Genomic DNA, 55,041 nt, shown 5'->3' on the forward strand with positions numbered 1-55,041 from the left:
CTCGGGTGCGGTGTTGACCGCCTTCCTGATCTCGGGCAGGACGAGCGTCCGGTCCAAGTTCTCGTTGTGGGCGTCGGCCGCGGGGTCGGTATCGCACGATCCCACGTCGGGGGCGTCGACGTTCAAGGACTCCGTTTTCACGTCGAGCGGCGCCTTGAGAATGTGCAGCGACTCGCCGTTCTCATGGACCTCGATCTTCCCCGGCACGATCCACATGCGGGAGGAGAGGCAGAGCGAACCGTTTGAAGACGGCCTGACGCCCCGCCAGAAGCGTTTTCCGGTTTTCGCGTCGGGGTGCAGGATCTTTGCCTTCGTCCGCTTCATCTGGAGATCAGCCTCGAGCATCACCCGGCCGGCGTTGGTCCGCCCGAGGGCGGCGTCGACGATCCGGTCCGGCTCGGCGGGATTGAGATTGACCCAGAACTTCTGCGGGTCCAGTGCCAGCCAGGTCCGCAGATCCGTGCCGAAGTCCTGGACGATCCGCGCGCCGAGGCCAGGGTCTTGTTGGTACTCGTCGGAGAGCGTCGTACTGGAGTAGGCGTAACTGAGGCCGTCCTGCCCGTCGGAGATGTACCGCATCTCCAGGGTGGAGAAGTCCACACCGCCGTAGGCGTCGGCCCCGGCCGGGCGTTCGAGGGCCCGCCCGAGAGCCCCCGAATTGACCCTGTTCCCGCCGTCACCGCAGTCGCCCGCGGAGGCGGCGAACGGCAGGGCCATCGCCATCACAGGCCGGTGGCCGCTGCCCGTTTTCTTCGATACGCAGTCGGTGGCCGAGCCGCCGCTTACCGGCAAGGCCTGCTCGGCTCTGGCCGCCTGCTTACGCTTGTGCTCCCTGACGATCTTCACGCCGCTGGCGATGATGGCACCGACCCGGTTCGCCCGCTCGGGCTTCTCCTTGGGGTCGAAGGACACGAGAGACGTGAACTTGTCCGCGGGGATCCTGATGGTGATCCTGCGGCACGCGGGACAGCGCGCCCGGTCGGAGAATCCCCCGACGGCCTTGCCCAGGAGCGTGTCGACCTCTTCGGCCGACAGACCGAGCTCCCGCAGGAACGGCCGCAGGATCTTCTCGTAGATCAGGGCCTCCGCATGCACACCGGCCGCGTCGTACGCCCCCTCCGCACGGCTCATCGGAACGTTGACCGCGGTGAGTTCCAGGACGGTTCGGTCCGGCGACATCCCCAGTCGCTCGAACAGGGCCTCCTTTCCCGCGTGACGCAGCATTCTTCCGCGCCCTTCGTAGCGGCGCCGGTCGGCCTTCTTACTGCTGCCCGGCAATCCGATGCTGAAGTCGAGGTTGTCGAACTTCTTGGTGATCCTCCGATAGACGTGGCGGGGGAAGTCGGTCACGTCGAACCAGATGATCGCGAGGTTGCGGCCGCCGTCCGCCACGTGGAGCGCCTCGTGGGCCTCCATGCCCGCCTGGCCGATGGGGTCTGCCATGGCCTCCCGTGCGATCTCCGCGTGTTCGCGTCCCGGGTCGGTCGACGACGCGGTGGCGGGCCGCCTCGCGGCTGCCGCACTCGACGCCTGCGCGGAAGGCGTCAGCAACCCGGCGGCCAGGACGCCCGCCGTCAGCAGGGCGGCACCGGACCGGAGGGCCCGGGTGCCGGGGCCGGGGCTGGAGCCGGAGCCGGAGCGATGTGTCGTCGTGATCGCTGCCTGCTCCGTACTCACTGCTCACACCCACTCGCCCTGCCGAACCGCCGCCACCCATCCGGCACCAGCGTCTGGCTTCGCCGCAGCGGTTGCGTCGCCCTGTCCCTGACGAGGAACAGATGCAGTGCCAGCGGGCACAGGAGGAGAGGCAGGGCCGCCCACATCAGCCCCGGCAGACGCAACCGCCCCAACGGCGTGAAGGAGTCGGCTCGGTAGCCGAGGGTCACATACGCGTTGTCGTCCACGGCCCGAGTGTCCAGAGAGACCTGAGTCGGATCGTTGTCGTCGCCGGGCTCGTAAAGGCCACCGAGCCGGTAGTAACGCCCGTACCGCTCCCTGGCCTCCGGACTGAAGTGGACGGTGACCATCTGATTCTCGGCGAAGGCGGGAGATGACCCGTGCTGCGCCTCGTTCCACGTGATGACGCACCCCATGCCCTCGCCCGATACGCACCGGGAGGGCAACGGCATGCGCACGGAGTCCCCGAAGCGCATGGCATAGCCCGGCGAGTCGTACTGGGAGTGCGCGATCGCACCGAACACGGCGACCAGCACGGCGACGGCGACCGGCACCACGGTAAGCGTCACCTGTGCCCGGACCAGGGCCACGACGGACGTGACGGCCACACCTACCGCGACGACGGCGAGCAAGATCCATCCCGTCGCGTAGGGCGGCGGTCCGGTGACGAAGGCGGCGACGCTCAGACACGCGGCCGCCAAGGTCAGCGCGCCCGACGCGTGCAACGCCAGCAGCAGACCGCGTGCGCCCTTGCGGTACCGCAGGACCGGTACCGCCGCCGCCATCAGCACCGGAATGGCGGCTACCGCCCGGACATGGCCGTCGTTCGGCCCTGGGTCGGCCACCGCCAGTTCCACCAGCACGATGGCAACGGCGACGACGAGAAAGACGCAGCAACCCAGGGTCGCCTCACCGTCCCACCCGTCGCGCGTGTTCGCCCCGTCCTTGTCCAGAGTTACGCGTTTGACGTCGGTGGCGGATCCAGGGCCCTGGGGCGGTCTCGCTTCCGACCCCATGTACCCGAACCCCCAGCCGGCGATCAGGCTCACGAGGGGCACGCCCACCACAGCCGTGACGACCGCCACGAAGATGCCCTGCCCCAGCGTCATTTGTGCCCTCCGGACCTCGCGTGGGTGGTCGGTGGACCAACGACGATCACCGGCCAACGGTCACGTCGGAGACGCCCTGACGCCCCTCCCCCGAGCCCTCACGATCCCGCTCACCGCTCACACGAACCGTTTTGTCACCGGGCAAGGCCGGGAGGCCGTCGAGGCGCTCGTGCCGAGAGAGGCGAGGGCAATTGAGCCGACCAGGCTGCTCCTGCCACACTTTCCGTGTGCCGCGCCCAGCGCGCCCCTGAAGAAGGTGGGTCTCAGCTTCGACGACGGCCGGCTGACCGCGGACCGCGGACCAGCCGCACCGGGTCCACCTCGATCCCGCCGCATACGTCATGCAGGCGGTCCCCATCACGCACGCCTGATCCACGTCACGCCCGCCGAGGAGACTCCGTGCCTGTCGAAGACAGGAGATCGCCGGCGACTGGGCGTGGCTCCCTCTCGATCACCTTCCCGGTGGCCTGTTCGTATGCAGCGCCCAGATTCTCCGCGCCTGGCGTGCCGACCTGGCGATCGACCACACACCCGCGCACTTCACGCCTTTCGTCCGGGCAGACCGGCCGTGACCACGGCGGACCGCCTCTTCCACTTGGTCCTCCCGTGCGACAACTCGACACCGCCGCGCTGCCCGTCGAAGGATCCTCAGCGTTTCCACGGGAGCGCATCATGCTGGAGGCATGAAGATCCAGCCTGTGCTTGTTTTCGATGGAGACTGCGGTTTCTGCACTACCTCGGTGAGATTCGTCGAGCGTCGTGTCCGGCCCGAGTGTGAGATCGTCCCTTGGCAGTTCGCGGACCTCGTAGCGCTCGGTGTCCCCCAAGAACGAGCCGAGTACGAGGTCCTGTGGGTGACCCCGGCTGGGACTGTGTACGGCGGTTCCCAAGCTGTGGCGAAGGCGCTCTTGAGTGCGGGCCCAGGGTGGTCAGTGCTGGGGGCCTTGCTGACGCTGCCTCCAATGCGCTGGGCCGCCCACGTTGTTTACCGCTTGATCGCGAACAATCGTCATCGCTTGCCGGGAGGGACAGCGGCTTGCGCTGTACGCGAATCCCGGCCGCCAGGGCGGTAGTTCTCTGGGGGGGGGCTCCCTTCCAGCAACAGGTCGATGTAGTCGATGTTCAGGCGCTTCAGACCGGCCTCCACCGAAGTGGCCGCGTTCTTGCGGCTGTTGCCCATGGGTGCACGACCTTTGGCCGTAACGCATCAGGGGTCCACGCAAGAAAGGTCGGAGGGGAGGGTGCAGGGCTCTCCGGGGTGCGGCGTGCGTCTCACGCCGCGTGCGGTGCCTGCCTTACGCCGCTTGGGGCGCGGTGGACAGGTTCTGCTTGACGAGCCGGCTGGTGTCGTCGGCGAGGATCTCCGGCAGACCCGTCTCGAGGGCGTGCAGGGCCTGGGCGGCGACGTCGGCGGGCGCGGTCTTCCCGTCGGCGGGGACGTGCGCGGCCATGTCGGTGTCCATGTAGCCGACATGCAGGGCCGATACGGCGATGCCGCGGGGTGCCAGCTCCTCGCGGGTAGCGTCACTCAGCGCCCAGGCAGCGGCCTTGGAGGCGGCGTAGGAGCCGAGGCCGGCCGGGTGCCACCAGGACAGGACGGACAGGATGTTCAGCACGGCGCCGCCGCCGTTGGCCTCGATGACCGGGGCGAAGGTGCGGGTCGCGGTGAGCGGGCCGTAGAAGTTCGTCTCCATTTCACGGCGCACCGCGTTCAGGTCGCCCGCGATCAGCTGTGCGCCGGTGGAGATGCCGGCGTTGTTGATCAGCAGTGTCGCGTCGGAGGCGATGTGGGCCGCCTCCCGGATCGATGCCTCGTCCGTCACGTCAAGTCGCAGCGGGGTGACGCCCGGCAGGTCCACTGTCTCGGGGTGGCGGGCCGCCGCGTACACCTTCGCGCCGCGCGCCACGAGCTGGGCGGCCAGCTCCCGGCCGAGCCCCCGGTTGGCGCCGGTGACAACCGCGACCGCGTTCTTCAGTTCCATTGCTACTCCGTCAGATCTCGATGGGGCACTCCGGCTTGCCGCCCGAGCGCTTTTAGATGTCGCTCGACATCTAACGATGAGTCTAGAATAGATTCCACTCGACATCCAACTGGGAGGTCAGCGTCCGATCCGCCGGTCGGGCGCAGAAAGGAAGGTGGCCGATGGGCCGCGTATCGCAAGCCCAGGCGGAGGAGAACCGCCAGCGGGTCGTGCAGACTGCGTCCCGGCTGTTCAGGGAGCGGGGCACGCAGGTCAGCGTCGCCGACCTGATGAAGGAGGCCGGCCTCACCCACGGCGGTTTCTACAAGCAGTTCGCGTCCAAGGAAGCCCTCGTCGATGAGGCCACCGCTCACGCCTTCACCGAACTGACCCGGCGCTATCAGGACGGACTCGCCCAGCACGACGGGCAGCGCGAGGTGGCCCAACGGGCCCTGCTCGACACCTATCTCTCCGTCGAGCACCGCGACAGCGCGGCGGACGGGTGCCCCGCCGCCGCGCTCGTCACCGACATGGCGCGCGCCGGCACGGACCCCGATCACGCGGACAGTGAGGCACGCCGTGTCTACGCCCAGGGCGTCGCCGACTTCGCCGACTGGCTCGCCACCGACGACCAGGACGGCATCACCCGGCTGTGCACCATGCTCGGCGCCCTCGTCCTGGCCCGAGCCACCAAGGGCTCACCCCAGTCCGAGGAGATCCTCGCCGCCGCACACGCGGCACTGACGGAGGGCCACTGATCGGTGGTGGACCGTTCCGGTGCGCGACGAAAAGGCGCGGCGGCCCATGCAGGTGAGGCTTCCGCTGATGCGGGACTTCCGCCGCCAGGGGCGTTGACTGCTCGCCCATGAGTTCCCGGCCAGGAGGCGGCGGGCTCACCTCAGCTGCCTCACCCGCGTGCGGGCGGCACCGGGAAAAGCATGCAACTGCTGGTGGCGTGGGCGAGCAGACGGTCCGCGCCGTCGAACAACTGCGCCTGAGCGAGCGCGGTTTGGCGCCCGCGGTTGACCACCGTGCCGATGGCGCGCACCGGGCCAGTGTCCGCGGTGATCCGCCGCAGGAACTTCACCGTCAGGTCGAGTGAGGTGTACGCCATGCCGAGCGGAAGCGTGGACTGGACCGCGCAGCCCGCCGCCGAGTCGAGCAGGGTGGCATAGACGCCGCCGTGCACGCTGCCGATCGGGTTGTAGTGCTCCTCGCCCGGCGTCAGCGAGAAGACGGCTCTGCCAGGCTCCACTTCGTCCAGGCTGAAGTCGACGGTTCGGCTGATGGGAGCGCCCGGCAGCCGCCCCGCCTGCAGCTCGCGCAGGAAGTCGATGCCGGCCATGCGGGTGGCGGCCTCCGCGAGGGTTGCGGGGTCATCCCAGTCGTACGTACGCGTCCGTCCCACGGTCGAGCACCTTCACCTTCCATCTGACTTTTACAAGTGAAGCTAGCCGCGTGTACCGCTGACTGTCAACGGCGAAGCCAGCCCCCTACGATGGCGTCATGAAGTGGCTTGAGGCGAGCACGGAGAACTGCCCCGTCCAGCGCACGCTCGACGTGGTCGGGGAGAAGTGGACGTTGCTGATCCTGCGGGACGCGGTGAACGGAGTCCGCCGGTTCGACGACTTCCACCGCCACATCGGCCTCTCGGAGGCCGTCCTCAGCGACCGCCTCCGCAAGCTGGTCTCCGCCGGCATTCTGACGGCCGTCCCCTACCGGGAGCCGGGCAACCGCTCACGCAACGAGTACCGCCTGACACCCAAGGGCTGGGACCTCTGGCCCGTCCTGATGGCCCTGAGCCAGTGGGGCGAGACGTACGCCCTCGGCTCGGAGGGCCCGGTACTGGACGTACGCCACACCGATTGCGACGCTCCGGTCCGCGTCGTCGTCGAGTGTTCCGCGGAGCACTCCGCCCTCACCCCCAGGGATGTCACCGCACGATTGGGAGCCGGCGCACGACGCCGCTGACACCTTCGGGAACCTGGGGCCCTTGCCCGGCGGCAGGTGTCCTCTGCACCTCCCTCTGTGCCTGGTACTGGGTACGGAAGCGTGCGGCCGACCGCCCCAGTGATGAGTTTTCGCGCCCACACGCGTCACACGTACGACGGGACACGACGCGGCGGAAGGATGACGTGATGAGTGCGGACACATGGCTGAAGGAGCTGGGCGTGAGTGATCTGGGCGAGGTCGACGAGCCGGCGTTCTCGGGGCTGGCGGAGCGGCACCGGCGAGAGCTGCACGTGCACTGCTACCGGATCCTCGGGTCGTTCGAGGATGCCGAGGACGCCGTGCAGGAGACGTTCCTCCGTGCCTGGCGGCGCCGGGAGACCTTCGAGGGGCGGTCGACGTTCAGGGCCTGGCTGTACCGGATCGCCACCAACGCCTGCCTGGATCTGCTCGCCAAGCGGCGCCCTGAGCCTGCGACCGGCGGCGAGGTGCTGTGGCTGCAGCCCTACCCGGACCGGCTGCTCGACGAGCTGCCCGCGGGCAACGCGGACGAGCCGGAGAGCCTCGCGGTCGCGCGGGAGACGATCGAGCTGGCGTACCTGGTCGCGGTCCAGCACCTCGCACCGCGCCCGCGGGCCGTGCTGATCTTGCGCGATGTCCTCGGCTGGCCGGCGAAGGACGTCGCGGAAGCCCTTGGGGACTCCGTCAACTCCGTGAACAGCGCGCTGCAGCGGGCCCACGCAGGCATGCGGGAGCACCTGCCCGCCGAGCGGCAGGACTGGACCGTCGGCGAACAGGACGCCGGGACGCGCGAGTTGGTGCGCCGCTATACGGACGCGAGCGTGGCCACGGACGTCGGCCGGCTCGCCGCCATGCTGGCGGACGATGTCCGCTGCTCGATGCCGCCCACGCCAGGTATCCAGATCGGCCGCGACGCCGTCGTGGATGACTGGGTCAAGGGCGGCTTCGAGGGCATGAAGGGCCTGCGCGCCGTCGTCACTTCGGTGAACCGGCAGCCCGCTGTCGCTTTCTACCTCTGGCAGAAGGCGGAGGGCGCCTACCTGCCGCTGACGATCGACGTCCTGCGGGTCACCGGCGGGGCGATCAGCGAGATCATCACGTTCCACGACGATCAGTTCCCGCGGATCGGACTGCCGGAGCGCCTGCCGAGGGCCGGGGCAGAGTAGGCCACGCACTCGATGTCGTCGTCCGACCCCCGGCACACAAAGAGCCCTCGGGGCCGTACTCCGGGGGCCGTTTCCGTACCCCTGCCGCGTATTGGGGCGAGCGCGCATACTTCGACGTATGAGGACGCATAAGCCAAGTGGCGACGATGCTCCACACATTCGCGCCATGGAGGAACGAAAACGCGCTGCCGATCAACGGGACCGCGTAGCCGACGAACGCGAGCGCGTCGCCGACGAGCGGGACCTTGCAGGCGACCAGCGCGACGAGGTCGCGGACCAGCGGGAGCGCGCGGCCGACGAGCGGGAACGTACAGCCGACGAAAGGCAGCGCAGAGCCGACCTGCGGGAGTTGGCATCTGATGCGCGAGAGGCCCGACTGGACCAATTGGCCCGAGCGGCGATGGACGCGGTGCCCGATCACCGCCAACGTTCGCGTGAGTCGATCAACCGATCCCGCGAGCTCCTGCGGTCCACCAGAGAACGGCTGGATCGCAGCGAAGCAGCACTGCACCGCGCCGACAGACGCGACGAACGAGAGCAACGGGAAATTCAGCGAGAGATCGGCCGGTCGGGTTTTCAGCCCAACGACGAGCGGCCAGCCCCGTAGCTATGGCCCCAGCGCCGGTGGCTGGGGTCACAGCAAGGTGCGGTACATCACCCGAGTCCGACTGGTGTGATCGGCTCGAGATCAAGATCGTCGGCCGCTCCGGTCATGCTGCAAGCGCGTCCTCAGCCGCCAGGAACGGCCTCAACAGCGTGAGCAGGGCGTTCGGTCGGTGCAGTGGGATGATGTGGCCGCAGTCTTCGATGACGTGTCCGGTGAGGTCGTCGGCGACGGGGCGGAGTTGGCGTTCCAGCGCAGCGCCGACGGGTCGGGCGCCCAGCGCCATCGTGGGCATCGTCAGGCGGGCGGAGGAGACGGCCCGCGAGATCTGCAGTGCGCTTTCGGGCAGCGCCCGGTAGTACGAGAACGCGCGGCTCAACGCTCGGCTGCCCGTGTATGCGTGGACGAAGGCGTCCCGGATGGCCGGAGGCACTCCGTCGCCGAGCGTGCCGGTGTGCAGGAACCAGTCGATGTAGTCGGCCTCGTGGCCTTCCAGGACGGTCTCGGCGAGGCCGGGCGCGGCGGTATGGAAGCCGAACCACCACGGCGGACCGTCGGAGAGGAAGTCCTCGGCGCCGGGTAGCCCGCCCAGCACGGACTCCATGACGACCAGGCGTCGGACGAGACCGGGGTGGCGTAGGGCGAGGAGGAACGCCGCCGGGGTTCCCGCGTCGATACCCACCACTGCGGCAGAGGACACTCCGAGCTGGGTGAGGAGCGCTGCGGCGTCCTCAGCCAGGGTGCCGGCGTCATATCCGGAGGCGGCCGGGCTACTCGCGCCGAATCCGCGCAGGTCCGGTGCGATGACGCGGTAGCGGTCGGACAGGTCGGCCATGACGTCTGTCCAGAGCTCCCAGGTGTGCGGAAAGCCATGCAGGAGCAGCACGGCCGGACCGGATCCGGCCAGGGCAACGTTGAGTTCGACTCCGTTGACGGGGACGCGTCGCAGTTCGGGCATGGGAGGACTCCAGGGATGGGTGGGGTGGCGAGGGGGGGTGGTGAGGAATGGTGACAGGGTCACGTTAGGGAACTAGCCTGGTCCTTCCAAGACGGCACTTTTCCCTCAGGTGGTGAGACCCGGGTGACCACCTCCCCGCCCGGCGCATCCAGTCGGCGGTCCGGTGAGCGCGGCGATCTGTTGGACCCGCTCTGCCCGACCCGCAAATTGCTCGACCGCATCGGCACCAAATGGACGTCGATGGTGGTCAAGGTGTTGGCCGAGACGGATCCCGGCGAGATCCGTTTCGCGGAACTTCGGCGTCGCATCCCGGGCATCTCGCAGAAGATGCTGTCTGTCACGCTGCAGAGCCTGGTCCGCGACGGCCTGGTTGCACGTCGCGTGGAACCTACCGTTCCGCCCGCCGTCCACTACCGGCTCACCGCGCTCGGCCTGTCCCTCGAAGAGCCGCTGTCCGCTCTGCGGGTCTGGGCCGAGACACACATGCCGGAGATCGACCGCAGCAACCGGCTCGCCGAATCCTGACTAGAAGCGCTGGCCCATGGCGATCTCGTCGCTTACTGCCGACCAGATGGTCTCGCCGTCCTGGAAGGGCAGCGGGTCGATGCTGCTTGTCTCCTCGCGGATGCGATCGACCTCGGCGTCCAGGCGCTCGAAGTCGGCTTCCTCCTCGTCTTCGTCGTCGCTGAAGGTGAACCTCTCGAGCAGGTACTGGAGCCGGAGGGTGACCTGGAGGAGGGAGGAGACATCCGCGTGGAGTTCGACGACGGTCTCCTCGTCGAGGTCAAGGGCGTGCACTTTCCCGGACACGGGGTCAAGGGCGAGGTGCGCGTTGAGCAGCCAGCCGATGACGGGCCACTCCCCCGCTCCCGGGGCGGCGTCTGCGAAGTCCTCGATGTGGACGACGTCCTGAACGAGCGGCAGCAGGCCGTCGTCCTCGTCGGGCTGACGCAGCAGGAGCGTCCCCGTGGGGGCGCCCACGGCCTGCAGGAGGCGGGCGCCCTCGGTGTGCGCGGCGGCGGGCGGGAAGGCGGTGGCGGGCAGGGTCGCAATCCGCTCCTCGCCGAAGAGGTCGACGAGTTCGCTGCGGGTGATGTCGAAAAGCATGGGTGGAACTCCGAACTCGGCGGCGGCGCAGACGCCGCAGCGTCCTTGACGGATGGAAGCGGTCACAACATAAGCGTTGCGGTACGGCCTCCTCATACTCCAACCCGTGGTGGCGGGCGAGTGGCCGGCGGGCGGACGCCCGTGGCCTGTGTCGGCCGGCGCAGCGATCTCGCCCGAGGGTCCGCCTCTGCGGCTACGGCCCCGCCTCACGGCCGTCGCTCCTCACATTCATCGCGTTCCCTGGCAAGTCCTTCTGTGCAATTCCTCGGAGAACTTGCGGAGCGTGCGGCGGGTCAGGGGCCGGTGAGGTCCGGTGGGGGAAGCTGGGGCAGTTGCAGGCCATGGTGAACGACGGCCTGGGCAAGGTCGTGCAGGTCCCGTTGACGGGTGTAGGCGTGGGCGCGCAGCAGAGCGAGCGCTTGGCTGATGGTGACGTGGTGGCGGTAGCTGAGCATCCCGGTGGCTTGATGGACGGTGGCGTCGGCGGGCAGGAGCCAGGGGGTGGTGGCGTCGTCCTCGCCGGGGAGGGGGACGGTCAGGAGCAGGAGGTCGGCGGCGTGGAGGTGGTTGCGCGCCACTTCCAGGTCGGCAGCGGGCAAGGGGCCGGGACTGTCGCGGTAGACGGACAGGACCAGGCCCGGCTGAGCACTGGGTTGGCTGGGTTGGGCAACGGCGCAGAGCGCGAAGGCGGCCCGGATGCCATAGGCGCGGGCCCGTTGGGCGTAGACGGGCCAGGCGCCGGTGCGGCCCGGGTCGTCGAGGTCGGGGACAAGGACCGTCTTGCGGTGGTTGAGGGCCTCGATGCACGGGCCTTCCCCGAGGTTGATCTGCAGGGCTTCGCCCCGGGCCGCCAAGGGCCCCTGGGCGGCCAGGGAGACGCGTTGGGCCAGGGCGGCGTCCACCGCCAGCGTCAGCCCCACCGAGCAGGCGTTTCTCAGTTCTGTCCGGCACGATCGCGCGAGGCTGCTCGAGGGGTCGGCGCGGTCCAGATGGAGAGCTGCCAACTCAACGGCTGCCGCCCGGGACGCTGTCACAGGAAAGGAGTACAGGAGGCAGGGAACGGCTGTGTCCCCGAGAGCGTGAGCATGGCGGTATTTCCGATCTGTGGCACTCACCGCCGATGCTGTCCGTGATCGGAAGCCAATGTCAGGGTTATCGTGCGAGACGAAACCATCTGATCTGCTTGATTGCGGAGGGCAGCCTGGTTGTCAACCCTACGCCCCGGGGGCTCCGCTGTGGAACCACCCACTCGGGACGGGCAGCCGACCGATAGGCTGGGTGTGGAGTTCCAGGGGAATCGGTCCAGCAGAAGGGCGCAGGCTGTGGCCATGGGTGATCTTGCTGCCGTCCTGGAGAGCCTGCACCCCGCCCCCGGCGCAGGGGGCCTGATCGGCGCGGATGCGCAGCGGTGCGCTCGCGCGCTGGAAGTCGACGGGGTCGCGGTGTCTGTGACACCCGGCGGCGGGCTGAGCGAACTGCTGTGGGCCACCCCCGGTGTCAGTGCGCACCTCGAGGACCTTCAGTTCACGCTGGGCCAGGGGCCGGGCCCGGAGGTCGCCTCCTCGGGCGCGGCTGTTCTGGTTCCCGATCTGTCGGCCGAGCCGGCTGCCCGGTGGCCCGCTCTGCTGCCCGAGGCGTGGGCCATCGGGATCGGTGCGGTGTTCTGTCTTCCGCTGCGTCTGGGCGAGGTTTGCCTGGGCGCCATGACATTGCAACGGGTCAGGCCCGGCCCGCTTCGTGAGGCGCTCCTGGCCGACGCCTGGATCGTCGCGCGTGCGCTGAGCGCCGCACTCGTCCAGGACGAGGAGTCATGGGCGGCCTTCGGCGCCGCGGAGGACAGTTCGCACTCCTACCGGGCCGCCGTGCACCAGGCTGCCGGGATGATCAGCGTGCAGGCGAATGTGTCCCTGGCGGAGGCCCAGATCCGGCTGCGGGCCTCTGCCTTCCGCCGGGGCCGGCCTTTGCTGCAGGTTGCCGAGGACGTGGTAGCCCGGCGCGTGCACTTTCGCCATGATGATGAAGACGAGCCGGGCTCTTTGACCGGCGAAGGGACTGAGGGGCCATGACCCGAGAAGAGCACCTGCTGATGGCCGTCATCGACGCGGTCGACACGCTCGTCGACGACTTCGATCTGATCGACTTCCTGCACACGCTGTGTGATCGCTGTGTCGAACTGCTCGACGTGTCGACGGTGGGGGTCATGCTCGAAGACCCCCACGGAAAGCTGCAGTTGATCGCTGCCTCCGACGAACACACCCGCCTGCTGGAACTCTTTGCCCTCCAGCACGATCAGGGCCCCTGCGTGGACTGCCACCGCAGCGGCACCGCACGGCTGAACATCGACCTCACCTCGCCGATGGAGACAGGCTCCTTCCCCGTCTTCGCGGCCCGGGCCCGCGAGAGCGGTTTCGTCACCACCCACGCCCTGCCGATGCGTCTGCGCGCTACGGTCATCGGCGCGATGAACCTGTTCGACACCCGCCGGCAGGACCTTTCCGCCGCTGACGCCCGGGTTGCCCAGGCGCTGTCGGACGTGGCGACCATCGCCATCCTCCAACACCGCACCGTCGCCCACGCCAACCTGCAACGCTCCCAGATGCATGCGGCCCTCAAGAGCCGCATCTACATCGAGCAGGCCAAGGGCATCCTCGCCGAACGCTGGGATGCCAGCGTCGACGATGCTTTTGACGCGCTGCGCCGTCATGCCCGCGCCCACCGGCTCGGCCTGACGCAGGTCTGCCGCCAACTCATCGACGGCCAACTCGACACCACCGCCATAGAACGCACCTGACCTTTCCCCCCTGCCAGGCAGCCGGGGACACGACCGCTCCTGGCCCCGCAGGCTTGTACCGCTTCCTCTGGTGAGGCAGTGAGGCACTCCATGGATGACGAGAACCATCGCGCAGCCTGGCACCGAATCAGCACCGCCGACGGAGGCACCAGCCTGGCCGCCGCCGCACGAACCTGCGCGGCGGATCCGGACGCCGACAGCCTCGGCGTGAGCCTGGTCGCCGCCGGTGAACTGCGCATCATGGGCCACGCCAGCGACGAGCGCGCCCGCCTGTGTGTCGCTGCTGTGGACTTCTACCGCGCCGCGCCCGGCCTTCTCCCGGCCCGGGACAAGTGCCGCGCCAGCGCCTACGCCCGCATCCTCGCCCTGCTCGCCATCGACGAACACCCCCACCTGCTGCCCGCCCCGCCCCATCCGGCCCGGCCCGGCCCGGCCCGCAGGGCTACCCGCCCAGCACCCAGCCGGCCGCGGGCGTCCTGGCCGAGATGCAGCAACTGTCCCCGGACGACGCCGTGGCCCGTATCCGCGCCCACGCAGCTTTCGAGGGCTCCCGGCCGCGTAACGCGGACGCGGACGCGGCCGGCCCAGCAAAGCTGCCTACCCCTGGCGCTGTTCGACGCCTACTTGATACTGCCGGGCTCCTCCTCGCCCCGCCGAATCCCGTCCCGGGGACCAGCCGCCCAGCCCCGGAATCAGTACCGCCGCCACCGCCAGGTGCATCAAAGCCAGCGCGGCCCGGGTACCGCCGTCCATGCCGTCGCCGGTCAACGGCAGGAAAGACGCGGCCAGTACGGCACTGGCGACCACGGTCCAGATGGCGCGGGCACGCCGCACCCCGAACCGCTCCAGGGCGGCCAGCAGCCCCCAGCCGGACAGCGACGCGAGCAGGGCGACGACCGCCACAGCGCCGGCGCCGATGTCGAGCGTCTGCTCGCCGTCGGCGATCCGTACCCGGTGCCCCAGCAGTGGGTCCACGGCCAGCCACACCAGGACAGGGGCCAGGGCGGCCGCAGCCATCACCGCCAGGCGCCTTGTTAACGCGCTCACTTGGTGCCCCCTGTGAGAGCCCCGTGCAGGAAGACCTCCACCAGCTCTTGCGGGGTCAGGTCGGGCTCCTCCTCGGTCCGCGGCTGGATGAACAGCAGCCCGAAGAACAGGGCGGCGATCTGCTCCGGCGGTCGGCGCAAAGCGGCCTTGTCGGGTCCCAGCAGCTCCGCGAGAGCCGCGCGGATACGGGTCGCCGACTCCTCGCGGCCCGCGCCGCGCACCGTGCCGGGGTGTTTGCCGCCGCCATGCCCCAGCGAACCCATGATCGCGCCCATCCTGGCCATGTGCGCCTGCAGCGCCTCGGCCGCCTCCGCGAGCCGTTCGGGCAGCGGCTGGGACACGTCGATCGCGTCGAGCTCGCGGACCGCGTGCTCGGGTGAGAGTGCCTCGGCGATGCAGGCCTGCAGCAGCTCGTCCTTGTCGGCGAAGACCCGGAAGATCGTGCCCTCTCCGATGCCCGCGGCGCGGGCGATCTTCGCGGTCGTCACCGCGGCGCCGTACTCGGCGATCAGCGGGATCGCCGTACGGATGATCATTTCGCGGCGCTGCTCCGGCGACATGGCGGGAGCGCGGCGGCGGGTGGTCTGGTCCTGGTTCTCCTTGGGTGGTGTCATGACCGCAAGAGTACGGAGTGAGTGCTCACTCCGTCAATGAGTGAGCACTCACTCCGCGAGCCTTTCTGTACGTGGCTCCTGGCCATGGCTGCCCATCGCTGCAATCGGAGGCGACTGGGCCGTGGCTAGGGTGGGCGGCCGCACCCCCTCTCCCGCTTTCGGAGGCTCGCGCCCCATGGATCCGCTGATCCGCCGTCACCTCACGGCCCTGCAGCTGTGTTTCGCGATACCCGGCCTGGCGCTCGCCACCTGGGTGACCCGGACCCCTGACGTCCGGGACCGGCTCGGCGCCTCGACCGCCGAGATGGGCCTGGTGCTCTTCGGCATGTCGATCGGCTCCATGCTCGGCATCCTGGCAGCCGGCGCCCTGGTCGCCCGCTTCTCGACCCGCCCCGTCATCGTCACCTGCATGACCCTGGTCCTGGCCAGCGTGGGGGCGATGGCTCTGGGCGCGGCCATGGCCTCGGCCCTGGTGGTGGCCTTCGGGCTGCTGCTCTTCGGCGCCGGAATGGGGCTTTCGGAGGTGGCCAGCAACGTCGACGGTTCCGGCGTGGAGCAAGAACTCGGCCGCCCCGCGTTGCCGGCCATGCACGGCTGCTACAGCCTCGGCACCGTGGTCGGGGCGGGCCTCGGGGTGGCCGGCGCCTCGGTGGGCTTCCCGGTGCCCTGGCATCTGGCGGGCGTACTGCTGCTGGCCGTCGCGCTGTTCGCCTTCGCCTTGCCCAGGCTGCGTCCCGGCATCGGCCGTCGCCCCCGGACCGCCGGCCAGGGCGCCGCCGGGACATCGGCCACCGCCGACGCCCGTGCGACCACCGCCGACGCCGGTGCGACCGACGCTGCCGGAGGGGTCCGCGAACAGCGGCTGTACCTCGATCCGCGGCTGCTGCTCATCGGCGGCGTGGTGCTCGGCATGACGCTGGCCGAGGGAGCCGCCACCGACTGGCTGCCGCTGTTGATGGTCGACGGTCACGACATGCCCGCGGGACTCGGGTCGTTGGTGTACGCGGGCTTCGCTGCCGCCATGGCGGCCGGCCGCTTCGCCGGTGGCCCCGTGGTGGCCCGCTTCGGCCGCCCGGTGGTGCTCGGCTGCGGTGCGCTGTTGACGGCCGTCGGGGTTTCCCTGGTGTCCTTCGTGGACCCCCCGGTGGCGGCCGGCTGCGCCGTGCTCCTGTGGGGCCTCGGTACGTCCCTCGGCTTCCCGCTGGCTCTCTCTGCCGCTGGCGAGTCCGGTCCGGACACGGCCGGCCGCGTCGCACTGACCTCCCGGATCGGTTACGTGGCGCTGCTCGCGGGGCCGCCGGCGCTTGGCTTCCTCGGCGAACATCACGGGCTGCGCGCCGCGATGGTCCCGGTTCTGTTGCTCATGCTGGTTGCTGCCGCGCTCTCCCCCGCCGCTGCCTCCCGGCCTCAGCCCCGGCGCCCTGCGACGGCGGCCGGCCGGCCCTCGGATGTCCGGCGTGCCCTGCCGGCCGCACCCGACCAGGACTCCGCAGGCAGATCGGATTCCACCCACAGCCAGTGGTAGCCCTATGTCATACGTCGGGCTGTCCGCGGACCTCTCTGGCCATCTCCGGCGAACACCCTGAGCATGGTGCTCAGCCGCCGCGTTCACTGCCGTCTGCCCTCTGCACTTGAGAACTCCCAATCCCCGGACGCCGTGATCCACGTACACCACACTGGGAACACCTCGTGCCTGGAACACCTCATGCCTGGCACACCCCGTGGGTGCACAAGAGAAGGGGAGGACGTGAGCGAGAGCCAACACCCGTCAGACGGGTCGGGCAGGCTGAACACCGCTGTCGCGCACAACGCACGCGTGTGGAACTACTGGATCGGCGGGAAGGACAACTACGAGGTCGACCGGCAAGTGGGCGGTCAGGTCGCCTCGATGTTCCCGGTGATCCGAGACGTGGCCCGCGCCGACCGCCAGTTCCTCGGCCGCACGGTCCAATTCCTGACCGCCGACTGCGAAGTACGGCAGTTCCTGGACATCGGGACCGGTCTGCCGACCCTCGACAACACTCACGAGATCGCCCAGCGGATCGCACCCGAATCCCGGATCGTCTACGTCGACAACGACCCCATCGTGCTGGTCCACGCCCGCAGCCTGCTGACGGGCACCGCCCTGGGGGCCACCGACTACATCGACACCGATGTCCGCGACCCTGACGCCGTCATGCAGGGCGCGTCGGCAACCCTCGATCTCGACCGACCCGTCGCGGTCATGATGCTGGGCATCCTCAACTTCGTTCTCGACACGGGTGAGGCACGTGAGATCGTGCGCCGGATCATGGCCTCGGTTCCCTCCGGCAGCTATCTGGCCCTGACCCACCCCACCACTGACACCGATGTGGGTGGCGAGGGCAATGTCGAGGCCATGGCGTTCTGGAACAAGAACGCCACACCGCCCATCACCGCCCGCAGCCGCGAGGAGATCAGCTCCTTCTTCGACGGGCTGCACCTCGTCGCCCCGGGCCTGGTGTCGTGCGCACGATGGCGTACTGACCCCAACTCCGCTCCCGTGCTCCCGCAGTTCGGTGGCGTTGCACGCAAACCCTGAACCCCGCCGAACTCTCGGGCCCCAGGTCTTTCCGACCCCGGGCTGCCTGCTCGACCCATCACACAGCAGGTGCCCGCCCCCGGGACACAGGGGCGGGCACCTTGCTCTTACGCTCGGCTCTTCCCCGCGGGGGCGGCCGGCTGGTCGTCCGTGAGGGTGAGTGGAGACCGTTTGATGCTTCCTCTAGAGGTCTCTGGAAATGAGGTCTCTAGAAATAATGCTTGCGGCCGCCCACCGCGCGACCGGTCGCGCCCAGGATCCACAGGGCAGCGCCGACGACGACCAGGATTCCGCCGACCGTCGTCAGCAAGGAGATACCGGCGAGCACGCCGATGAGGAGCAAAATAACGCCAAGGACAATCATGGTCATTCCTATCGTCAAGTGTCGTCGGTATGCGCGGGCCCTCAGTCCGGCCTGCGGCACCTGTCCCGCCCTCCGCACAGCCCGGAGCGGGTGAACCTGCCACCCGCGAACCGTGCGGTTGCTGAGCCCTCTGTCGTGCAAGCTCCGAGTGCCCAACTCTTGCCGCCTAATGCATGGGCAAATCAACACGGTGCCTTTGCCCCGACTGGGGCACTTCTGCTCCCCTGCGTGTGACGCGTCGGCCGGGCTCACCCAGCATGCTTCCGGCTGGACAGGGGACGGCGCTGGCAGATCTTCCCTCGCGTGTGCCGAAGGGCCAGGTCAGCGACGCATTCGGCGCTGCGTCAGGTGGCGCAACACTTCCGCAACACCACCATCCCTACCGGATAGGTATGGTTCCGGCCATGCCGCCCACCGATCGCATCCGAGACCACGCAGGCCAGGGCGCGCCCACCGTCGCCGCCCAGCGCACGCGGCGTCGGTTGCGCGCGGACCGGGCACGCCAGCTCGCCGACCTGCTGCGCCACCAGCTCCTCACCGGGGGCTTTCCGGCCGGCACCCTCCCGCACGAGTTGACCCTCGCCGCCGACTACCGTGCCTCGCGCAACACCGTCCGCCAGGCCCTCGACCTCCTGCGCGCCGAGGGCCTCGTGGACCGTCTCCCGGGCGTCGGCACGGTGGTGGTCGCCCAGAAGTACCCGCACGGGCTCGACTGTCTGATGGGCCTCGCGGAAACCCTGCGCGAACACGGACAGGTCACCAACGAGGTCCGCACCATGGGCCCCGCCCCGGCTCCCACCCCCGTCGCCGAACGTCTTCGCGTCCCACCTGGCGCGGACGTCCTCTACATCGAACGTCTGCGCCGCCTCAACGGCCTCCCCCTCTCCCTCGACCTCACCTACATCCCCCTCGACATCGGCACCGCCCTGCTCGACGCCGACCTGGAGAACACCGATGTCTTCCGCCTCCTGGAAGCCATCACCGGCCGGCGGCTCGGTCACGCCGAGATCACCCTGGAGGCGGTGAACGCGGACGCCCACTCCGCCACCGTCCTGGAAGCCCCGCGCGGCGCGGCCGTTCTGATGCTGGAACGGCTCACCCACCTCTCGGACGGCCGCCCGGTCGACCTGGAGTTCATCCGCTTCCGCGGCGACCGCATCACCATGAGCGGCCTGCTGCACCGCTCCCTGTAGACACCACTCCCGCCCCACAGCTCACCTTCCTGGAGACAGCCATGACTTTGGCGCCCCAGCGGGCCGACGTGCCCGTGACCATCGACGAGTCGAAGTGCATCGACGGCTGCACGCTCTGCGTGGACATGTGTCCGCTGGACTCCCTCGCCATCGACGAGAGCAACGGCAAGGCCTACATGCACGTCGACGAGTGCTGGTACTGCGGCCCGTGCGCGGCCCGCTGTCCCACCGGAGCCGTCACGGTCAACATGCCCTATCTCCTCCGCTGAGAGGCCCCAACTCCCATGAAACGCACGGCAGTCGCACTCGCCGCATCCGCTCTGCTGCTCCCCTTGTCCGCCTGCGGCGGCAGCGCCGAGGCGGGCAGCGGCTCCACGGTCACGATCACCGTCGGCTACCAGTCCAAGACCATCAACACGGTCACGGCCGGCACCCTCCTGCGCTCCCTCGGCTCCTTCGAGAAGCAGTTGAACTCCCTGCGGGACGGCAAGACGTACAAGGTCGACTGGCAGGATTACGCCACCGGCGCCCCGATCACCGCGCAGATGACCGCGGGGAAGATCGACATCGGCTCGATGGGTGACTTCCCGCTGCTCATCAACGCGGCCCGCGGCAAGCAGCTGGGCAAGCCCACCCACCTGGTCTCGGTCACCGGCTACAACCTCAAGGGCGGCCTGAACACGGTCGTCGTCCCGCCGAAGTCCAAGCTCACCTCCCTGAAGGACCTGAAGGGCAAGAAGGTCTCCACGAGCGTCGGGTCAGCCGCCGACGGCACCCTCGTACGGGCCCTGCAGCGGGCGGGCATCGATCCGGAGCAGGGCATCGAGAAGCTCAACCAGCAGCCGGCGGTGGGCGCCTCGGCCCTGTCGGCGGGCAGCGCGGACGCGCTGTCGCAGTTCGTCGCCTGGCCGGGCCTGCTCGCACACCAGGGCAAGGCGAAGGCCCTGTACGACGGCGCCCGCCTGAACCTGCCCACCTTCCACGGCGTCACCGCCCGCGAGGACTTCGCCAAGCAGCGCCCAGCCGTGCTCGAGGCGTTCTTGAAGGCCCAGGCGGAGGCGACCAACTACCTCAACACCCATCCGGTGCAGGCTGCCGAGAAGGTCGCCGAGGCCACCGGCCTGCCGGCCGAGGTCGTCTACCTCTACAACGGCGCCCACGGCATCTCCACCTTCGACCCGGCCGTCAAACCGCGGCTCGTCTCCGCGCTCAAGCAGGACGTGGCGGTCCTGAAGGCGGCCAAGCTGACCGGCGACATCGACGTGGACTCCTTCGTCGACGACCGGTACATCAAAAAGGCCCTCGGCGCCGGCTACGCCAAGCAGCTCGCCGCCACCCCGCCCGCCGCCGCGAGCGAGGTCTGGCCCAAGGGCAGCGCGAAGACCCGGAGCTTCACCTCCCCCACCGAGCTCCTGGCGTACGTCGACCGGCACAAGGACAGCGTCCGCGCCGCCTACGTCCCCGACGCCACCACCGGCACACTCTGGTTCGCCGACAAGGCCCTCTGGGTGGCGGACGGCAAGCAGCTGCTGCCTTTCGTCGCCGCGGAAACCGCGCAGGCCTACGTGGCCGCTCACCCCGGCGCCCAGCCGATCACGTACGCGGACGCCCTGGGACGGGCCTCGTGAGCCACTACCCCCGTCGGGCGGGCCGGCTCGCGCTGCGGGCCGGCTCGCTGGCCGCCGCCCTTGGCCTGTGGCAGCTGCTGACCAGCTTCGACGTGGACCTGTGGGTGCGCTTCTCGCAGTTCCCGACGGTCACCGACGTGGGCCGCGCCTTCACCAACCGGCTCTCGGGCCCCGACTACTGGACCGACCTCACCGACAGCCTCACCCGGATCGTGACCGGCTTCGTGCTCGCGGCCGTCCTGGGCGTGGCCACCGGCGTGCTCGTGACCCGCTCGCGGCTCGCCGAGGACCTGCTCGGCCCGGTCCTCGAAGTCGTGCGGCCCGTCCCGGCCATCGCCATGGTCCCCGTCGCGATCCTCCTGTTCCCCTCCAACGAACAGGGCATCGTCTTCATCACCTTCACCGCCGCCTTCTTCCCGGTGCTGGTCTCCACCCGGCACGCGGTGCGCGCGCTGACCCCGGTGTGGGAGGAAGCGGTGCGCACCATGGGCGGCGGCCGGTGGCGGATCCTGGGCTCGGTCGTCCTGCCGGGCGCGCTGCCCGGCATCTTCGGCGGCCTGTCCGTGGGCATCGGCGTGTCCTGGATCTGCGTGATCTCCGCCGAGATGATCTCCGGCCAGTACGGCGTCGGCTACCGCACCTGGCAGGACTACACGATCGTCAACTACCCCGGGGTCTTCGTCGGCATGGTCACCATCGGCCTGCTCGGCTGGCTGACCTCCACCGCGGTCGAGCTGATCGGGCGCCGCCTGACCCACTGGCTGCCACGCACCTCGTATGACCCCGGCGCCCGGCCCCGCCCCGCACGGACCCCGGCACCCACCATCAAACCCAGCAAGCCCGAGGAGGCACGCGATGGGCACCTCGTCTGAGACCAGGCCGGCCGACGCCCCGAGCGCGTCGGCGCCACCGCGCGGCACCCGCCTGACCCTCCGCGGCGCCACGCTCGGCCGATCGGGCACCCCGGCCGTGGCCGACATCGACCTGGACGTCGCCCCCGGCGAGATCCTCACCGTCGTCGGCCCCTCCGGCTGCGGCAAGTCGACCCTGCTGCGCACCTTCGCCGGGCTGCTGCCCACGCTGGAGGGGGCAGTGGAACAAGACGGCCGGCCGGTGACCGGCCCGGGCGCGGAGCGGTCACTGGTCTTCCAGGAGGACGCCCTGCTGCCCTGGCGCACCCTGCGTGCCAACGTGGAACTGCCCCTGGCCATCCAGGGACTGCCACGCACGCAACGCAGGGAGCAGGCCGAAGCCTGGTTGCAGCGGGTCGGACTCGCCGACCAGGAACGGCGGTTGCCGCACCGCGTGTCCGGCGGACAGCGCCAGCGCGCCCAGCTGGCCCGCGCCCTCGCAGGACGCCCACGCGCCGTCCTCATGGACGAACCGTTCGGCGCGCTCGACGCCCAGACCCGCGCCGGCATGCAGGACCTGCTGGTGGAGGTGCTGCACGGCACGGGCGCGACCGTCGTCTTCGTCACCCACGACGTCGACGAGGCCCTGTTCCTCGGCGACCGCGTGGCCCTGCTCGGCGCCGGCCACCTCATCGCCGTACGCGACGTGCCGCGCCCGCGCGAGCGCGCCGCCCATGACGACGCGGCGCGCGGAGGACTGCGTCGCGACATCCTCACCTCGCTCGGTACCTGAAAGGCCCCCGGTGACCCCCCTCGTGAACACCCCACCCGAGATCCCCGCCCTCCGCGACGCCGAGGAACTGACCTGCGACGTCCTGGTCATCGGCGGCGGCACCGCCGGCACCATGGCCGCCCTGACCGCCGCCGAGCACGGCGCGGACGTCCTGCTCCTTGAGAAGGCGCATGTGCGCCACTCCGGCGCGCTCGCCATGGGCATGGACGGCGTCAACAACGCCGTCATCCCCGGCCGCGCCGAGCCCGACGATTACGTCGCCGAGATCACCCGCGCCAACGACGGCATCGTCGACCAGTCCACCGTCCGCCAGACCGCCACCCGCGGCTTCGCCATGGTCCAGCGCCTGGAGTCCTACGGCGTGAAGTTCGAGAAGGACGAGCACGGCGAGTACGCGGTCCGCCAGGTGCACCGCTCGGGCTCCTATGTGCTGCCGATGCCGGAGGGCAAGGACGTCAAGAAGGTCCTGTACCGGCAACTGCGGCGACGCGAGATGCGCGAGCGGATCCGGATCGAGAACCGGGTGATGCCGGTGCGCGTGCTGACCGCCGAGGGGCGCGCCGTGGGCGCGGTCGGCTTCAACACCCGTACCGGAGCGTTCGTCACCGTCCGCGCGGGCGCGGTGATCCTCGCGACCGGCGCCTGCGGCCGCCTGGGCCTGCCCGCCTCCGGCTACCTGTACGGCACGTACGAGAACCCGACCAACGCGGGCGACGGCTACGCGATGGCCTACCACGCGGGCGCGGAGCTCACCGGCATCGAGTGCTTCCAGATCAACCCGCTGATCAAGGACTACAACGGCCCCGCCTGCGCCTACGTCGCCAACCCCTTCGGCGGCTACCAGGTCAACCGGCACGGCGAGCGCTTCGTCGACTCCGACTACTGGTCGGGGCAGATGATGGCCGAGTTCGCCGCGGAGGTGGCGAGCGACCGGGGCCCGGTGTACCTGAAGCTGAGCCATCTCCCGGAGGAGTCGGTCTCGGCGCTCGAGTCGATCCTGCACTCCACGGAGCGCCCGACGCGCGGCACCTTCCACGCGGGCCGCGGCCACGACTACCGCACCCACGACGTGGAGATGCACATCTCCGAGATCGGCCTGTGCGGCGGCCACTCGGCATCGGGGGTACGGGTCGACGACCACGCTCGCACGACCGTTCCCCGGCTGTACGCCGCTGGGGACCTGGCCTGCGTCCCCCACAACTACATGATCGGCGCGTTCGTCTTCGGGGACCTCGCGGGCGCGAACGCGGCCCAGTACACGCCCTACGAAGGGGAGTTGCCCCACGACCAGCTCCGCACGGCGCACGAACTGATCTACCGCCCCCTGCGCAACCCCGACGGCCCGCCGCAGCCCCAGATCGAGTACAAGCTGCGCCGCTTCGTGAACGACTACGTGGCCCCGCCGAAGACCGGCGCCCGCCTCTCCCTGGCCCTGGAGGCGTTCGAGCGGATGCGCGACGACATCGCCACGATGGGCGCCCGCACCCCGCACGAGCTGATGCGCTGCGCGGAGGTCACTTTCATCCGCGACTGCGCGGAGATGGCCGCGCGCGCTTCACTGGCCCGCACGGAGTCCCGTTGGGGCCTCTACCACGAGCGCCTCGACCACCCGCAGCGCGACGACGCGTCCTGGTTCCACCACCTCGATCTCCGCAAGTCCTCCTCGGGGACGATGGAGTTCACGGCCCGGCCCGTGACCCCCTACCTGGTGCCGGTGGACGGTTTCACCCCGGTCGGGGGCCCCTCCCGTCACCTCGGCGAGGTCCACGCGGAACAAGTGGCGACAGCGGGCGCCCGGGAGGCGGCACCGGGGTTGCGACAGGAGCCCGCCACGACCGGCCCCACCCTCCACGCCGCCGCCGAGGCGGACGTGCCGGCCTCGCCTCGCCTGCTCGACCTGCTCTCCCTCACGGAGAAGGATCCCGACCTGGCCGCCCTCGCCCCCTACTTGAGCGACCCCGAACCCACCGTGCGCCGTACGGCCGTCACGGTCCTGACCGAGACCGTGCCACCGGGGACCGGGCCGGCGCTGGCCGCGGCGCTCGCCGACCCCGACGTCGGCGTCCGCGCCGCCGCGGCCGCCTCACTGCGGGAACTGGTCGAGACCCTGCCTCCCGAGCCGGCCCTGCGCGACGGCCTCGCCGCCGCCCTGGTCGAGGCCGACCCCGTGGTCCGCGCCGCCGCGCTGGACCTCCTGCGCGCCCTGCGCCTGGGGGACGTGGGGCTGTTCGCGAACGCGCTGTCGGACGCGGACATCACCGTGCGCATCGAGGCCGTGCGCGCGCTGGTGTCGGTTGACGCCGTAGGAGAGATGGCCCGCGCGGCGACCGTCGATCCGTCGCGCGAGGTCCGCGTCACCATCGCCAAGGCCCTGGCCGCCGCCGACCCGGACCCGAGCACCGCCCACGCGGTCCACTCGGCCCTCTCCCAGCTCGTGGACGATCCCGATCCTCTGGTCCGTGGGGCCGCCTACGGGGCGCTGGGCACCGCGGGCTGCCCGGCCGCCCTGGCCACCCGCGCCGAGGCGGCCCTGGCCGACCCGGCCTGGCAGGTGCGCGCCGGCGCCGCCACCGCCCTGTCCGCCGCAGATCCCGACGTCGCCGTCCCCGCACTCGCCAAGGCCGCCGCCGACCCCAACGCCGACGTCCGCAAGTCCGCCGTACTGGCCCTGACCCGTCACCGTGCCACCCAGGACGCCCGAGCGGCCCTGACCGGCGCGACGACGGACTCGGACGCCGACGTCAGGGCCTATGCGGCGCGGGCGCTGTGACCCTCATCTGCCGGCCGCGGCGAAGGGAACCTGCGCCGGGGAGCCCGCCGGTTTGCCGAACGGGTGCTGCCACAGCCGCCGCGCCTGGAGCTTCGGCAGGACGCCCTCGCCGAACCAGTACGCCTCCTCCAGGTGCGGATAGCCGGAGAGGATGAACTCCTCGATGCCCAGGTCGGCGTACTCCTTGATCCGCTCGGCGACCTCGTCGTGGCTGCCGACCAGGGCCGTGCCCGCTCCCCCGCGCACGAGCCCGATACCGGCCCACAGGTTGGGGTGGATCTCCAGGCCGTCGCGGTTGCCGCCGCCGTGCAGGCCGAGCATGCGCTGCTGTCCCTCGGACTCGCTGCGGGCGAGCCCGGCCTGCACGGACGCCACGGTGTCGGCGTCGAATCCGTCGAGGAGCCGGTTCGCCTCCGCCCAGGCCTGCTCGGCGGTGTCCCGGGTGATGACGTGCAGCCGGATGCCGAAGCGCAGGGTGCGGCCCTCCTTCGCCGCCAGCGACCGGATCCAGGCGATCTTCTTGGCGACGGCGGCCGGGGGTTCGCCCCAGGTGAGGTAGGTGTCGACGTACCGGGCGGCGACCTCTCCCGCCGCGGGCGAGGAGCCGCCGAAGTACACCTCGGGTACCGGGTCGGGCAGCCGGGCCAGCGTGGCGTCTTCCACGCGCAGGTGCTCCCCGTTCAGGTCGACGCTCTTGCCTCCCCACAGTTCGCGGACGATCTGCAGGAATTCGCCGGTACGGCGGTAGCGGTCGTCCTTGTCGAGGAAGTCGCCGTAGGCGCGCTGCTCGTGGCTCTCCCCTCCGGTGACGACGTTGAGCAGCAGCCGTCCGCCGGACTGCCGCTGGAAGGTGGACGCCATCTGCGCGGCGAGCGTGGGCGAGACGAAACCGGGCCGGAAGGCGACGAGGAACTTCAGGCGCTCGGTGTGCTGGCTGACCATCGCGGTGGTCAGCCAGGCGTCCTCGCACCAGGCCCCGGTGGGGGTGAGCGCGCCGACGAAGCCCAGGTCCTCGGCAGCGCGGGCGATCTGGCTGAGGTAGGCGACCGTCGGCGGCCGGTCCCGGCCGGCCGCGGTGGCGGGGGTGCCGTGGCCGCCGCCGACGACGTGACGGCTGTCGCCGTTGGTGGGCAGGAACCAATGGAAGGTGAGGGACACGTGGGGCTCCGATCAGGGGTGCGCTCAGAAGGTGTTCGTCACAGGAGGCCGTGCCGGGGCGGCCTGGTGCCGCTGAGCACGTAGCGGCCGATGTGCTGGACCTTCCAGCGGGTGGGGTCGTGCAGGGTGTGGGTGCGGGCGTCGCGCCAGTGGCGGTGCAGCCCCAGGGAGTCCAGCGCCGAGCGGGTGCCGGCGACCTCGAAGAGGGCACTGCCGATCTCCACGGCTGCCTCCGCCGCCGTCACCTTGGCGGCGGCCACCGCGATGGAGGCTTCGGCGGCCGAGGCGTCGGTCAGGCCGGCGCGGGCGGCGTCGACGGCTCTGGCGGCCTCGCGCAGCAGCGCCTGGGCGGCGCGTGCGCGGATCGCCAGTTCGCCGAAGCGCTGGATGAGCAGCGGGTCCTGCGCCGCACTCTCGAAGCCGCTCTCGAACCAGGGGCGGCTCCTGGTCCGCACGAACTCCACCGCCTCCGCCAGTGCTCCGGAGGCGATGCCCGCGTCGATGGCGGCGTGCAGCAACTGGGCTATGGCGCCGTGCAGTTGCGGGCCCTGGAAGGTGAGGTGGTGCGCCACCACCCGGTCGGCGGGGACGGGCACCGACTCCAGGCGGACGGTTCCGCTGGCGGTGGTGCGCTGCCCCATGCCGTCCCAGTCGTCCACGACCGTGAGGCCGGGCGCGTCGCGCGGCACGTACGCCACATGCAGGTGGTCGTCGTCGGCGCGGGCCAGGACGGGGATCCAGTCGGCGAACAGGGCGCCGGTGCAGTAGTGCTTGACGCCGTCGAGGACGTACGACCCGTCCGGGCGCCGCGCGAGCCGAGTGCGGATGTCCTGCACGTGCTTGGTGCCCGCCTCGGACTGGGCGTTGCCGAACCGTTTGCCCCGCAGCACCTCGCCGAAGAAGAACTCCTGTTGCCCGGGGCTCCCCTGGCGGCGCACCACGTTGACGTACACGAAGTGGCTCTGCGGGATCTGCGCGAGGCTGGCGTCGGCGGCGGCAAGCAGCCGGAAAATCTCGGCCAGCGTTTCCGCGCCGACGTCCGCGCCACCGAACTCGGCGGGCACGGTCACGGCCAGCAGACCCGACGCGGACAGCCGCTCCAGCTCCGCGTGCGGGAGCCGGCGCCGCGCGTCCCGTTCGGCGGCCTCCTTGCGGAACTCCGCGGCGAGTTCGGCGGCGACGGCGAGCGCCTCGGCGTCGTCGGCGATGACGGTCGCGGCGCTCATCCGGTGGCCGCCAGCACCGTCGTACGGCCGCCGAGCGCGGCGGAGAACAGGTCCGTGACCTGCGCGAGGGCCTCGGCGGTGCCGGGCGTGAGGGTGAGCGTGCCGTCGTCGCCGAGCGTGATGTCCTTGTCGAGCGTGAACCAGCCCGGGGTGATGTGGGCGGGGCCCAGGGAGCTGAGCACGGGGCGCAGGGCGTAGTCGATGGCCAGGACGTGGGCGGTGGTGCCGCCGGTCGCCAGCGGCAGGACGGTCTTGCCCGTCAGTGCGTACTGCGGGAGCAGGTCGAGCAGTGACTTCAGCAGGCCCGAGTAGGCGGCCTTGTAGACGGGGGTGCCGATCACGACGCCGTCCGCCTGCTCGAACAGGGCGGTGGCGCGGGTGATCGCCGGGTGGCCGAAGTCGGCGTGCAGCAGGGCCTCGGCGGGCAGGGTCCGCACGTCCAGTGGGATCACGTCGTGTTCCTGGGAGGTGAGGCGCTCGTCCAGGTGGCGCAGCAGCCGTGCGGTGCGGGAGGTGGCGGAGGGGCTGCCGGAAACGGACAGGATGGTGGCCATGGAAGGACCTTTCGCTTCTGTGTCGCGCGTGCGGGATGGCGGTCAGGCGTGGGCGGCGGTGGTCTCGGACTGGGGCTGGCGCGCCTCCAGTTCGCGTACGAGGGGCAGCACGCGCTTGCCGAAGTACTCGACTTCCTCCTGGTAGTGCAGGAAGCCGAGGAGGAAGAGGTCGACGCCCAGGCGCTTGTAGGCGACGATGCGTTCCGCGATCTGCTCAGGCGTGCCGATCAAACCCGTACGGAAGCCGTCGTTGTACTGGACGAGGTCCTCGAAGCTGGAGTCCTGCCACATGCCCTTGCCGTCCGCGGTGGAGGCCCCGGCCTGCTGGGCGGCGTCACGGAAGCCGTGGACGGCGGTGGTGTCGGCCTTGGCGACGATCTCGCGGAGCGTCTCGCGCGCCTCGGCCTCGGTGTCGCGGGCGATGAGGAAGCCGTTGAGGCCGAACCGCGGTGCCGTGCGCCCGGCTTCCAGGGCGGACGTGCGGACATCCGCGATCTGCTCGCTCACGCCGTCGAAATCCTTGCCGTTGCTGAAGTACCAGTCGGAGACCCGGCCCGCCATGGCGCGGGCGGCGCTGGAGTTGCCGCCCTGGAAGATCTCCGGGTGCGGTCGCTCGGCGGTGTTCAGCGGCTTGGGCTTGAGGGAGAAGTCGCGCAACCGGTAGAAGTCACCAGCGAGTTCGGCGTGGTCCTCGGTCCAGATCTGCTTCAGGGCGCGGATGAACTCCTCCGAGCGGCGGTAGCGCTCGTCGTGCTCGAGCCAGGGCTCGCCCAGGGCGGTGAACTCGCCCTTGAACCAGCCGCTGACGACGTTCACGGCGAAGCGCCCGCTGGACAAGTGGTCGGCGGTGGCGCCGAGTTTGGCCAGGACGCCGGGGTGCCACAGGCCGGGATGGACGGCGGCGATGACCTTAAGACGCTGGGTGGCGAGCAGCAGGGCGAGACTGAAGCTGGTCGACTCATGCTGGTACTCGGCGCCGTAGCTGGCCATGTAGCGGACCTGGCTGAGGGCGTAGTCGAAGCCGTTGTTCTCGGCGAGGACCGCCAGGTCGCGGTTGTACGCGTAGCCCCAGTCGGTGCGCTGCTCGATGGTGCTGGTGACCAGGCCGCCGCTGACGTTCGGCACCCAGTAGGCGAAACGGACGGGATCGGGTCCGGGAGATGCGGGCATGGAAACTCCAGGCGGGAAAATGCTGCTGCGGGCAGGACGAATGAGCTCCTGGGGAATTCAGGCACGCTGGAGCGGCGACGTTCCCGGGAAAGTCGTCAACGCGACGGCACGACAGTGCGAGCGAGCGACAGAGATCGACCGGGATCGGAATTCACGTCAGGAGATCGCAGACGGAGCGGGTGGGAGGGTTTCCCTCGGGTGCGCTCAGGCCTGACAACGACAGCAGGAGCTGGAGACACGCGCGAGGTCGACGTGGCGTCGACGCGTCAGGTCCAGTTGCTTCATGTCACCGATAGAACCAGCGCGGACTCCTGCCGGTCAAGAATTCCAGGGTGTCATTCCACATCCTGAGAGTCGGTATTCACGAGGTTGTGACAGGGTTTCCCTTGAACCCGGCGCACGACAGGCGCCAGTCTCCTGTCGTGCGTATCGAACAGCTGGAATACATTGCCGCCGTCACGCGGTTCGGTTCGCTGCGGCGCGCGGCCGAAGAACTCCACCTGTCCCAGCCCGCGCTCAGCGAGACCGTGCGCAATCTGGAGCGGGAGCTCGGCGTGGACCTGCTGGAGCGCAAGCGGTCCGGGGCGAAGATCAGCGACGAGGGCCGAGAGCTGCTGCCGCACATCATGACGGTCCTTGACGCGGTCGACCGGCTGCGCGGCGCGGCCGACGACCAGCACCGCATCAGCCGCATGGTCCGGGTCGGCACAGTCAACACGGCCACTGTCCCGCTCGTCATTCCCACCGTCCGCGAGTTCCGCGCCTCCCACCCCGACACCCAGGTCGAGTTGATGGGCGCGCAGCAGACCGAGATCCACCGCGGGCTGCTGGAGGGCGGCTTCGACCTGGGGCTGGTGAACTACCTCCGCGGCGACGACATGCCATCCGGCCTCGAGACCACCGAGCTCCTGCGCGGCCGCCCCGTGGTGTGTTTGCGCCCCGACAGTCCGCTTGCGGCCCTGGACGCCGTGGACACCGACAGCCTGCTCGCCGAGCCGCTGGTCGTCATGCGGTCCGGCTACGTCATGCACCGTTTCCTGCACCGGCTGCTCCGCGGCCGGACACCGGTCTTCTCGTACTCCACCGACGGCGCGGAGATGGGCAAGCTGATGGTCGCCGAGGGACTGGGCGCCACGGTGCTGCCGGACTTCAGCGTCATCGGCGACCCCCTGGAACAGCGGGGCACGATCACCGTGCGGCCGCTCGCGGGGGACGCAACCGAGGTGCTGCTGGTCCTGCAGCGCCGGATCTCCGGTTCCGTCCCCCGGGCAGTGCGCGATCTGCACGAGCTGTTCGTACGCAACGCCCGTACACACCAAGCCGCTACCTGAGGGGCCCTGTGCCTCAGCTGTTCGCCAGCTCCCCCAGCAGCTTCCAGGTGCGGCGCCGGTCAGCGTCACCTCCCAGGTCGGTCGCGATGAACACCACCTCCGTCGCCCCGGCCTCGCGGTAACGCCGCACCTCGGCGGCGACGGTCTCCTCGTCGCCGATCACGGCCAGATCGGCGGCCCGGGTGGCGCCGGAGAGCCCGATGACACGCTGGTAGGAGGGGAACTGCTCATAGAACGCCAGCGACTCGGTCGCGGTCTGCCGCACGGCGTCGGTGTCGGCGGTGACCACGCCGGGGACGAACGCCACGATGCGCGGCGCCGGACGGCCCACCGCCTCCGCGGCGGCGGTGACGGCCGGGACGATGTGCTCGGCCAGGGCGCGCGGTCCGGCGAGCAGGGGCAGGATCCCGTCCGCGAGTTCGCCCGAGACGCGCAGCGCTTGCGGCCCCATGGCCGCGACCAGGATCGGCACCGGCGGCTCGGCGCCCGGCACCGACGCCGGCAGCGGCGGGGTGGCGGTCAGCAGCTCACCGTGGAAGTCGGCGGTGCCCGTCTCCACCAGCTGGCGCAGGGCGGTGAGGAACTCCCGCAGCAGCCGGATGGGACGCTCGTAGGGGATGCCGAAGCCGGCCTCGGTCAAGTACTTGGTGCCGAGCGCGAGTCCGAGGTGGTAGCGCCCGTCCGTGGCGGCCTGGGCCGTCTGGGCCTGGCTGGACACCAGCAGCGGATGGCGGCCGAAGAGGGGAATGGCGGAGGTCCCGACATGCAGCCCGGGTACCTCGCGCCCCACGATCGCGGCAAGCGAGGGAGAGTCGTACGCGAAGGTCTGCCCGAACCACGCGGAGCGCAGGCCGGCCTCGTGGGCCTCGCGCGCGAGCTGCACCGTCGGGTCGATCCGGTCCTGGAGAGCGAGCGATACTCCAATAGTCATACTCGGGGCAACCGGCAGGAGCGCGACGGGCATTCCTGTCCGCGTATGACAACCTCATGGCGGGCTTGTAACGGCCGGGACCGCGCCCCGGCCGACCCCAGGACACCGCGGGGGATGTCAGACACCGGCGGACTCCTGGGCGAGCGGGGACGCCGGAAGCACGGGCCCCCACGCGAACGGCGGGTCCGGTATCGCGCGGCGCAGCACCGGGGCGACCTGGGACTGGAACAGCTCGAGTGAGGCGCGGTGGCGAGCGTCCGTCAACCCGCCCGCGTCGGCGAGGAGATGGAGCACGGTGTGGCCGAACTGCTCGTGGTAGCGGTGCACCTTGTCGATGACCTGCTGCGGGCTGCCGATCAGAGCGGAGCTGCGCTCCACGAAGTCCTCCAAGGTCTCGAACACGACAGGCAGTCCCGACTGCTTGAGAAAGGCCAGGTTGGCTTCGAAGACCGGCCGGTAGGCGGCCAGCGCCTCCTGGGTGGTCGGCGCCACGCAGATGCCCGCCGTGCCGGCGCCGATCGCGAGGCCGGCCGGGTCGTGGCCGTAGTGCTCCCAGCGCTCCCGGTAGTGGCGGATGAGATCGGCGTAGGGCTCCATGGGGTGGGTGACGTTGGCGGAGAACAGCGGATCGCCGTAGCGGGCGGCCAGGTCCACCGACTCCTTGCTGGTGGCGCTGCCGTGCCAGACCCGCACGGGCTGCTGGAAGGGCCGGGGCCACACTTCGGCGTCCGTCAGCGGCGGGCGGAAGCGGGTCTGCGCGGTGACCTTGTCCTGGCGCCAGAGCTGCCGGAAGACCTCGTAGCTCTCGGCGTTGCGGTCCCACTGGTCCTCGGGCGTGACGTGGAACAGCTCGCGCTGGGCGGTGCCGTTGCCCTTGCCGATGATCAGGTCCAGTCGGCCCTCGGACAGGTGGTCGAGCGTGGCGTAGTCCTCGTAGGCGCGCACCGGGTCGAGCAGACTCAGGGTCGTCACCGCGGTGAAGAGCCGGATGCGGTGCGTCAGCGCGGCCACATGGCTCAGCACCACGGTCGGCGAGGAGGAGATGAACGGCCGCTCGTGCCGCTCCCCCACCCCGAAGCCGTCGAAGCCCAGCTCCTCGGCCAGCACGGCGTTGTCGAGGACCTCGCGGAAACGCTCATGGGTTGACTTCTGTACGCCGGTGACCGGGTCCGGGCGATGCACGATCAGGGTGATGGCGATGAACTTCACGAGTGGGGTGCCTTCCTGGAAGTCCGTGACGAGCACACCGGCCCGCCCACATGCTCTGGAGCGGCTACTTGTTGGTCTTGGGCAGGCCGGGCGGGTTGGTCTTCGACGTGGTCACGGCCTCGTCGGACAGACCCCAGCGCTTGAGCACCTTCGCGTACGTCCCGTTGTCGATGATGTGGTTGAGGGCGCCGGCGAGCGGCTTGACCAGGCCGCTGTCCTTCTTGGTGGTGGCCGCGATGAGGCCCTGGAGGGTGGCGCCGGCGCCGGAGTAGGTGCCGACGACCTCGGTCTTGTCGGTGGTGGCCGCGTGGTAGGCGGCGGTCGGGTTGGGGCCGAGGTAGAGGTCGATGCGGCCGGACTGGAGGGCGAGGTAGGTGTCGCTCTCGTTCTGGTAGTACTTGATGTCGACCGGCTTGCGGCCGGCCTTCTCGTTCTCCTTGCTCCACTCGACCAGCAGCTTCTCCTGGTTGGTGCCGCTGCTGACGGCGACCGTCCTGCCCGCCACGTCCTTGGGGCCGGTGACCTTCAGGCCGCTGCCCTTCTTCGCTGCGAAGCCCAGGTCGTCCTCGCGGTAGGTGGCGAAGTCGTACTTCTCCTTGCGCTCCTCGGTGACGGTGATGTTGCTCAAGCCGACGTCGTACTTGGCGCTGTCGAGGCCGACGAAGACGTTCTCCCAGGAGACCGTGCTGATGTGCGGCTTGAGGCCGAGGACGTCCGCGACCAGGCGTGCGATGTCGGTCTCCACGCCGATGATGGTCTTGTTGTCCGTGGCGTAGAAGTTCAGTGGCGCCGCGGATGTGGAGGAATGGACGATCTCCAGCGTGCCTCTGTCGCGCGTCCTCTTCGGGACGTCGGCGGCTATGGAGCCGACCTTGCCGGTGGTGATGCGCTTCTGGTCGGCGCTGATGTTGATTCTCGTCTTGGCGCCGGACGTGTCCGCGACCTCGGTGGTGCCGCCGTCGGAGGGGTTGCCGCAGGCGGCCAGGACGAGGGCGGAGGCGAGTGCGAGCGCGGCTGCGGTGGCGCGGCGGCGGGCGAGGGTGGTGAACACGGTCGTTCTCCTTGCGTGTGCGGCGGGTGAGGGGCAGTCAGAGAACGTCTGGTCAGAGGACTTTGGAGAGGAAGGCCCGGGTGCGTTCCTGTTGCGGGCCGTCCAGGACGGCCGCGGGAGGCCCCTGCTCCACGACGACGCCGGCGTCCATGAACACCACGGAGTCGGCGACCTCGCGGGCAAAGCCGATCTCATGAGTCACGACGATCATGGTGGTGCCGGTCTGGGCCAGGTCCTTGATGACGTCGAGGACTTCACCGACCAGTTCCGGGTCAAGCGCCGAGGTGGGCTCGTCGAAAAGCAGCACCTTCGGTTCGAGGGCGAGCGCACGGGCGATGGCGACGCGCTGCTGCTGGCCGCCGGACAGCTGGCGTGGGTAGGCGTCGGTCTTGTCGGCGAGGCCGACCCGGTCCAGGAGCCGGCGGGCGGCCTCCTCCGCCTCCCTGCGCGGGCGGCGCAGCGCGGAGACGGGGGCCTCGATCAGGTTCTCCAGCACGGTCAGGTGGGGGAAGAGGTTGAAGTTCTGGAAGACGAACCCGATGTGGGTGCGCTGCTTCAGAACGTCCTTCTCCTTCAGCTCGTGCAGCTTGTTGCCCGAGCGGCGGTAGCCGATGAGCTCGCCGTCGATGTTGATCCAGCCGCGGCTCACCTTCTCCAGGTGATTGATGGTGCGCAGCAGCGTGGACTTCCCGGAGCCGGACGGGCCGAGGATCACGGTGACCTCGCCGGCGCGCACCTGGAGGTCGACACCGCGCAGCACCTCCAGCGGGCCGAAACTCTTGTGGACGCCGTGGACGTCCACCATCACCTGACTCATCCGCGCTCTCCCAGGGATCCAGGGGTTTTCAGGGGTACGACGGGCTGGTTGCGCTGGGCCGCCGCCGCGCGCAGGGTGCGCACGAAGCGCCGGGCGCGCTGAAACGGGGTGGCGGGCGGGGTGCGGTTGGCGCCCCGGGCATAGCGGCGCTCCACGTAGTACTGAGCGACCGACAGCAGGGAGGTGAGGACGACGTACCAGGCGGTGGCGACCAGCAGCAGCGGGATCACGCGGCCGTTGCGGCCGTAGATCACCTGCACCTGGTAGAAGAGCTCGCCGATGGACATCACGTAGACCACCGACGTGCCCTTCAGCAGGCCGATGATCTCGTTGCCGGCCGTGGGCAGGATGGCGCGCATGGCCTGCGGCAGCACGATGCGGCGGATCTGCCGCAGCCGCGGGATGCCCAGCGCCGCTGCCGCCTCCAACTGCCCGTGGTCGACCGAGATGACGCCGCCGCGGACGATCTCGGCGGCGTACGCGGCCTGATGCAGCGTCAGTCCGATGATCGCGGCGCCGATGGTGCCGATCAGGCTGTTGCTGTCGACCGACCAGAACACCGGGCCGAAGGGGATGCCGATCCCCAACTCCGCGTACAGCGCGCTCAGATTGAACCAGAACACGAGCTGGACGATCATCGGGATCGATCGGAAGATCCAGATGTAGGTCCAGGCGACGGTCTGGAGCACCGGGCTGCGCGACAGCCGCATGAAGGCCAGAACGGTGCCGAGGAGGAAGCCGAGGACGGTCGCGTAGGCGGTGAGCTGGAGTGTCACCCACACCGCCTGGACGATCGTCTCGGACAGGATGTAGTCGCCGAAGACGCTCCACTCCCAGACCGGGTTGGTGGTCAGACCGTGCGCGAACTGGGCGACCAGCACGATCACGGCGAGCGCCGCCACCCATCGGGCGTAGTGGCGTGCGGGGACGATCGTGAGGAGGGCCGGGTCGTCGGGGGCGGGTGGGGCTTGGGGGCCGGTGCCCGGGGTGGCCGCGCCGGGCGGCGCGGTGTCGGTGGTGGAGGCCATCGTGATGTCCTGCTCAGCTCTTGAGGGGCTCGGGCGGGTTGATCCGCGATGTCTCGATCGCGGAGGGGGAGGTGCCCCATTTCTTGAGGATCCGGGCGTAGGTGCCGTCCTTGATCAGCTCGTTGACGGCGGCCTGGAACGCCTTGGTGAGCGGGGAGCCCTTCTTGAAGGCGAAGCCGACGTCGAGGCGGTGGAACTCGCCGAGGAAGGCGGTCTGGGAGGCGGACTGTGCCGCCTGGTAGCGCAGACCGTTGATGGTCGACATGATCACGTCGATCCGGCCCTGCTGAAGCGCGGTGAGCGTCGCCGCGTTCTCCGAGTAGACCTTCACGTCGTAGGGCTTCTTGCCCGCCTTGGCGCACGCGCTCTTCTGCGCGGTGAGCGTTGCCTCGAAGGTGGTGCCGGCGCCGGTACCGATGGTCAGCCCGCACAGCTGCGTGAGGTCGGTGACCTTGTCGCCGAGCGCTGTGTTGCCCTTCTTCACGGCGAAGCCCTGGCCGTCGTTGATGTAGGTGACGAAGTCGATGGTCTTGAGGCGTTCGGTGGTGACGCCGAAGTTGCCTGTGCCCACGTCGTACTTACCGCTGCCGAGGGCGGGCAGGATCGTCTCGAAGGAGGCGTCCTGACGCTCCAGCCTGACACCGAGGACCTTGGCCACCGCATGGGCGAGGTCGATGTCCTGGCCCTCGGGGGCCTTGTCCGCGCCGTTGGGGTAGTACGCCCCGGGCGGGAAGCCGATCGAACTGCCGATGCGGAGCGTGCCTGCCTTGCGTACATCGGCGGGCAGCAGGGCGGCGACGGAGTCGACCTTGCGCAGGGCGGCGATCGGGTCGTCGGTCGGCGCGGGAGAGCCCTGAGCGCCCACCGCCGCCGTGCCGTCGGGGTCACCGGAGCCGCAGGCGGTCAGCGCCAGCAGGGGAAGCAGGGCAAGGACTGCGGCACTGCGCAGACGGGTGTGGAGGGTGCGGAGGTTCACTGGTCGGGGGCCTTTCCCGTGCGTGCCCGGACGGCGAGGTGCTTCTCGAACGGCAGCGGCCCGATGGATTCCGGGTCGGCCTCGGTGTCGAAGAGCGGGGTGTACCCGGTGGCCAGGTAGAGGCCGCGGGCCTCGGGCTGGCGTGGCCCGGTGGTCAGATAAATGCGGCGGTAGCCGCGGGCGCTTGCCTCGCGCTCCAGCTCGGCGACCACGCGGCGGGCGAGGCCGCGGCGGCGGTGGGCGGAGTGCGTCCAGATCCGCTTCAGTTCGGCGCTGGTCGCGTCGTAACGGCGGAAGGCTCCGCCCGCGACGGGAACACCGCGCTCCATCAGCAGGAGGAGAAGGCCGCCGTAGGGCGGGGTGAACTCCTCGTTGGGGTAACGGGAGATCTCGACGTGCGCTTCCTTGCCGTAGCGCGTGGAGTACTCGTGGGCGAGTTCGCGCAGCAGGGGTTGCACGCGCGCGTCGGTGACCGGCACATGAATGACCGTCAGCTCGGCTGACGACGGTGGCTGGGCCAGGGAAGTCACTCGCCCACCGCCGCGAGGTTGTGCGTGCCGCGCGCCGCGCGCTCGGCGTCGCGCTTGGCGACCTCGTCGCGGACGATGGGGATCACGTACCGGCCGAAGTCGATGGCGTCGTCCAGCAAGTCGTAGCCGCGGGCAGAGAGGATGTCGACGCCGAGGTCGTAGTAGTCGAGCAGGGCCTGGGCGACCGTCTCCGGGGTGCCGACCAGGGCGTTGGAGTTGCCCGCGCCGCCGGTCGCGGCGGCGGTCGGGGTCCACAGGGCGCGGTCGTAGCGCTCGCCTGCCTCGGCGATGGCGAGCAGCCGCTGCGAGCCGGTGTTCTGCGGTTGTGCGTGGCCGTTGTGGCGCTTGGTGATCGCCTCGCCGCGCTCCTTGCGGGACTTGATCGCGCCGACCGTGCGGTGTGCCTTCTCCCAGGCCAGTTCCTCGGTCGGGGCGATGATGGGGCGAAAGGCGACCTGGATGCGGGGGACGTCGGTGCGGCCCGAGGCCTGGGCGGCGGCCTTGACCGTCTCGATCTGCTCGGCCGTCTTCGCCAGCGGCTCGCCCCACAGGCAGTAGATGTCGGCTTCGGCGCCTCCGGCGGCGTACGCGGCAGGCGACGAACCGCCGAACGAGACGCCGGGGCGGGGCTGTTGGACGGGGAAGACGTCGCTCACGAAGTCGTGGAAGCGGTAGTGCTCGCCCTCGTGGTCGAAGGATGCGTGGGTGGTCCAGATCTTCTTGACGATCCGGATGTACTCGCGGGTGCGGGCGTAGCGCTCGTCCTTGGTGAGGGTGTCTCCCTCGCGGCCCTGTTCGTGGTCGTTTCCGCCGGTGATGAAGTGCACGGTCAGCCGGCCCTCGCTGATCTGGTCGAGGGTGGCGAAGGTCTTGGCGGCGAAGGTGGGGTAGGAGACGTTGGGCCGGTGGGCGAGCAGGATCTGCAGGCGGTCAAGCCGGCTCGCGATGTACGCGGCGGCCGGTGCGGGGTCCGATGATCCCGAGCCGTAGGCGAACAGCACGCGGTCCCAGCCGTGGTCCTCGTGTGCTCGGGCGAGCCGGAGCGTGTACTCCTTGTCGAAAGCGGCGCCGGAGCGGGGCGTGGTTTCGGAGCCGTCGTTGGTGGCGGCGATGCCGAGGAATTCCACGGGCATGGGCATGGCCTTTCTGAAGACGCCAAGGCACGCGGGCATGACTGAACTGCCGGGCGTACAAACGTGGGTGATGAACCGTCAGAAGACGGGTTCGGTAGGGGTGTGACGACGCCGGGCGTCGAAGGAGGCGGTGCTTCGGCAGCGTGCGCGAAGACAGAACTCGGCCCGCGACGGGGTCACCGAGGGAGGGAAGGGCCGGTCAGGCTGCCCGCTGCCGAGTCAGGCGCAACACGCGGCGGACCACACGCGACCGAAGTCGATGTGGTGGCGTGAGACCAAGCGCTGCTGGGCAGTCATGCGGTTAATTGAGCAGTACATCGTGCTGTTCGTCAAGCAGCGCCCGGATGCCGGGCATCGCCTCGGCCTGCCTCTCCCACGCGTTGTTGACACATCCGCACTGCGGGCACATACGATCGGTGACGGATCGGCTCCGCCCTGCGCGGCAGCCTCTCCGGCCGCGTTGAGGGACGCGGCGAATGTGACGACGCCGAACCCCGGCCGCACCGTATCCGCGTAGCGCCTGTGCCGTTGCGCTGCCCTACGTGTGCCGCCGGGTGGTCACCCACGCCCGCGAATCCCTCCCCCGGAGAGCCTCCCGATGGTCACGTCTTCCCACGTCACGCCTTCCCACGTCACACCACCCCCTGCCACGAAGTCCCCACCGCGGGCGGACGCCTCCGGCCCCGAGCTGCCGCGGATCGTGCCGCGTCGGCACATCGGCCGCTGGGCGACCGCTGCCGCCGCGCTGCTCGTCTTCGCGATGGTGCTCAATTCCGTCGTCCGCAACGACGCCTTCCAATGGGGCGTGGTGGGCCGGTACTTCACCACGGCCGCCGTGCTCGACGGGCTGCTCCTTACGCTGTGGCTGACCGGCGCGGTGATGGTGCTCGGTTTCGTGTTCGGCACCGTCCTTGCGGTGATGCGGCTCTCCGCCAACCCGGTTCTGCGCACGCTGAGTTGGGGCTACGTGTGGATCTTCCGCTCCACACCGCTGCTGGTGCAGCTGCTGTTCTGGTTCAACATCGGCGCTCTCTACCCGACACTCGGCCTCGGCATCCCCTTCGGCCCGGAGTTCTTCACGGTCAAGACGGTCAACCTGCTCGGCCCCACCCTCACCGCCGTCATCGGCCTGACCCTGCACGAGACCGCCTACGCCGCCGAGGTGGTGCGCGGCGGCATCCTCTCCGTCGACAGCGGCCAGAACGAGGCCGCCCAGGCGCTCGGCCTGAGCAAACGCCGCACCCTGCGCCGCGTCGTCATCCCCCAAGCGATGCGCTCCATCGTCCCGACCGCCGGGAACATGCTCATCGGCACCCTCAAGGGCACCAGCATCGTCAGCGTGCTGGCCGTGCACGACCTGCTGTACTCGGTGCAGCTGATCTACAACCAGACCTACCGTGTCATTCCCCTTCTGATGGTCGCCACCCTCTGGTACATCGCGGTCACCAGTGTGCTCAGCACCGGCCAGTACTACGTCGAGCGGCACTACGCGCGCGGCGACTCCCGCGCGCTGCCGCCCACTCCACTGCAGCGGCTGCGCGGTCGCCTCTCCGCCGTACGCATCCGGCTGAGCTCGGCGACGGCCGCCGACGCCCGCCCCGCGATCGGCGGTGACCGGTGAGCAGCATCCCCTCCACGGCCCCACTCCCGCTCACCGTCAGGGTGTTCCCGCGCGCAAGCCGATGAGCAGGGCCGTGAGGACGCGGCGCAATCGGGGTTCCACCTCGACGAGGGCATGGCCGAGCCGGGGGTCGCTCGTGTAGAGCTGTCGCAGGAGCGGGCCGGGGGTGGCCATCTGCCACAGGGCCCCGGCCATGCTGGTCGCGGTGGCCAGCGTGTCCACGGCCTGTGCTTCGGTCAGGTCCAGGAGCCGGTGCAGCTCGCCGCCGATCCGTGCGACCTCCTCCAGCGTGACGAGCTTGAAGGCGCGCACGGCCTCGGTCGACACGTTGCGCTCCAGGTTCAGGGGCGCCTGCGCCAGCAGGTCGCAGAACATGGGGCGCGCGGACAGGGTGGCGGCGAAGGCGTCGGCGACCACCGCCGGTGCGGCCTGTTCGTGCTGGGCCAGGTCCGCGCACAGGGCGGCGGACCACTCCCGCCAGCCCTCCGCGGTGAGGTCGAGGAAGATCTGCTCGCGCGTCTCGAAGTAGCGCAGCAGCGCCGACTTGTGCATGCCGACTTCCGCGGCGATGTCGGTGAGCGTGACCTCGCGGATACCGCGCCGGCCCGCGAGGTCACGTGCCGCGTCGAGGATCGCGGTCTCGCGCGCCTGCTTGGCCTGAGCGCTGCGGGCCCGCTGGAAGGCGGCCTGATCAGTCATGCCGCCATCATAGAAAGGTCGTAACGCTACGGCGTTGCGTTATTAGCGCAACAGTGTTTCACTAACTGCATGAAGGACAACGCGAGCACCGACATGAGCCCGGCCGCGCGACGCGGCGCCACGCAGCAGCAGGTCTGGTTCATCACCGGGTCATCCCGCGGCCTTGGCCGCGCTTTGACCACCGCCGCCCTGGAAGCGGGCGATCTCGTCGTGGCCACCGCGCGCCGCCCCGAGGTCCTCACCGAGGCCTTCGCCGCCCACGGCGACCGCATCCTCCCCCTCGCCCTGGACGTCACCGATCCCCAGGCGGCACGCGACACACTCGAGGCGGCCGTGGCCCACTTCGGGCGAATCGACGTCCTCGTGAACAACGCCGGATACGCGAACGTGTCGCCCATCGAGACAGCGGACGACGGCGACTTCCGCGCCCAGTTCGAGACGAACTTCTGGGGCGTCTACAACGTCACCAAGGCCGCCCTGCCCACCCTGCGCCGACAGGGATTCGGCACCGTCGTGCAGTTCTCCTCGATCGGCGGCCGCGTCGGCGGTTCGCCCGGCATCGCCTCGTACCAGGCGGCCAAGTTCGCGGTCGACGGCTTCAGCCGCGTCCTGGCGACCGAGACGGCGCCGTTCGGTGTGCGGGTGATGGTCGTCGAACCCAGCGGCTTCGCCACCGACTGGGCGGGCTCGTCGATGACGGTGCACGACATCCCCGACGCCTACGACGCAACCGTCGGCGAGATGAACCGGCGCGTACGCCAGGACACGGCCGGCGCGGCCGGGGACCCGCAGCGCGCCGCCGAGATCATCGTCCGTACGGTCCACCGCACCGAGGTCCCCAGTCACCTCCCGCTGGGAGTCAACGCGGCAACCATGGCCCTTGACCACTCCCGACGCCAGACGACCGAGGCCACCGCGTGGGAGAAGGTCACCCGCTCGGCCGACTTCGGCGAGCCCTACCCGGTGGAGCTGCCGTGAAGTCCCGCTCCCGGCGGTTCGCGGCTACTCCGCGTAGGGCTGGTCGGTGCCCCGGGCGCTGTAGCCCAGACTCCAGATGTAGCCGTCCGGGTCGGCGAACGTCCCGCCGTACCCGCCCCATGGCAGGGCGCCGGCCGGCTTGAGGACCGTGGCACCGGCCTTGTGTGCCTCCTCCATGATCGCGTCGACGCGCGCCTCGCTGCGCACGACGTAGGTCATGACCAGCCCGCTGAAACCGCTGCCTTCAGCGACCGTGCCCACCTGCTCGGCCAGCCCCTCGCGTGCGTAGAAGCCGACGGGCGAGGCTCCGTCCGACGCGAAGAACACCGAGACGCCGTAATCATTTTCGATCTTCCAACCGAGCCCCTCCGTGTAGAACTGCTTGGCCCGGTCCATGTCCTGGACGCCGAGAAGGATCGAGCTGACGTGCGCTTTCATGCCATGTCTCCCTGGGTGTCGGTCACATAGGTGCAGGACATCCGCATCGGGACCGGCGCGGATGTCACATCTGCGGAGTCTCGCCGGTCAGTACGTATGACAGGACCGGACGAAGGAATGTGACAGATGGCCGAACAGGACTGGCTCAGCACACAGTTCGCCGAGCACAAGAGCCGCCTGCACGCGGTGGCCCACCGGATGCTCGGCTCCCCCAGCGACGCCGAGGACGCGGTGCAGGAGGCCTGGCTACGGGTCAGTCGCGCCGACACCGGACAGGTGGAGAACCCGGCCGGCTGGCTGACGACCATCGTCGCCCGGGTGTGCCTGAACATGCTCGAGGCGGCCAGGGTCCGGCGTGAGGACGCAACCGGGACGCTGCCGCCCGAGCCGGCCGCACCACACACCGACGCACAACCGAACGGCCAGGCCAGTCCCGAGGACCAGACACTGCTGGCCGACTCGGTCGGCACAGCGCTGATGGTCGTGCTGGACACGCTGACGCCGGCCGAGCGGCTCGCGTTCGTCCTGCACGACGTCTTCGCCGTGTCGTTCGCCGAGATCGGCGCCATCCTCGACCGTTCACCGGCGGCGGCCCGGCAACTTGCCAGCCGGGCCCGTCAGCGGGTGCGCGGAGCCGGTGACGCGTCCGATGCCGCACGATCCCGCAAGCGGGAAATCGTCGAGGCCTTTCTGGCCGCGGCCCGCAGCGGAGACTTTGCCGCCCTGCTGGACGTGCTCGATCCGGACGCCGTGGCCATAGAGATGCGCGGCGCCCACGAGGTGGCGGCCTTCTTCGCCGGACGCGCGCAGGCGGCCCGGCTCGCCCTGGTCGACGGCACCCCCGCGGCCGTGTGGTCCCACCGCGGACAGCCGAAGGCCCTCTTCACGTTCACCGTCCACGACGAGAAGATCACCCGCATCGCCGTCGACACCGACCCCGACCGGCTCCACGACCTCGACGTCGTCTTCCTCTCCGCAAGCAACTCCACGAGAGACTCCGCAGGGGGCAAGGGAGCGGCGATGACCGACACAGATCTCGAGCTCTCCTCCTGCACTCTGGCCGTCCACGACATCGACGAGGCGCTCCACTTCTACCGCGACGTGCTGGGCTACGAAGTGAGCACTGAGGTCGCCCCTGCGGGCGTGGGACGAGTCAGCATCCACTCCCCTGCACAGCCCCTCGTGCGGATCATCCTCGAAACACCCGCCAAGGACCCGGACCTCTCGCCGGCCGACCGCACGTCGTACGCGGATCTGATGGCCAAGGGCCTCCTGAACCGTCTGGTCTTTGTGACCACCGACTGCGACGCGACCTTCGAACGTGTCGCAGCCGCGGGCATCGAAGTGATGCAAGAGCCGATCGACCGGCCCGACGGGGCCCGCGACTGCGCCTTCCTCGACCCTTCCGGCACCATGCTGCGCTTCACCCAACCGAGCCGCACAGACGGGGTGAGGGGTCGCTGGTCGCGGCCCGGGAACCACCCAGAAGTCAGCGGATCGTGGCGGCCGGCGGGGTCCACCGGTGGGTGCGGGGGACCGTGTTCGAGACGCCGAAATCCTTCTTGAGCTGCTCGGGGATGGCGTAGTGCATGACGCGTCCACGGGTGAGGGAGGACAGTTCGAGGACGCTGGTCAGATGGCCGAGGCGGTCCAGAGCCCAGGCGCCGAGCGGGGAGCGGTCCTCGATCGTCTCGAGTACGCCCAGGAGGTGGGGCACGGTCTTGACGACGGTGTCCCACGGAGTGCGGGGAACCGCCAGCCAGTCGGCGCAGGTGTCTCCGACGAGGAAGCGGATGAGAGCGGAGACGATCGGGTCGAGCACGGTGCCGGGCACCACTTCCTCGTAGAGGTCGATGAGTTGCCGGGTCAGATGCGCCCCCTCTTCGGAGGGCCCCATGTGCCGGACCATGTACAGGTCGAGGAAGTGGCGGGCGTCGTCGAGGGTCTTAGGGACGGCGTCCTGGTCGACGCCGAGCATGGCTCCGACCACGCGCCAGGCGTAGTAGTACGCTTCCGCGCCCTCCGTCGACATGTGGATGCCCAAGCGGTGCAGGCTGTCCAGCACGAGCATCGAGAAGAACATCTGCCCGCCGATCATGTCCTCCTGACAGATCGGCGTCCCGAGCTCGCCGGTCTCCCACCGGTTCTCGCGCTTGAGGTGGTGGCGGATGGAGGCGTGCAGCAGGCGGACTTTCTGGGCCGCGGGAATGAAGCGGCTGCCGCTCTCGAACGCGTCGGGTTGCATCAGGTAGACGGTGAACTGCCCGGTCTCCGCCATCCGTTTGGACGGGTACTTCAGTCCGTGGGTGGTCGACAGGAGCTTCGCCACGTGCGGGACGACGTAGCAGGCGGGCATGGAGGCGAAGGACAGCGCGGTGGAGATGTGCACGTTGTTGTCGATGAAGAACAGTCGCGCCTTCTCCATCTCTCCCCAGTCCACCCAGGCCGGCGGGGTCCGGGTGGCTTCGAGGTACTCGCGAGCGACCTCCGGAAGCCCGTCCGGCAGAGGTGAGCCGGCGGTGGAGACGTAACGCATCAGGGTGTTGAACGTGCCGACCTGCCCGCGTTCGAAGAGTTCGGCGACGGTGGCGTCGGCGAGTTCGTCCCCCGCCTGGCGCAGGGAGTCCATCGATGCCTCGGTGTAGATCATGGCGGGGTCCTTGTCTGCTGCACTTGCTGCGTCGTCTGCTGCACTTACTGCGTCGAATGCGTCTTACGCGCCTGATGTGGATGCTGCGTCTCTATGTGTCTGCTGCGAGGCCACCGTCGGCGCCGGCGGGCGAGGACGGCGCGGGTTCACCCGCCCCCGTGCGAGGTCAGGACAGGCGGAGGGCCGCCGAACGCGCCAACCCGGTCAGGGCGGTTGCGGCATGCGTCGGCACATCCAGGGCGTGCAGGGCATCGAGCGCTTCCTCGACCCGCGCGCTGATCATGGCTTCGATGCGGGCGGGCGCCCCGAGCCTGTCCATCACCTCGCGCACCTCGTGCAGGCCCTCCGCGCCCAGGTCGCGCTTGCCGAGGAGGGCACGCAGCCGCTCCCGCTCGTCGTCGCCGGCCAGGCGCCAGGTCTCCGCCAGCAGGGCTGTCGGCCGCTGGCCACGCACGTCGTCGGCGTTGGCCTTGCCGGTCAGGTCCGGGTTCCCGAAGAGACCGAGCAGGTCGTCCCGGAGCTGGAACGCCTCGCCCAGCGGCAGCCCGTACGCTCCGTAGCCCTCGCGCAGGCGGGGTCCGGCGCCGGCCAGGGCCCCGCCGATGAGCAGGGGCTGCTCGACGGTGTACTTGGCGGTCTTGTAGCGGATCACTTTCAGCGACGCCGTGATGTCCGGTCCGGATCCGGTGCGCAGGATCTCCAGACACTCCCCCGCGATCAGCTCGCGGGCCATCACCGACCACACCGGGCGAGCCCGGGACAGATACGCGGCGGGCAGCCCGCTGGTGGTGAAGAGGTGTCCGGCCAGCGACATCAGCAGGTCTCCCACCAGCATCGCCAACGACCTCGCCGCGGCGACCGCGCGCGGGCGACGGCGCACGGCGCCGCGCAGGGCCACGTGCGCGGTGGGCCGGCCGTGCCGCAGCGGGCTGTCGTCGATGAGGTCGTCGTGCACGACGGCCGCGGCGTGCACGAGTTCCATGGAGGCTGCCGCTCGCACCAAGGCGTCGTTGTCCGGCTGTCCCACCGCGCGCCAGCCCCAGTAGCAGAAGGCCGCCCGGAGCCGTTTGCCGTCCGCGACCGCTGCCTCCAGCTGCCCTGCCACCGGGCCCAGGAGCGGGTCGACGGCCACAAGTTGGTCCGCCTCCTCGGCGACGAACCGGCGCAGTGTCTCGTCGACGCGAGCCTTGAACGCGTCCGGCTCCCACGCCTCAGACCCCATCGGCGGCCCGTCGCGCCAGCGCCTGCCGGGCCAGCACTTCGAGGTGAGCCGGAGGCACGGTCGCGTACCGGTCGAGCACCAGGCGCCCGCGCGCGAGAAGTTCGTGCTCGGCCTCCGTCGCCAGCTCGGCGGCGTCGGAGCGCCGCAACATCCCCCGCACCGTCCCCACCGCCGAACCCAGCGTGCTCACCGCCAGATCGGCCAGCCCGGCCACCAGTAAGACGGCCTGACCCTCCAGGCCTCCGCGCCGCTCCGCTGACTGCGTCATACCAAGCCCCCCACCCCAGTGGACATCCGGACGGCGCCGGTCACGCACCGCCTGTGGGAGCATCCCGCGATGCCCGGCCGAAGCACGGAGGAACTCACGATCGAGTGATCACATCGCTCGGCAGTACGGATCACGCGCGACGACACGGATCACGCGTCGGACAGAGCCTCGCTGGTTACCGCCGAGGTGGATCTTCCTCAGGATTTCTGGTTGATCAAGAAATAGATCTGCACAACAGTTCCGGAGCATGCCGACGTATCGTGCAGACGAAGACGGCGTACGACACAACACAGTCAGAGGGAGCGCCATGATCGGTGTCGAGGAGCTGGAGGCCGCAGCGGCCAGGATCACTGGCCACGTGGTGCGTACTCCCACCCTGCCCAGTCCTGGGCTGGCCGCGCTGCTCGGTGTGCCGGTCACGGTCAAGCTCGAACTGCTGCAGCGCAGCGGCTCGTTCAAGGCACGGGGCGCCGTCTCGAAGCTGCTCACGCTGACCGACGAGCAGCGCGCGGCCGGCGTGGTGGCGGTCTCCGGCGGCAATCACGGTGTCGCCGTGGCGGAGATGTCGGCCGCCCTGGGCGTGCGAGCCACGGTGGTCATGCCACAGGCCGCACCCGCCCGCTCCGTGGCGAGCGCCCGTGCCGCGGGCGCCGACGTCCGGTTGACCCCCACCATGGCCGAGGCGTTCGCTCTCATGGAACAACTGGAGACCGAGGGGCTCACGCTCCTGCATCCGTTCGCCGACCCCGTCGTGATCGCGGGACAAGGCACGGTGGGGCTCGAACTCGCGGCGGATGCCGGTGAGCTGACGGATGTGCTGGTCTCCATCGGCGGTGGCGGACTGATCGCCGGTGTGGCGGCGGCACTGCGGGCGCTGCGACCGGGTGTGCGGGTGTGGGGTGTGGAGACCACCGGCGCCGACGCGATGTCGCAGGCGCTGGCCCACGGCGGGCCGGTACAGGTGGACGTGGACTCACGCATCACCACCCTTGGTGCGCCCACCGTGTCACCGCTGACCTACACCATGGTGCGCGACCTGGTCGACGAGGTCCTGGTCGTGCCCGAGGCCGAGGCCTTTGCCGGTGTGCGGGAGCTGGCCGAACACGCCAAGGTATGGGCGGAGCCCGCGGCCGGTTGCCTCCTCCCGGCCGCCCGCCGCATCCTCGCCAAGACCGGCGACGAGACGCGGCTCGGCCTGGTCATCTGCGGCGGCAACGCGTCGGTGGACGACGTGGTCTCGTACCCGGGCTAGCTAGGGTCGCGGGCATGCCCCAGCAGAGCCGCTCCACCGGTCAGAGGTCCGTCGCACCCGGATAGTGGCGGCGAAGTCCGACGCGCTGCTTCTGACCTATCGCGTGTGGACGAAACGGTCGAGAGCCCTCAGTACATGAGCGCGTGAAGCGTCGCTGCCCAGATGGCCCGCGTCGTCGAAGACGATCAGTTCGGCGGCGGGCCATGCGCGGGCGAGCTCCCAGGCAGTGACGAGCGGACCGGCCACGTCCAGTCGGCCGTGGATCAGGACACCGGGGATGTCGGCCAAACGGTCGGCGTCGCGCAGCAGTTGGCCTTCTTCCAGCCATGCACCGTGGGAGAAGTAGTGCGCACAGATACGCACCAGGGCCAGCTGTGCGGAGGGCGGACGGTCACCGTATGGGTGGGAGGCACCGTTGGTCTCTCCGGACAGGACCGCGTCTTCCCAGGCGCACCAGTCGGCCGTGGCCTTCTCCCGCACCGAAGCCTCCGGGTGTTCCACCAGGCGCGCGTAGGCCGCGACGATGTCGCCGTCTCGCGGTGTGCCGGGGGCGCCCGCCAGGAAGCGTTCCCACTGCTCGGGGAAGAACCGGCCGGCACCGCGGTAGAGCCAGTCGATCTCGGAGCGCCGGGTGGTGGTGACCGCGGAGATGACGATCTCCGACACCCGTTCCGGGTGCGTCTCGGCGTAGGCCAGGATCAGCGTGGAGCCCCACGAGCCGCCATACAGCAACCAGCGGCCGATCCCCAGGTGCTCGCGCAGCTGCTCCATGTCGGCGATCAGGTGCTGGGTGGTGTTGTGCTCCATGTCGGTGAGCGGGTCGCTCGCGTGCGGGCGGCTGCGCCCACAACCGCGCTGGTCGAAGAGGACGACGCGATACCTCTCCGGATCGAAGTACCGGCGCGCACCGACGCCGCATCCTGACCCCGGGCCTCCATGGACGACGACTGCCGGCTTGCCGTCCGGATTGCCACAGACCTCCCAGTACACGAAGTGACCGTCGCCGACGTCGAGCATCCCCTCGTCGTATGGCTCGATCGGCGGGAACAGCTCGTCCATTTCCGGCCTCCGCACAGCACACCTCCCCTTCGCACACGCTTGCAGGAGACAGCATGCCTACTCGGGGCCGGAACGAAGTTATCGTCGACGAATCTTCGCCGCACTGTCGGATTCGGCTGAGGTGCTTCGTCGTTCTCTTGGAACGTTCGGAAGGAGAACGCTATGAAGTACGTGTTGTTCGTCGCCGCCGACCCCGCGGGAGAGCCGACCGACGAGAACCCGGAGGCGTGGGTCGAGAAGTGGAACGACCGCGGCGTCCGTGTCGAGGGGATGCCCCTTCGATCGGTCGCCGAGACCAGGACGGTCCGCGTCCGCGAAGACCAAGTCCTGGTCACCGATGGCCCGTTCGCCGAGACGACCGAGTGGATCGCCGGGTACGACCTCATCGAGGCCGCCGACCTCGACGAGGCCATCGAGGTCGCCGCCTCCCACCCGATGGCAACCAGCGGACGCATCGAGATCCGCCCGGTCGAACCGCTGGATCTCGGGCCGGGCACCGGGAACGTCCCGCACGAGGGCGACGCGCCCGCCGCGCGCTTCCTCGGGCTGCTCCGAAGCGACCCGAGTGCGCCGCTCTTCACCCCGGACCCCGCCGCGGTGGCCGACTGGGTCCGCGAGGGCCTCGCCTCCGGCCGCTACCTCGGCGGCGAGCACCTGCGCCCCGTCCAGGACGCCACCCTCGTACGCCGCCGCGGAGGAAAGCTGCTGATCAGCGACGGCCCGTACACGGACGTTCCGGAGTGGGTGTCCGGGATCGTGTTCATCGACGGTGAAGGGGAGGAAGCGATCGACTACCTCTCCCGCTGTCCGATGGCACGCTCCGGTATCGCCGAACTGCGCGAGTTCTGGACGGACTTCGCGTGAAGGCCGGGCCGGCAGAGGTGCGGGCGGCGCTCGCCGAGGCGTACCGCGCCGAGTGGGGTGTTGTCTTCGGGATGATCGTGCGCCTGTCCGGTGACTGGGAGCTGGCCGAGGACTGCGCGCAAGAGGCGTTCACCCGTGCCCTGCCGGCCTGGGAGCGCGACGGCATACCGCGCAAGCCGGGGGCATGGCTGGTGACCGCCGCGCGGCATCGCGCCCTCGACGTGCTGCGCCGCAGGACGACCGAGCGCGACAAGCTTGCCGAGATCGCCGCGCTCGAAGCGGTCCGTGAACCGCGGCCGCCCGGGGACGAGAGGCTGCGGCTCGTCTTCACCTGCTGCCACCCGGCGCTCCCCCTCGAATCCCGGGTCGCGCTCACCCTGCGCGCCGTCGGCGGACTCACCACGCGCGAGATCGCCCGCGCCTTCCTGATCGGCGAGGACACCGTGTCACAGCGGATCCTGCGGGCGAAACGCAAGATCGCGGCGGCAGGAATCCCCTACCGGGTGCCGCCGCCCGGGGCCCGCACCGAACGGCTGGAGGGGGTCCTGGCCGTCATCTACCTCGTGTTCACCGAGGGATACGCACCCAGCGACGGCAGCACGGTCCGCGACCCCCTCGCCGAGGAGGCCATCCGGCTCGCCCTGCTCGTCGCCACCGAGGCACCGGACGAATTGGAGGCGCGAGGGCTGCTCGCCCTGCTGTTGCTCCAGCATTCCAGGCGCGACGCCCGGCTCGACGCGAACGGCGGGCTGGTCACCCTGGAACACCAGGACCGGACGCGATGGGACCAGACGCTCATCGCCGAGGGCGTGACTCTCGCCCGCGAAGCACTGGTGGCGGGCGGCCCCTACGCGCTTCAGGCGGCCATCGCCGCGCAGCACGCGCTCGCTCCCTGCGCCGACGCGACCGACTGGGCAACGATCGTGGCGTTGTACGACCGCCTCCTCGCCCTGCGGACGAACCCCGTGGTGGCGCTCAACCGGGCGGTCGCCCTGGGGATGCGCGACGGCCCGCAGGCGCAGTTGGAGGCCGTCGACGCGCTCGGCACGCCCAAGCAGCTGGCCGGGCACCACGCCCTGCCCGCCGTCCGCGCGGACGCGCTGCGCCGCCTCGGTCGCACCCAGGAGGCAGCGGAGACGTACCAGATGGCGAAGGCACTCGCACCGAACGGGGCCATCGCCCGCGAATATGCTCAGCGTGCGGCCGAGTTGGGGTCCGACCTCACCACACGTACTGCCGGACCGTAATGGTCGCCTCGTGGCGTGGGCCCGGCCGCGCTGATTCAGGCGTTGGCCGCCCGGACCGAGCGGGGTTGGGCGCGCACCTCGGGCAGCCGTGCGCACTCCTCGGATTCGGCCAGGCTCTCGCTCAAGGTCAGGAGGGAAAGCAGCTGCACCGGACGGCCGGCCATGGCTGCGGCCTCCAGGAGGCATCGACCGCGATCTCGTAGGTTCGGTAGTACGGCGTGTGCGGGTACTCCGGAAGCGGCTCTGGCCGGAGTTCCGTGAACCATTCGGCAGGACAGCCCGGTATCTCCCGGGTCGCGGCCACCTGGTAGACACTGCGAGTGACGTACTACGCAGACTTGACGCCATACGTGTATGACAGGGACAACTGGGCAAGAAATGCGACCGGTCTTTGGCAAGGCGTCCCGCTCGTCAACGTGGGCTGGCTTGGACGGGGCCGACCTTACGAGCAGGGCGACCCTCCCTCCGCGCTGGCTGCGATGCTGAGCCGCATGAGTAGCACGCACCGAGCTCAGCAGACTCGCGGCTTCCATTCCTGCCCGTTCTGTGCTTCGCGCGTATTCGGCAGTCGCATCAGTCACCCGCGGGGAAGCGCCGAGATATGGGTGCTGGGTGGAGACGTCGCCTACGCCGCCCCTGAACTGATCGCTCACTACGTCGAGGCACACAGCTACGTGCCGCCAGCTGCCTTCATCCAGGCGGTTCTCGCCACAGCGTGAATGGGACATTTACGACTGGGTGAGGATCCGGGTCCGCAGGACTCTCGTATGAGGCCCTCGACTCCGCTGATAGATTCCGGCTGTGAGCGAGCAGCTACCCAGCGGTGGCATCGAGCGGTCACCCCACGAGATCGAAGCCCTGCACGCCAGGTGGTCATCGTGCTGGACCCCGAGTGAGGTCGCGCAGCGGCTGTCCGGGATCAGCACACCTTGGTACGTGGCCGCGGGCTGGGCGCTGGAGCTTTTCCGCGGCAGGCAGACGCGCGCTCATGGAGACATCGAGATCGGTATTCCGGCCGCGAGTTTCCCAGAAATCCGCGACCGCTTCCCCGGTTACGTCTTCGACGCGGTAGGCAGCGGCCGCATCTGGGAGAACGCCCCACCAGAGGCGCTGGCCGCCATACACCAGACATGGCTTCGCGATCCGGCCACCGGCAACTACCTGCTCGATGTGTTCCGCGAACCGCACGACGGCGACACCTGGCTCTACCGACGCGACGCGAGGATCCGGTTTCCCTACAGCGACATCATCCACCGCACCCAGGACGGTATCCCGTATCTGGCACCCGAACTGGTCCTGCTGTTCAAGGCCAAACACGCCCGCCCGAAGGATCAGACAGACTTCGAGGCGACCGTCCCGCACATGACCTCTGCCCAACGCGAGACCTTGGCCCAGCTACTCGCCCGTGTGCACCCGGGACACCTCTGGATTGCGGACCTGCAGTAGCCGACGCCAGGAACACGGGCAGGAACACGGGAACGTTGAGCGACGCCAAGCCCTACCGGCCTCAATCAGGGCCTTGAACTGCCGCGAGGTGGCAGGACCTCGATGACCGTGGCCGTGCCGACGACAGGTCGCCCCTCGTGCATGGTGATCACGTGGCCAGGCCGCAGATTTCTCCACGGCTCGGGGCTCAGAGGAGCCAGCCGGACATCGGCGCTCTCCCCAGGGCCGAGTTCCTGCGCGAACTCCACCCATATCGAGGCAATGCGCAGATCACTCTCTCCATCGGAGGTGTGTTGACCGATGTCCCACAGAGGTCGGAGCCGACCGTCTCCTGAGAAGGCACTCCGGCGGCCGCCCTCATCTGTTCCCAGCAGGGTCAGCGTCGCGCGGACGGTTCCGTGCTGGGCTTCCCAGCCCCGCCACTGGCACCAGCGGTGGCTGCGGTCGAGCATCATCTGTTGAGCGGCCTCAGCGAGGAGCTCCCAGAAGGATGGGGGCAGGGGATGGACATCCGCGACCTCGATGAGAAGGTCGAGCACCATCTCCCATTCCTGTTGCGCTACATACTCGCGGACATCCCCAACGGTCACGCCGTTTTCAGCCACGGCGTCCTCGGGCAGCAGGTCCGTAGCCTGTCGAAGAAGTGTGAACGCATCATCCATGCCCGCAATTTTCGCCTGGCACCAGCCTTGTTGTCACAGGCGATAAGGCGGGCACCAGCAGCGCGACGCACCCGCAGCGCCGAGGCGGGAGTATTCGATGGCAGGCCACGCCTCCTGCCTGACAGGCTGTGACCATGAGTCCCGAGTCCAACGGCGTGTCCGGCATCTCCTGGCTGGGTAGCCCGATCGACGCGCGTGCGCTGTTCGGTCCGGAGCACCGGTCGCTGCTCGGCACCCTGCGCGGTCTGACACCCTCCGACTGGGGCAGAACGGCAGCCGGGCGTTGGACGGTCCATGACGTCGCCGCCCACCTCCTCGGCGGCTACTACAGCCGCCTGGGCCACGACTACCGCAACGGCTTCGCCGACGGCGAGACGCTCGAAGCGTTCATCCACCGCACGAATCAGGAATGGGTCGAGTCGCACGCCGACGACAGCCCGGCCGCGCTCATCGATGCCCTGGCAGAAGCAGGCACCCGGCTCGCTCGACGATTCGCCGCAGCGGACCTCGACGCGGCCGCCCTGGGCGTGTCGTGGGCCGGTGTCGCGCCCGGTCCGGCGTGGCTGGACATCGCCCGGGAGTTCACCGAGCACTGGACGCACCGGCAGCAGATCCGCCACGCCGTCGGCCAGGCCACCGATCCGGAGCCGTGTGCCCTGGGCCTGGTCCTCGATACGTTCATGCGGGCCCTGCCCCACACACTCCGCAGTACGTCAGCACCGGTAGGCGCACAGGTCCGGGTGATCGCCGAGGGCCCTGCCGGCGGCAGCTGGACCGTCACTGCCGCAGCGGATCGCTGGTCGTTGGCAGAAGCGCCGAGCGGGCGGCCAACCGCGCTCGTGGTCCTGGACGCAGAGATCCTCTGGCGCTTGTGCACGCGCGACATCGATCCTGCCGGTGCCCTGTCCCGGGCTCAAGTGCAGGGAGATCGTCGGCTTGCCGAAGCCGTGTGCCACATCGTGTCCATCGTCCACTGACGGCGCAGACCGCCGGACGCTCTCGAAAAAATAGCCGCGTGGGCGTCGCAACGGGCTGCTAGCGTTTCCGGCATGAAGCGCGCTGCTATCGCCATGACGACGACGCCGGAGAGTGTCCCGGCGCGCTGACCGATGTCTCAGTCCGAAGCCCCGGGGCGAGTGCCCCGGGGCTTCGCCTTGCGGTCACTCGCCCGATGTCCGCGAGGAGACCACCATGCAGGACCACCGCAAGCTCGGCCGTGAACTGGGCCTGTTCGACACCGATCCGCTGATCGGCGCCGGCCTGCCGTACTGGCTGCCGGACGGCGCGGCCGTGCGGCACACCCTGGAGGAGTACATCCGCACCGTAGAGCGACGAGCGGGCTACCAGCACGTGTACTCACCGGTCCTCGGCAAGCGGGAGCTGTACGAGATCTCCGGGCACTGGGCGCACTACAACGACGACATGTTCCCTCCGATGGACCTCGGCAGCGAGCAAGTCGTCCTGCGGCCGAGCCTGTGTCCCCATCACGCGGTGATCTACCGCTCCCGCTCCCACAGCTACCGCGAACTTCCCCTGCGTATGGCCGAGTTGGGAGGCATGTACCGCTCCGAACTCTCGGGCGTGCTCGGCGGACTGACCCGGGTGCGGGCCATCCAACTCAACGACGCGCACATCTTCTGCACCCTGGACCAGGTCGCTGATGAGGCGCAGGCGGCGCTGGAGATGATCCGCCGGGCGTACGAGGCGCTCGGCATCACCGCGACCCGCTACCGGCTCTCCCTTCCTGGCGCGGGTGGCAAGTACGTTGCCGCACCCGAGAAATGGCAGCGGTCCACCGCCCTGCTCACCGATGTCCTCGACCGCGCTGGCCTGCCCTACGAGGCGGCAGAGGGCGAGGCCGCGTTCTACGGCCCCAAGATCGACGTTCAGGTCACCGACAGGGCCGGCCGGGAATCCACCCTGTCCACCGTCCAGGTCGACTTCCACCAGCCCGAGCAGTTCGACCTGCATTACATCGGTGCGGACGGCGCCAAGCACCGCCCTGTCATGGTCCACCGCAGCATCATCGGCAGTGTGGAGCGGGCCGTGGCCCATCTCATCGAAGAGCACGGCGGTGCCTTCCCCGCCTGGCTCGCCCCCACTCAGCTGGTGATCCTCCCGATCTCCGACACCGAACAGGCCAACGCCGCGGCCCTCGCCGAGCGCTGCACCCGTCTGGGACTGCGCGTCGAGATCGCGGGACCGGACCGCGGCTCTCTGGGTGCCCGCATCCGAGCGGCCCGCCTGATCCCCTATCAGGCCGTCATCGGCGCCAAGGAGGCCGCTGACGATCACGTCGCGCTGCGCCTGCGTGACGGACGCCGGCTCGACCCACAGCCGGCCAGTGACGCGCTGAC

56 protein-coding genes and 2 pseudogenes (2 of these 58 running past the window's edge) are annotated in these 55,041 nt (G+C 69.9%); 27 read left to right on the plus strand and 31 right to left on the minus strand.

All coding sequences use genetic code 11. The features are described 5' to 3' along the window. Nucleotides 1-1,677 carry the 5' portion of a hypothetical protein gene (locus tag AB0M70_RS32260; RefSeq protein WP_365825569.1) on the minus strand. It extends 558 nt beyond the left edge of the window, so 1,677 of the gene's 2,235 nt are visible here — the first part of the coding sequence; the start codon lies at nt 1,675-1,677; its stop codon lies off the left edge, out of view. Next, complete coding sequence (locus AB0M70_RS32265) at nt 1,674-2,786, minus strand: hypothetical protein (protein ID WP_365825571.1); 1,113 nt, start codon at nt 2,784-2,786, stop codon at nt 1,674-1,676. The genes AB0M70_RS32260 and AB0M70_RS32265 overlap by 4 nt, the downstream gene beginning before the upstream one ends. A 425-nt stretch (nt 2,787-3,211) precedes the next feature. Here AB0M70_RS32265 and AB0M70_RS32270 point away from each other — a divergent pair. Continuing rightward, nucleotides 3,212-3,358 (plus strand): annotated as a pseudogene (locus tag AB0M70_RS32270) (methyltransferase); the annotation flags it as partial. A gap of 111 nt (nt 3,359-3,469) precedes the next feature. Then, nucleotides 3,470-3,859 (plus strand): DUF393 domain-containing protein, encoded by a 390-nt coding sequence (locus AB0M70_RS32275; protein ID WP_365825573.1) that lies wholly within the window; start codon nt 3,470-3,472, stop codon nt 3,857-3,859. Nucleotides 3,860-4,081: 222 nt separating this feature from the next. Here the strand turns inward: AB0M70_RS32275 and AB0M70_RS32280 are convergent, their stop codons facing one another. Further along, the gene (locus AB0M70_RS32280; RefSeq protein ID WP_365825575.1) at nt 4,082-4,768 is read right to left on the minus strand and encodes an SDR family oxidoreductase; all 687 of its coding nucleotides are present in this window, start codon (nt 4,766-4,768) and stop codon (nt 4,082-4,084) included. Between the two features lie 161 nt (nt 4,769-4,929). Between AB0M70_RS32280 and AB0M70_RS32285 the strand changes: the two genes are divergently transcribed. Further along, on the plus strand, nt 4,930-5,505 hold the full coding sequence (locus AB0M70_RS32285; RefSeq protein ID WP_365825577.1) for a TetR/AcrR family transcriptional regulator: 576 nt from the start codon (nt 4,930-4,932) through the stop codon (nt 5,503-5,505). A 149-nt stretch (nt 5,506-5,654) separates the two neighbouring features. Here AB0M70_RS32285 and AB0M70_RS32290 read toward each other — a convergent pair whose 3' ends face one another. Next, nucleotides 5,655-6,155, minus strand: a complete 501-nt coding sequence (locus tag AB0M70_RS32290) for a PaaI family thioesterase (protein ID WP_365825579.1) — start codon at nt 6,153-6,155, stop codon at nt 5,655-5,657. A gap of 98 nt (nt 6,156-6,253) precedes the next feature. Here AB0M70_RS32290 and AB0M70_RS32295 point away from each other — a divergent pair, with 98 nt between their 5' ends. From AB0M70_RS32295 to AB0M70_RS32305, 3 genes are all read left to right on the plus strand, one after another. Next, nucleotides 6,254-6,718 carry a helix-turn-helix domain-containing protein gene (locus tag AB0M70_RS32295; protein WP_365825581.1) on the plus strand — a complete coding sequence of 155 codons (465 nt, stop codon included), beginning with the start codon at nt 6,254-6,256 and terminating at the stop codon, nt 6,716-6,718. 167 nt (nt 6,719-6,885) lie between these two features. After that, nucleotides 6,886-7,884, plus strand: coding sequence for an RNA polymerase subunit sigma-70 (locus AB0M70_RS32300; RefSeq protein WP_365825583.1), 999 nt, complete (start codon nt 6,886-6,888; stop codon nt 7,882-7,884). 166 nt (nt 7,885-8,050) lie between these two features. Then, the gene (locus AB0M70_RS32305) at nt 8,051-8,491 is read left to right on the plus strand and encodes a hypothetical protein (protein WP_365825585.1); all 441 of its coding nucleotides are present in this window, start codon (nt 8,051-8,053) and stop codon (nt 8,489-8,491) included. 103 nt (nt 8,492-8,594) lie between these two features. On the opposite strand, the gene AB0M70_RS32310 is transcribed toward AB0M70_RS32305, so the two are convergent. Then, the gene (locus AB0M70_RS32310) at nt 8,595-9,446 is read right to left on the minus strand and encodes an alpha/beta hydrolase (protein WP_365825587.1); all 852 of its coding nucleotides are present in this window, start codon (nt 9,444-9,446) and stop codon (nt 8,595-8,597) included. 123 nt (nt 9,447-9,569) lie between these two features. Between AB0M70_RS32310 and AB0M70_RS32315 the strand changes: the two genes are divergently transcribed. Next, nucleotides 9,570-9,971, plus strand: a complete 402-nt coding sequence (locus AB0M70_RS32315) for a helix-turn-helix domain-containing protein (protein WP_365825589.1) — start codon at nt 9,570-9,572, stop codon at nt 9,969-9,971. Here AB0M70_RS32315 and AB0M70_RS32320 read toward each other — a convergent pair whose 3' ends face one another. Both AB0M70_RS32320 and AB0M70_RS32325 read right to left on the minus strand, forming a co-directional pair. After that, entirely contained in the window at nt 9,972-10,553 is a 582-nt protein-coding gene (locus AB0M70_RS32320) for an SUKH-4 family immunity protein (RefSeq protein WP_365825591.1), read from the minus strand. 293 nt (nt 10,554-10,846) lie between these two features. After that, nucleotides 10,847-11,473, minus strand: a complete 627-nt coding sequence (locus AB0M70_RS32325) for an ANTAR domain-containing protein (protein ID WP_365825593.1) — start codon at nt 11,471-11,473, stop codon at nt 10,847-10,849. Between the two features lie 408 nt (nt 11,474-11,881). On the opposite strand from AB0M70_RS32325, the gene AB0M70_RS32330 reads away from it, so the two are divergent. Both AB0M70_RS32330 and AB0M70_RS32335 read left to right on the plus strand, forming a co-directional pair. After that, nucleotides 11,882-12,619, plus strand: coding sequence for a GAF and ANTAR domain-containing protein (locus tag AB0M70_RS32330; RefSeq protein WP_365825595.1), 738 nt, complete (start codon nt 11,882-11,884; stop codon nt 12,617-12,619). Between the two features lie 20 nt (nt 12,620-12,639). Beyond that, a complete protein-coding gene (locus AB0M70_RS32335; RefSeq protein WP_365825597.1) occupies nt 12,640-13,344 on the plus strand; it encodes a GAF and ANTAR domain-containing protein in 705 nt (234 codons plus the stop codon). Nucleotides 13,345-13,941: 597 nt separating this feature from the next. Here AB0M70_RS32335 and AB0M70_RS32340 read toward each other — a convergent pair. Further along, complete coding sequence (locus AB0M70_RS32340) at nt 13,942-14,391, minus strand: DUF6069 family protein (protein WP_365825599.1); 450 nt, start codon at nt 14,389-14,391, stop codon at nt 13,942-13,944. After that, entirely contained in the window at nt 14,388-15,005 is a 618-nt protein-coding gene (locus AB0M70_RS32345; protein WP_365825601.1) for a TetR/AcrR family transcriptional regulator, read from the minus strand. Before AB0M70_RS32345 ends, AB0M70_RS32340 begins: the two co-directional genes overlap by 4 nt. A gap of 175 nt (nt 15,006-15,180) precedes the next feature. Between AB0M70_RS32345 and AB0M70_RS32350 the strand changes: the two genes are divergently transcribed. Together AB0M70_RS32350 and AB0M70_RS32355 are read left to right on the plus strand one after the other, a co-directional pair. Beyond that, nucleotides 15,181-16,530 carry an MFS transporter gene (locus AB0M70_RS32350; protein WP_365825603.1) on the plus strand — a complete coding sequence of 450 codons (1,350 nt, stop codon included), beginning with the start codon at nt 15,181-15,183 and terminating at the stop codon, nt 16,528-16,530. Nucleotides 16,531-16,752: 222 nt separating this feature from the next. Continuing rightward, nucleotides 16,753-17,565, plus strand: a complete 813-nt coding sequence (locus tag AB0M70_RS32355; RefSeq protein ID WP_365825604.1) for an SAM-dependent methyltransferase — start codon at nt 16,753-16,755, stop codon at nt 17,563-17,565. Nucleotides 17,566-17,773: 208 nt separating this feature from the next. Here AB0M70_RS32355 and AB0M70_RS32360 read toward each other — a convergent pair whose 3' ends face one another. Beyond that, complete coding sequence (locus AB0M70_RS32360) at nt 17,774-17,947, minus strand: DUF6131 family protein (RefSeq protein WP_365825814.1); 174 nt, start codon at nt 17,945-17,947, stop codon at nt 17,774-17,776. A gap of 386 nt (nt 17,948-18,333) precedes the next feature. Between AB0M70_RS32360 and AB0M70_RS32365 the strand changes: the two genes are divergently transcribed. From AB0M70_RS32365 to AB0M70_RS32390, 6 genes are read left to right on the plus strand one after another with little or no spacing between them, the layout of a single operon-like run. Further along, nucleotides 18,334-19,122, plus strand: coding sequence for a GntR family transcriptional regulator (locus AB0M70_RS32365; RefSeq protein WP_365825605.1), 789 nt, complete (start codon nt 18,334-18,336; stop codon nt 19,120-19,122). Between the two features lie 41 nt (nt 19,123-19,163). Then, on the plus strand, nt 19,164-19,391 hold the full coding sequence (locus AB0M70_RS32370) for a ferredoxin family protein (RefSeq protein WP_020130156.1): 228 nt from the start codon (nt 19,164-19,166) through the stop codon (nt 19,389-19,391). A 15-nt stretch (nt 19,392-19,406) separates the two neighbouring features. Further along, the gene (locus AB0M70_RS32375) at nt 19,407-20,750 is read left to right on the plus strand and encodes an ABC transporter substrate-binding protein (RefSeq protein ID WP_365825608.1); all 1,344 of its coding nucleotides are present in this window, start codon (nt 19,407-19,409) and stop codon (nt 20,748-20,750) included. Beyond that, nucleotides 20,747-21,622 carry an ABC transporter permease gene (locus AB0M70_RS32380; protein ID WP_365825610.1) on the plus strand — a complete coding sequence of 292 codons (876 nt, stop codon included), beginning with the start codon at nt 20,747-20,749 and terminating at the stop codon, nt 21,620-21,622. The genes AB0M70_RS32375 and AB0M70_RS32380 overlap by 4 nt, the downstream gene beginning before the upstream one ends. Then, on the plus strand, nt 21,606-22,394 hold the full coding sequence (locus AB0M70_RS32385) for an ABC transporter ATP-binding protein (RefSeq protein WP_365825612.1): 789 nt from the start codon (nt 21,606-21,608) through the stop codon (nt 22,392-22,394). The genes AB0M70_RS32380 and AB0M70_RS32385 overlap by 17 nt, the downstream gene beginning before the upstream one ends. Then, entirely contained in the window at nt 22,336-25,164 is a 2,829-nt protein-coding gene (locus AB0M70_RS32390; protein ID WP_365825614.1) for a fumarate reductase/succinate dehydrogenase flavoprotein subunit, read from the plus strand. The genes AB0M70_RS32385 and AB0M70_RS32390 overlap by 59 nt, the downstream gene beginning before the upstream one ends. 3 nt (nt 25,165-25,167) lie before the next feature. Here AB0M70_RS32390 and AB0M70_RS32395 read toward each other — a convergent pair whose 3' ends face one another. The 5 genes from AB0M70_RS32395 to AB0M70_RS32415 all read right to left on the minus strand — a co-directional run bounded on the left by AB0M70_RS32395 (nt 25,168) and on the right by AB0M70_RS32415 (nt 29,557). Further along, nucleotides 25,168-26,322 carry an LLM class flavin-dependent oxidoreductase gene (locus AB0M70_RS32395; protein ID WP_365825616.1) on the minus strand — a complete coding sequence of 385 codons (1,155 nt, stop codon included), beginning with the start codon at nt 26,320-26,322 and terminating at the stop codon, nt 25,168-25,170. Between the two features lie 38 nt (nt 26,323-26,360). Beyond that, nucleotides 26,361-27,548 (minus strand): SfnB family sulfur acquisition oxidoreductase, encoded by a 1,188-nt coding sequence (locus AB0M70_RS32400; protein WP_365825617.1) that lies wholly within the window; start codon nt 27,546-27,548, stop codon nt 26,361-26,363. Then, nucleotides 27,545-28,102, minus strand: a complete 558-nt coding sequence (ssuE, locus tag AB0M70_RS32405; protein ID WP_365825619.1) for an NADPH-dependent FMN reductase — start codon at nt 28,100-28,102, stop codon at nt 27,545-27,547. The genes AB0M70_RS32400 and ssuE overlap by 4 nt, the downstream gene beginning before the upstream one ends. 42 nt (nt 28,103-28,144) lie before the next feature. Beyond that, the gene (gene sfnG / locus AB0M70_RS32410; RefSeq protein ID WP_365825621.1) at nt 28,145-29,272 is read right to left on the minus strand and encodes a dimethylsulfone monooxygenase SfnG; all 1,128 of its coding nucleotides are present in this window, start codon (nt 29,270-29,272) and stop codon (nt 28,145-28,147) included. A 204-nt stretch (nt 29,273-29,476) separates the two neighbouring features. After that, the gene (locus tag AB0M70_RS32415) at nt 29,477-29,557 is read right to left on the minus strand and encodes a putative leader peptide (RefSeq protein ID WP_365825808.1); all 81 of its coding nucleotides are present in this window, start codon (nt 29,555-29,557) and stop codon (nt 29,477-29,479) included. Between the two features lie 137 nt (nt 29,558-29,694). Between AB0M70_RS32415 and AB0M70_RS32420 the strand changes: the two genes are divergently transcribed. Continuing rightward, nucleotides 29,695-30,603, plus strand: a complete 909-nt coding sequence (locus AB0M70_RS32420) for a LysR family transcriptional regulator (RefSeq protein ID WP_365825623.1) — start codon at nt 29,695-29,697, stop codon at nt 30,601-30,603. Nucleotides 30,604-30,616: 13 nt separating this feature from the next. Here AB0M70_RS32420 and AB0M70_RS32425 read toward each other — a convergent pair whose 3' ends face one another. The 8 genes from AB0M70_RS32425 to AB0M70_RS32460 all read right to left on the minus strand — a co-directional run bounded on the left by AB0M70_RS32425 (nt 30,617) and on the right by AB0M70_RS32460 (nt 38,278). Beyond that, entirely contained in the window at nt 30,617-31,534 is a 918-nt protein-coding gene (locus tag AB0M70_RS32425) for an LLM class F420-dependent oxidoreductase (protein WP_365825625.1), read from the minus strand. A 117-nt stretch (nt 31,535-31,651) separates the two neighbouring features. Beyond that, on the minus strand, nt 31,652-32,743 hold the full coding sequence (locus AB0M70_RS32430) for an LLM class flavin-dependent oxidoreductase (protein WP_365825627.1): 1,092 nt from the start codon (nt 32,741-32,743) through the stop codon (nt 31,652-31,654). A gap of 64 nt (nt 32,744-32,807) precedes the next feature. After that, nucleotides 32,808-33,794: an ABC transporter substrate-binding protein gene (locus AB0M70_RS32435; RefSeq protein ID WP_365825629.1), complete on the minus strand. Its 987-nt coding sequence runs from the start codon at nt 33,792-33,794 to the stop codon at nt 32,808-32,810. 52 nt (nt 33,795-33,846) lie between these two features. Then, the gene (locus AB0M70_RS32440) at nt 33,847-34,611 is read right to left on the minus strand and encodes an amino acid ABC transporter ATP-binding protein (protein WP_365825631.1); all 765 of its coding nucleotides are present in this window, start codon (nt 34,609-34,611) and stop codon (nt 33,847-33,849) included. Then, complete coding sequence (locus AB0M70_RS32445; protein WP_365825633.1) at nt 34,608-35,639, minus strand: amino acid ABC transporter permease; 1,032 nt, start codon at nt 35,637-35,639, stop codon at nt 34,608-34,610. Before AB0M70_RS32445 ends, AB0M70_RS32440 begins: the two co-directional genes overlap by 4 nt. Before the next feature lie 13 nt (nt 35,640-35,652). Then, complete coding sequence (locus AB0M70_RS32450; protein ID WP_365825635.1) at nt 35,653-36,615, minus strand: ABC transporter substrate-binding protein; 963 nt, start codon at nt 36,613-36,615, stop codon at nt 35,653-35,655. Continuing rightward, a complete protein-coding gene (locus tag AB0M70_RS32455; RefSeq protein ID WP_365825637.1) occupies nt 36,612-37,145 on the minus strand; it encodes a GNAT family N-acetyltransferase in 534 nt (177 codons plus the stop codon). The genes AB0M70_RS32450 and AB0M70_RS32455 overlap by 4 nt, the downstream gene beginning before the upstream one ends. Next, entirely contained in the window at nt 37,142-38,278 is a 1,137-nt protein-coding gene (locus tag AB0M70_RS32460; protein WP_365825639.1) for an LLM class flavin-dependent oxidoreductase, read from the minus strand. The genes AB0M70_RS32455 and AB0M70_RS32460 overlap by 4 nt, the downstream gene beginning before the upstream one ends. A gap of 598 nt (nt 38,279-38,876) precedes the next feature. Between AB0M70_RS32460 and AB0M70_RS32465 the strand changes: the two genes are divergently transcribed. Next, entirely contained in the window at nt 38,877-39,899 is a 1,023-nt protein-coding gene (locus AB0M70_RS32465; protein ID WP_365825641.1) for an amino acid ABC transporter permease, read from the plus strand. Between the two features lie 36 nt (nt 39,900-39,935). Here the strand turns inward: AB0M70_RS32465 and AB0M70_RS32470 are convergent, their stop codons facing one another. After that, nucleotides 39,936-40,598 (minus strand): TetR family transcriptional regulator, encoded by a 663-nt coding sequence (locus tag AB0M70_RS32470; RefSeq protein ID WP_365825643.1) that lies wholly within the window; start codon nt 40,596-40,598, stop codon nt 39,936-39,938. A 69-nt stretch (nt 40,599-40,667) separates the two neighbouring features. On the opposite strand from AB0M70_RS32470, the gene AB0M70_RS32475 reads away from it, so the two are divergent. Then, complete coding sequence (locus AB0M70_RS32475) at nt 40,668-41,576, plus strand: SDR family NAD(P)-dependent oxidoreductase (RefSeq protein WP_365825645.1); 909 nt, start codon at nt 40,668-40,670, stop codon at nt 41,574-41,576. A gap of 24 nt (nt 41,577-41,600) precedes the next feature. On the opposite strand, the gene AB0M70_RS32480 is transcribed toward AB0M70_RS32475, so the two are convergent. Then, nucleotides 41,601-42,014 carry a VOC family protein gene (locus AB0M70_RS32480; RefSeq protein WP_365825648.1) on the minus strand — a complete coding sequence of 138 codons (414 nt, stop codon included), beginning with the start codon at nt 42,012-42,014 and terminating at the stop codon, nt 41,601-41,603. 126 nt (nt 42,015-42,140) lie between these two features. Here AB0M70_RS32480 and AB0M70_RS32485 point away from each other — a divergent pair, with 126 nt between their 5' ends. Further along, nucleotides 42,141-43,580: a sigma-70 family RNA polymerase sigma factor gene (locus AB0M70_RS32485; RefSeq protein ID WP_365825650.1), complete on the plus strand. Its 1,440-nt coding sequence runs from the start codon at nt 42,141-42,143 to the stop codon at nt 43,578-43,580. On the opposite strand, the gene AB0M70_RS32490 is transcribed toward AB0M70_RS32485, so the two are convergent. From AB0M70_RS32490 to AB0M70_RS32500, 3 genes are all read right to left on the minus strand, one after another. Further along, the gene (locus AB0M70_RS32490) at nt 43,504-44,664 is read right to left on the minus strand and encodes an oxygenase MpaB family protein (RefSeq protein WP_365825652.1); all 1,161 of its coding nucleotides are present in this window, start codon (nt 44,662-44,664) and stop codon (nt 43,504-43,506) included. The genes AB0M70_RS32485 and AB0M70_RS32490 overlap by 77 nt on opposite strands. A gap of 166 nt (nt 44,665-44,830) precedes the next feature. Continuing rightward, nucleotides 44,831-45,886 (minus strand): polyprenyl synthetase family protein, encoded by a 1,056-nt coding sequence (locus tag AB0M70_RS32495; RefSeq protein ID WP_365825654.1) that lies wholly within the window; start codon nt 45,884-45,886, stop codon nt 44,831-44,833. Continuing rightward, on the minus strand, nt 45,876-46,154 hold the full coding sequence (locus AB0M70_RS32500; RefSeq protein WP_365825656.1) for a polyprenyl synthetase: 279 nt from the start codon (nt 46,152-46,154) through the stop codon (nt 45,876-45,878). The genes AB0M70_RS32495 and AB0M70_RS32500 overlap by 11 nt, the downstream gene beginning before the upstream one ends. A gap of 307 nt (nt 46,155-46,461) precedes the next feature. On the opposite strand from AB0M70_RS32500, the gene AB0M70_RS32505 reads away from it, so the two are divergent. After that, a complete protein-coding gene (locus tag AB0M70_RS32505) occupies nt 46,462-47,406 on the plus strand; it encodes a threonine/serine dehydratase (protein WP_365825658.1) in 945 nt (314 codons plus the stop codon). A gap of 96 nt (nt 47,407-47,502) precedes the next feature. On the opposite strand, the gene pip is transcribed toward AB0M70_RS32505, so the two are convergent. Further along, nucleotides 47,503-48,465 carry a prolyl aminopeptidase gene (gene pip / locus AB0M70_RS32510; protein WP_365825660.1) on the minus strand — a complete coding sequence of 321 codons (963 nt, stop codon included), beginning with the start codon at nt 48,463-48,465 and terminating at the stop codon, nt 47,503-47,505. 162 nt (nt 48,466-48,627) lie between these two features. On the opposite strand from pip, the gene AB0M70_RS32515 reads away from it, so the two are divergent. Both AB0M70_RS32515 and AB0M70_RS32520 read left to right on the plus strand, forming a co-directional pair. Continuing rightward, nucleotides 48,628-49,329 carry a YciI family protein gene (locus tag AB0M70_RS32515; RefSeq protein WP_365825662.1) on the plus strand — a complete coding sequence of 234 codons (702 nt, stop codon included), beginning with the start codon at nt 48,628-48,630 and terminating at the stop codon, nt 49,327-49,329. Next, nucleotides 49,326-50,576, plus strand: a complete 1,251-nt coding sequence (locus AB0M70_RS32520; RefSeq protein WP_365825664.1) for a sigma-70 family RNA polymerase sigma factor — start codon at nt 49,326-49,328, stop codon at nt 50,574-50,576. Before AB0M70_RS32515 ends, AB0M70_RS32520 begins: the two co-directional genes overlap by 4 nt. A gap of 35 nt (nt 50,577-50,611) precedes the next feature. Here the strand turns inward: AB0M70_RS32520 and AB0M70_RS32525 are convergent, their stop codons facing one another. Continuing rightward, the gene (locus tag AB0M70_RS32525; protein ID WP_365825666.1) at nt 50,612-50,740 is read right to left on the minus strand and encodes a hypothetical protein; all 129 of its coding nucleotides are present in this window, start codon (nt 50,738-50,740) and stop codon (nt 50,612-50,614) included. 637 nt (nt 50,741-51,377) lie between these two features. Between AB0M70_RS32525 and AB0M70_RS32530 the strand changes: the two genes are divergently transcribed. Beyond that, nucleotides 51,378-52,022, plus strand: a complete 645-nt coding sequence (locus tag AB0M70_RS32530) for a hypothetical protein (RefSeq protein ID WP_365825668.1) — start codon at nt 51,378-51,380, stop codon at nt 52,020-52,022. 65 nt (nt 52,023-52,087) lie between these two features. Here AB0M70_RS32530 and AB0M70_RS32535 read toward each other — a convergent pair whose 3' ends face one another. Continuing rightward, nucleotides 52,088-52,684 carry a hypothetical protein gene (locus AB0M70_RS32535; protein ID WP_365825670.1) on the minus strand — a complete coding sequence of 199 codons (597 nt, stop codon included), beginning with the start codon at nt 52,682-52,684 and terminating at the stop codon, nt 52,088-52,090. A gap of 134 nt (nt 52,685-52,818) precedes the next feature. Between AB0M70_RS32535 and AB0M70_RS32540 the strand changes: the two genes are divergently transcribed. Continuing rightward, nucleotides 52,819-53,661 (plus strand): maleylpyruvate isomerase family mycothiol-dependent enzyme, encoded by an 843-nt coding sequence (locus AB0M70_RS32540; RefSeq protein WP_365825672.1) that lies wholly within the window; start codon nt 52,819-52,821, stop codon nt 53,659-53,661. Nucleotides 53,662-53,869: 208 nt separating this feature from the next. After that, nucleotides 53,870-55,041: pseudogene (gene thrS / locus AB0M70_RS32545) on the plus strand (threonine--tRNA ligase); its annotated part runs 61 nt beyond the window's last position; the annotation flags it as partial.

Source organism: Streptomyces sp. NPDC051214 (assembly GCF_040682375.1).
Lineage (GTDB): Bacteria > Actinomycetota > Actinomycetes > Streptomycetales > Streptomycetaceae > Streptomyces.

Coding starts and splice junctions, on each gene's coding strand:
- AB0M70_RS32310 (WP_365825587.1), bottom strand. CDS start 9,446: ATGCCCGAACTGCGACGCGTCCCCGTCAACGGAGTCGAACTCAACGTT.
- pip (WP_365825660.1), bottom strand. CDS start 48,465: ATGGACGAGCTGTTCCCGCCGATCGAGCCATACGACGAGGGGATGCTC.
- AB0M70_RS32525 (WP_365825666.1), bottom strand. CDS start 50,740: ATGGCCGGCCGTCCGGTGCAGCTGCTTTCCCTCCTGACCTTGAGCGAG.
- AB0M70_RS32480 (WP_365825648.1), bottom strand. CDS start 42,014: ATGAAAGCGCACGTCAGCTCGATCCTTCTCGGCGTCCAGGACATGGAC.
- AB0M70_RS32470 (WP_365825643.1), bottom strand. CDS start 40,598: ATGACTGATCAGGCCGCCTTCCAGCGGGCCCGCAGCGCTCAGGCCAAG.
- AB0M70_RS32495 (WP_365825654.1), bottom strand. CDS start 45,886: ATGGGGTCTGAGGCGTGGGAGCCGGACGCGTTCAAGGCTCGCGTCGAC.
- AB0M70_RS32490 (WP_365825652.1), bottom strand. CDS start 44,664: ATGATCTACACCGAGGCATCGATGGACTCCCTGCGCCAGGCGGGGGAC.
- AB0M70_RS32535 (WP_365825670.1), bottom strand. CDS start 52,684: ATGGATGATGCGTTCACACTTCTTCGACAGGCTACGGACCTGCTGCCC.
- AB0M70_RS32540 (WP_365825672.1), top strand. CDS start 52,819: ATGAGTCCCGAGTCCAACGGCGTGTCCGGCATCTCCTGGCTGGGTAGC.
- AB0M70_RS32440 (WP_365825631.1), bottom strand. CDS start 34,611: ATGAGTCAGGTGATGGTGGACGTCCACGGCGTCCACAAGAGTTTCGGC.
- AB0M70_RS32345 (WP_365825601.1), bottom strand. CDS start 15,005: ATGACACCACCCAAGGAGAACCAGGACCAGACCACCCGCCGCCGCGCT.
- AB0M70_RS32415 (WP_365825808.1), bottom strand. CDS start 29,557: ATGAAGCAACTGGACCTGACGCGTCGACGCCACGTCGACCTCGCGCGT.
- AB0M70_RS32275 (WP_365825573.1), top strand. CDS start 3,470: ATGAAGATCCAGCCTGTGCTTGTTTTCGATGGAGACTGCGGTTTCTGC.
- AB0M70_RS32500 (WP_365825656.1), bottom strand. CDS start 46,154: ATGACGCAGTCAGCGGAGCGGCGCGGAGGCCTGGAGGGTCAGGCCGTC.
- AB0M70_RS32350 (WP_365825603.1), top strand. CDS start 15,181: ATGGATCCGCTGATCCGCCGTCACCTCACGGCCCTGCAGCTGTGTTTC.
- AB0M70_RS32465 (WP_365825641.1), top strand. CDS start 38,877: ATGGTCACGTCTTCCCACGTCACGCCTTCCCACGTCACACCACCCCCT.
- AB0M70_RS32320 (WP_365825591.1), bottom strand. CDS start 10,553: ATGCTTTTCGACATCACCCGCAGCGAACTCGTCGACCTCTTCGGCGAG.
- AB0M70_RS32425 (WP_365825625.1), bottom strand. CDS start 31,534: ATGACTATTGGAGTATCGCTCGCTCTCCAGGACCGGATCGACCCGACG.
- AB0M70_RS32265 (WP_365825571.1), bottom strand. CDS start 2,786: ATGACGCTGGGGCAGGGCATCTTCGTGGCGGTCGTCACGGCTGTGGTG.
- AB0M70_RS32475 (WP_365825645.1), top strand. CDS start 40,668: ATGAAGGACAACGCGAGCACCGACATGAGCCCGGCCGCGCGACGCGGC.
- AB0M70_RS32285 (WP_365825577.1), top strand. CDS start 4,930: ATGGGCCGCGTATCGCAAGCCCAGGCGGAGGAGAACCGCCAGCGGGTC.
- ssuE (WP_365825619.1), bottom strand. CDS start 28,102: ATGGCCACCATCCTGTCCGTTTCCGGCAGCCCCTCCGCCACCTCCCGC.
- AB0M70_RS32300 (WP_365825583.1), top strand. CDS start 6,886: ATGAGTGCGGACACATGGCTGAAGGAGCTGGGCGTGAGTGATCTGGGC.
- AB0M70_RS32330 (WP_365825595.1), top strand. CDS start 11,882: ATGGGTGATCTTGCTGCCGTCCTGGAGAGCCTGCACCCCGCCCCCGGC.
- AB0M70_RS32375 (WP_365825608.1), top strand. CDS start 19,407: ATGAAACGCACGGCAGTCGCACTCGCCGCATCCGCTCTGCTGCTCCCC.
- AB0M70_RS32505 (WP_365825658.1), top strand. CDS start 46,462: ATGATCGGTGTCGAGGAGCTGGAGGCCGCAGCGGCCAGGATCACTGGC.
- AB0M70_RS32370 (WP_020130156.1), top strand. CDS start 19,164: ATGACTTTGGCGCCCCAGCGGGCCGACGTGCCCGTGACCATCGACGAG.
- AB0M70_RS32485 (WP_365825650.1), top strand. CDS start 42,141: ATGGCCGAACAGGACTGGCTCAGCACACAGTTCGCCGAGCACAAGAGC.
- sfnG (WP_365825621.1), bottom strand. CDS start 29,272: ATGCCCGCATCTCCCGGACCCGATCCCGTCCGTTTCGCCTACTGGGTG.
- AB0M70_RS32390 (WP_365825614.1), top strand. CDS start 22,336: ATGACGACGCGGCGCGCGGAGGACTGCGTCGCGACATCCTCACCTCGC.
- AB0M70_RS32280 (WP_365825575.1), bottom strand. CDS start 4,768: ATGGAACTGAAGAACGCGGTCGCGGTTGTCACCGGCGCCAACCGGGGG.
- AB0M70_RS32295 (WP_365825581.1), top strand. CDS start 6,254: ATGAAGTGGCTTGAGGCGAGCACGGAGAACTGCCCCGTCCAGCGCACG.
- AB0M70_RS32335 (WP_365825597.1), top strand. CDS start 12,640: ATGGCCGTCATCGACGCGGTCGACACGCTCGTCGACGACTTCGATCTG.
- AB0M70_RS32515 (WP_365825662.1), top strand. CDS start 48,628: ATGAAGTACGTGTTGTTCGTCGCCGCCGACCCCGCGGGAGAGCCGACC.
- AB0M70_RS32460 (WP_365825639.1), bottom strand. CDS start 38,278: ATGCCCGTGGAATTCCTCGGCATCGCCGCCACCAACGACGGCTCCGAA.
- AB0M70_RS32305 (WP_365825585.1), top strand. CDS start 8,051: ATGGAGGAACGAAAACGCGCTGCCGATCAACGGGACCGCGTAGCCGAC.
- AB0M70_RS32385 (WP_365825612.1), top strand. CDS start 21,606: ATGGGCACCTCGTCTGAGACCAGGCCGGCCGACGCCCCGAGCGCGTCG.
- AB0M70_RS32445 (WP_365825633.1), bottom strand. CDS start 35,639: ATGGCCTCCACCACCGACACCGCGCCGCCCGGCGCGGCCACCCCGGGC.
- AB0M70_RS32365 (WP_365825605.1), top strand. CDS start 18,334: ATGCCGCCCACCGATCGCATCCGAGACCACGCAGGCCAGGGCGCGCCC.
- AB0M70_RS32400 (WP_365825617.1), bottom strand. CDS start 27,548: ATGAGCGCCGCGACCGTCATCGCCGACGACGCCGAGGCGCTCGCCGTC.